We start from the raw sequence: 54,676 nt of genomic DNA on the forward strand, positions 1-54,676 counted from the left end.
AGGTCCTGGCGCTCGCCAAGGCGCTGGGCGTGGACCCGGACGCCTTCTTCGACGCCATCGCCGGCGGCCCGCTCGACATGGGCTACCTGCGCGCCAAGGCCGGCCTGATCCGGGACGGCGCGCTGTCCCCGGCCCAGTTCGCGGTGGGCACCGCCGAGAAGGACGCCCGCCTGATCGTGGAGGCGGGCGAGGCCAACGGCGTCCGGCTGGACCTCGCCGCGGCCGGGGCGCAGCGGTTCGCCAGGGCCGCCGCCCAGGGCCACGGCGACGAGGACATGGCGGCGGCCTACTTCGCCAGCTTCGAGGAGAAGGGGACCGACTGACCCCACCCGGGGTACCGGGTGCACGAAACCCCCGGCGCCGCAGACCGGACCGGTGCCGGGACCACACCGAATCGCGAGGAGTCCGCATGTCCAAGCCGCCGCTGCCGCCCGAGGCCGTCGAACTGCTGCGCCGCCCCAACCCGTGCGTCATGGCCACCCTCCGCTCGGACGGCGCACCCGTCTCCACGCCCACCTGGTACGCGTGGGACGACGACGGCCGGGTGCTGATCAACCTCGACGCGGGCCGCGTGCGCCTGGGACACCTGCGCCGCGACCCGCGCCTCACCCTCACCGTCCTGGCGGGCGACGACTGGTACACCCACGTCACCCTCATCGGCCGCGTCGCCGAGATGCGCGACGACGAGGACCTCTCCGGCATCGACCGACTCTCCCGGCACTACACGGGCAACCCGTACCCGAACCGGGAGCGTCCCCGGGTCAGCGCCTGGATCGAGGTGGAGCGCTGGCACGGCTGGGGGGCGATGAAGGACAGCTCCCAGTCCGGCTGACGGGCTCCGGCTCCTTTCGCGCCGGGCGCCGGGAGGGGTGTGTGTCTCGGGTGCGGCATCGATGTGATGCCGGGTGTGTTCCGCCGCGGTACGGCCGGGAGTTGCCGCTCCCGGCCGTACCCGTGCGGCGGAGTCCGGGCGCGGCTATTCGATCTCGCGCATCATCTTCTCCATCGAGCCGACCGCGAGCCGGGTCTGGGTCAGCTCGTCCAGGGTCTGCCGCTGCTCCTCCACCGTGCGGCGCTGCAACTCCACGGTGTCCTCCAGGAGTCGCGCGTACCGCGTGGCGAGTTCCCTGTACTGCTCCTCGCGCGCCGCCAGCATCCGGGCCCGCCAGGTGGCGGCGACCTGCCAGACGATCACGATCATCAGGCCGAAGAACCCGGCCGCGCCCACGGCGCCGACCAGGACCCCCAGCTCCTCTCCCCCTGCGGCGAGACTCACCACGTCCTCGTTCACTTCGCTTCCTCTTTCGCACTCCGGCCGGCGGTCCGGTCGGTCTCGGTGGTGTCGGTGATCGTCGCGGCCGCCCGCGCGATGACCCGCGGAGTGAGCTGGTAGAAGAACGGGGTGACGTCGTAGTACTTCACCGTCTTGCCGTCCTCCGCGACCTCCAGCGTGCCGGCGACCAGCCCCGCGGCCTCCAGTCGCTGCAGGTGCATGTGCAGCAGCGGGCGGCCCATGCCGATCAGGCGGGCCAGCGCGCTGACGTAGTTCCGGCTCTCCGTGAGCGCCGCGACGATCCGCATGCGGTGCGGGTTGCCGAGCGCGGAGAGCACCTTGAGCAACTCGTCACCGGTCGGTGCCGGAGGTGGGGCCTCGGGCATCGCACCCCTTTCCGTCGTACCTGTCAGGAAACGCTGACAGGGGTCGCGGCCACCTGTCAAAGATTCCTGACACATATCGGGGACACATCAGGGATCCATAAGGGACGGGTCGGGGACGGGTTGGGGGCGAGGGGGGGGACGGGCAAGGGGTGGGCCGGGGACGGGTCCTGGGCGTACGATCTTCGCGCGGCATCGCGTGTCGGTCACCGTCCGGGTGAGGCATGGAGGCGCCGCGGAGATGCCCGTGGAGGCATTGACCCGTGTCAGTCGAGTTCAACCACACCATCGTTCTCTCCCGCGACCGGGAGAAGTCCGCCCGTTTCCTCGCCGGAATCCTCGGTCTCCAGGTCGGTGAACCGGCCGGGATGTTCCTGCCCGTGACGACCGCCAACGGCGTCACCCTCGATTTCGCCACCGTCGACATCGACATCCCCGTGCAGCACTACGCGTTCCTCGTCTCCGAGGACGAGTTCGACGCCGTCCTCGCCCGGCTCGTCGAAGGCGGGATCCCCATCCAGGCCGACCCGCACGGCCGGCATCCGCGCCGGATCAACCGCAACGACGGGGGCCGGGGCGTGTACTTCACCGACCCGTCCGGGCACGGCATGGAGGCCTTCACCCGCCCGTACGGCAGCGACCCGGCCTCACCGCTGAACGGCGTCACGGAGGACGTGCCCGGGGCCCGGTGACCGTCGGCCCCGATCGCGTCATGCGTCGGTTGCCAGGTCCGTTGCCGGGTCCGTTGCCGGGTCCGTTGTCAGTCCCCCTCCGCATACTGGTGGCCTCGGAGTGGCGCATGCGAGGGGGGACTGGGCCGTGCGGATGCGGACGGTGTACAGGGGTGAACTTCCGGTCGTCCACGGGCGGTTCCACGTGGACAGCCGCCGGGAGCCGCGGGGGCCGGTGCCCTCGGAGGCCTGCGCCGGACAGAGCAACGGGCTGTGCGGCGCGGCCGTCCCGGGCTGCCTGTTCCTGTGCACGGGCCTGAGCCTCGGCACAGTGGCGCTGACCGTCGAGGTGCACGGCGCCGCGCCGCCCCTCGACGACCGCTGGGAGGACGTGGTGGAGGCGTCGTTCCGGCCGCTGACCGACTCGACCGCCGTCCTGCCCTGCGGCCACGGCGCCCTGTGCGAGCTGGCCCTGCCGCCCGCCGACCACCGGGTGCGCTACTGCGGGCGCGGCATGGACGGCGGGACGGGGACCGTGTCCGTCACGGACCGGGGCACGGGGCCGGTCGGGCAGTACCTGTTGCAGTTCTGGCCGGCCCCGCCCACCGCGGACCGGGTCGTCCGGCAGACCTCGCGCAGCGCCGCACGCCGGCACCACTACGCGCGCGCCCTGGCGCCGCCCGCTCCCGGGGAACCGACCGAGCGGGAGCGCGCCGAGATCCGGTCCTGGGGCGGGCGGCTGCCCAGCCGCCGCGTGCGCGAGGCCGGCGCCGACGCGCGCGGGCTCGTACCGCTGGACCGGGACCTGCTCGACGCCGTCGACGCGGCGTGCCCGGCCACCCAGCGCGGCCTCGCCCGCTGGGCCGCCCGCCGCGCCCTCACCGCGGCCGGACTCGACGACGTCGACTGGATCGCGGCCGCGCTGACCGCCCTGGACCGCGGAGAGGCGCTGCCGGCCCCCTTCGACGACCCCCGGCGGACCTGGGACCGCTTCTTCACCGACGACCGCACCGCCCTCACCGCGCCGGACCCGCCCGGCGGAGGCGGCGGCGCCCCGCTGTGCCGGGCCCTGGCCCTGCCCGCCCTGCGCGCCGCCGCCGACCCGGACCCGCTGCGGGCCGCGCTCGGCGCCCTCTTCGCCGCGGCCGTTGCCCACGGCACCGACTACCCGGCCCTGTTCGCCGAGGCCCGCCGGCACTTCCCGGACCTGGGCGGCGACGCGGTGCCGCGGCGTGACGGGTGACGGGTGTGACCGGCAAGGCGGGTGAAGCACAGCAGCGGTTTCATCCGTCGCCCGTGGGCTTCACCGGAGCCAGAGCAGGGGCCCGACGGGGCAGCAGCAAGGGCGTCGCCAGGAGCAGCACGCCCGCGAGCGCCACCGCGGTACGCGTCCCGGCCAGGCCGGCCAGCAGGCCCCACACCGCGGTCAGCGCCGCGGTCGTCAGCTTCCCGCTGACCGTCCAGGCCGACAGGGTGCGCGCCACCCGGTCCGGGGGCGTCGACTCCAGCCGACGGGTGGCGTACACCGGGTTGTACACGCCCACGGACGTGATCAGCCCGAACTCGACGGCCATCACCAGGACCAGCCCCCCGGTCCCCGGACCCACGAAGACCAGCCCGACGGGCCAGCACGCGCGCAGCACGCCGCTGACGACCAGCACCCGGTGCTCCCCGAAGCGCGCCACCAGCGGCCCGGCCAGCCGCGCGCCGACCAGCCCGCCCACGCACGGCACCGCGAACGCGAGGGAGTACTGCCAGGGGGCGAAACCCAGATCGCCCAGCATGAGCACCGCCAGCAGCGGTGCCGTCGCCATGATCAGCCCGTTGACCAGGACCGTGTTCAGGAACAGCGGACGCAGCACCGGCGAGGCGAGCAGGTACCGCCAGCCCTCCAGCAGGTCACCGGTGCGCAACCGGCTCACCTGCGTGCGCCGCGGGCGCGGCTCCCCGCCGCCGATCGCGCGGATGCCCAGCGCCGAGAGGAGATAGCTGACCGCGTCGGCGGCCACCGTCACCACCGGCCCGAAGAGTCCGATCGCGGCCCCGCCGACCGGGGGTCCGAGCATGGCCGCCGTCCAGGTCGTCGACTCGAACCGGCCGTTGGCCCGCAGCAGGTCCGACGGCCGCACCAGCGCCTTGAGACAGGAACCGGCGGCGGCCCTGAAGGTGATGTCGGCCGCGGCGACCACCACCGAGACGACCAGCAGCTGGGCGAAGCCGAGCCGGCCGAGGGCGTACGCGAGCGGCACGCTCAGCAGCACCGCGCACCGGACCAGGTCCGTCGCGATCATCACCGGCCGCTTGCGCCGGAACTCCACCCACGGCCCCAGCGGCACGGCCACCACCGCGCCCACCGCCAGACCGGCCGCCGCGAGCGCCGCCACCCGGGCCGGCCCGGCGTCCAGCACCACGACCGCGATCAGCGGAAAGGCGTCGAAGGCGAGCCGCGTGCCGAACGTACTGACCGCGTACGCCGCCCACAACCAGGCGAACCCCCGCCCCAGCGACCTGCCCCGCACCGACCTGTCCCGCACCACGTCCGACTCGACCGCACCCGACTCCGTCACGCCCGACATCCAAGCGAGCCGGGGCCGGGCGGATCAAACAACCGGCCGGGCGACAGGTACAACCGATGGTTGCGCGCCCGCGCCGGTGCGCTCTACCGGGCCAGCAGGGCGCGCAGCGCCCCGGCGACCTCGCCCGGCGCCTCCTCCGCCATGAAGTGCCCGCAGCCGACGGTCTCGTGCCGCAGGTCCGGGGCCCACGCCCGCCACAGCTCGGCGGCGTCGTACCCGAGGGCGGCGCCCCAGTCCTGCTGGAGCACGGTCACCGGCATCCGCAGCCGGTTGCCGTTCGCCCGGTCCGCCCGGTCGTGGTCGACGTCGATGCCGGCCGAGGCCCGGTAGTCGGCCACGATGGAGGGCACCGCCTCGCGGGACGCCTTCAGGTAGGCGGCGCGGACCTCGGCCGGCAGGGCGTCCGCGTCCCGGGTCCAGATGTCGAGGAAGTGACCGAAGAACGCGTCCGGCGCCGCGCCGATCAGCTGCTCCGGCAGCCCCGGCGGCTGCGCCATCAGATACAGGTGGAAGCCCACCGCCGCCGTCGTGCCGTGCAGGACGTCCCACATGTCCAGCGTCGGCAGCACGTCCAGCGCGGCCAGGTGCGTCACCGCGTCGGGGTGGTCGAGCCCGGCGCGCACCGCGACCAGCGCGCCCCGGTCGTGACCGGCCAGCGCGAACCGCTCGTGCCCCAGCTCCCGGGCCAGGGCGACCACGTCGGCGGCCATGGCCCGCTTGGCGTACGCGGTGCCGTCCGGGTCGGCGGGCTTGTCGCTGGCGCCGTAGCCGCGCAGGTCGGGGCAGATGACCGTGTGGTCGGCCGCCAGGTCGGCGGCGACGTGCCGCCACATCAGATGGGTCTGCGGGAAGCCGTGCAGCAGCACGACCGGGCTGCCCGTGCCGCCGACGGCCACGTGCAGGCCGACGCCGTCGGCGACCGTCACACGGTCGTGGGTGAAGCCGGGGATGGTCGGTTCGGTGATGGGGGTCATGGTGGTCGGTGGCCCTCTCTGTTCCTGTCTGTTCCTGCTCGCGTCACCCGTCCCGGTGACGCCTTCGAGGCTGCCGCGCGCGAATCAGCAACCGATCAGCAACGGCCCGGGGACCGTCCGGGAACCGCCCCGCGCGCGTACCGTGGTGAGCGCACGGCGGTGGCGGATCGGAGCGGACGGGACACGGAACATGGACACGGTCACGTTCGGTGTGCTCGGCGCGGTCACCGCCGGGCGCGGCCCGCACGTGCTCGCCCTCAAGGGCCCCCGGCACCGGGCCGTGCTCGCCCGGCTGATCCTGGCCCGGCGGCGGGTCGTCCCCGTCGCCCGCCTGGTCGAGGACCTCTGGGAGGAGCCGCCGCCGCGGGCCGTGGGAGCGGTGCGCACCTTCGTCGGTGACCTGCGCCGCGCCCTGGAGCCCGAGCGCCCGCCGCGCGCCCCCGCCCGGCTGCTCGTCACCGAGGGCCCGGGATACGCGCTGCGCGCGGCGCCGGACACCGTGGACGCCTGGCGCTTCGAGGCCGCCGTCGCCGAGGCGGACCGGCTGCCGGCCGCCCAGGCCCCCGACCGGCTGCGGACGGCCCTCGGGGAGTGGCGGGGACCCGCCTACGCCGAGTTCGGCACCGAGGACTGGGCCCGCGCCGAACGCTCCCGGCTCACCGAGCTGCGGCTGCGCGCCGTCGAACGCCGCGCGGAGCTGCTCGTGGAACTCGGCCGCGCGGCCGAGGCGGTCCCCGACCTGGACGCGCACCTCACCGAACACCCCTGGCGGGAGGAGTCCTGGCGCCTGCTCGCGCTCGCCCTGTACCGGACCGGGCGGCAGGCGGACGCCCTCGCCGTGCTGCGCCGGGCCCGCGCCCTGCTGGCCGGACGGCTGGGCATCGACCCCGGCCCCCGGCTGCGGCGCCTGGAGGCCGGCATCCTCGCCCAGGACCCGGACCTGGACCCGCCCGGCGAACCGGCGGACGCCGCGGCCCGGCTGTGGGCGCGCGCGACCGAGGCGTACGACCGCTCGGTCGCCGCCGGTTCCCGGGCCCGCCTGGAATCCACCGTGGGCCTGCTGCGGAGCCTCGCGGTCACCGGCGGCGGTGGTCTGGAGGCAGCCCGGGAGCACCGCATCACGGCGGTCCGGGCGGCGGAGGAGACCGGCGACGCCGAACTGACGGCCCGGGTGATCGGCGCCTACGACGTCCCCGCCAACTGGACCCGCAGCGACGACCCCGAACTGGCCCGGAGCATCGTCGCCGCGGCCGAGCGCACCCTGGTCGCCCTGCCCGAGGAGACCGCCACCGACGCGGCACGCTGCCGCCTGCTGGCCACCGTCGCCCTGGAGTCGCGGGGCGTGCGCAGCCCCCGCGGGCCACGGGCGGCCGCCGAGGCCGAGCGGATCGCCCGCCGCCTGGACGACCCCGCACTGCTCGCGTTCGCCCTCAACGGCGTCTTCATGCAGTCCTGCACCCGCGCCGGACTGGCCCCGCGCCGCGACGCGATCGGCGCCGAACTCGTCGCCCTCGGCACCCGGCACGGCCTGGTCAACTACGAGGTGCTCGGCCACCTGGTCCGGCTGCAGGCCCGCTCGGCCCTCGCCGACCTCACCACCGCAGACGAGCACGCGGCGGCCGTGGACCGCCTCGCCGAACGGCACGAACGGCCCCTCGTCGGCGTCTTCACCGCCTGGTACCTGGCGCTGCGGCAGGCCGCCACCGCCGGCTCCGCCGCCGGTTCCCCCGACAGCTCCCACGACCGTGCCGAGGCCGCCTACCGGTCGGCCGCCGGGCGACTCGACGGCGCCGGGATGCCGGGCCTGGAACGCGGGCTGCTGCCGCTCGCCCTGCTCGGCCTGCGCCTGGCCCACGGCAGGCCCGCGCAGGTGGACCCGCGCGCGGACTGGGGGCCGTACCGGCCGTGGGCCGAGCCCTTCGCCCTGCTGGCCGAGGGCCGCGAGACCGAGGCCCGCAACGCCCTGCGGGCCCTGCCCGAACCGCCGCCCGACCTCCTCTACGAGGCCCTGTGCTGCGCCGAGGCCGCGCTCGCCCTCGGACTCGGCGACCGCCCGGCGCTGCGGCGGACGTACGACAGGCTGCTGCCCGCGTCCGGCGAACTCGCGGGCGCGGGCAGCGGGCTGCTCACCTTCGGGCCGGTCGACGGCTGGCTCCAGGCCATCCGCCGGGCGCTGGAGGCGTGACGGCCACGGGGCGCCCGGGTTGCCCCGGCCCGTGCCGGGTACCCGCCGGGCCATGAAGTGGCAGCAGGTGCAGGACGGCCCGTCCGCGGTGTACGTGGTGGTGCTCGACCCGGGCGAGGACGCGGTCGCGGAACTGACCGCCTTCGCCCGCGACCGGTCGCTGGGTGCTTCCCAGGTGACCGCGGTCGGCGCCCTCTCCGAGGCGGTCGTCGGCTGGTTCGACCGGCAGGCGAAGGACTACCGGCGCATCCCGGTCCCGGAACAGTGCGAGGTGCTGTCCCTCATCGGGGACGTCGCCGTCGCCGACGACGGACCCACCCCGCACCTGCACGCCGTACTGGGCCTGTCCGACGGCTCCACCCGCGGCGGCCACCTGCTGTCCGGGCGGGTCTGGCCGACGCTGGAGGTCGTCGTCCGGGACAGCCCCGCGGAGCTGGCCAAGACCCACCGCCCCGACATCGGCCTGGCCCTGATCGACCTGGACTGAACCGGCCGCCGCGGCACGGTTTACCGGCCCGGGTGCGGGCTACGCGGCCCGCAGGCGATCCCGTACCGACACCCAGGGAGGCGCGAGATGACGCGGCGCATCCGAGACGTGATGACACCGGCGGCGGTGGCCGTGGAGCCCATGACGACGGTGGCGCGGGCGGCCCGGCTGATGCGCGAGGAGGACGTCGGCGACGTCCTGGTGACCTACGACTGCGACCTGTTCGGGGTCCTCACCGACCGTGACATCGTGCTCCGGGGCGTCGCCGACGGACGGGACCCGGACACCACCACGGTCGGCGCGGTGTGCACACCCCCGCCCGTCGTCACCCTCGAACCCGACGACACCACCGACCGCGCCGCCGAGCTGATGCGCCGCCACGCGGTGCGCCGGCTCCCGGTCGTCGAGCACGGCGGCGTCCCGGTCGGCGTGGTCACCCTCGGCGACCTCGCCGCAAGCGACGACCCGCACTCCGCGCTCGCGGACATCAGCCGGGCCGCACCCGGCCACTGACACCCTCATCACCGGGGAGGACGGCATGAGCGAACCGCTCCACGCGCACAGCGCGCTGCGGCTGAGGCTGCTGCTGTCGGCGCTCTTCGTGCCGCTGTTCCTCGCCGGGACCGCGTTCTTCGGCGTGTGGGCCGCCGACACCGGCCCCGGGGAGAACCCGGGCCGCGGCACCCTCGTGGTCATCGCCGTCGTGTGCGGGGCGTTCGCCCTGCTGGCGGCGGCCGACCTGATGGTGGTCGTCCGCCGGCTGGGCGGCGAACGCGGGAGCGGAACCCGGTGACCCGGAAGGGGACGGAGGAACCGACATGGCGCCCACGGCACGCAAGACGACGGCACGCGGCCCGGAGGACCGTCGCGCCACCACCCGCACCGCACGGCTGCGCAGCCGGATCCCCGAACCCGACGAGGAACCCGACCTGCTCGGCCAGTACCTGAGCCAGATCGGCGCCACGCCCCTGCTGACCGCCGAGGACGAGGTACGGCTCGCCACCCGCATCGAGGCGGGCGTACGGGCCCGGGAGGAGCTGGAGAGGGCCGACACCGGCGAGCCCGCCCCCACGCCCGGGCGGCGCCGCGCGCTGGAGGAGACCGTCCACGACGGCCAGGAGGCCAAGGACCACATGGTGCGGGCCAACCTGCGGCTCGTGGTGTCGATGGCCAAGCGCCACGCCCACCGCGGGCTGCCCCTCCTCGACGTGATCCAGGAGGGCAACCTCGGACTGATCCGGGCCGTGGAGAAGTTCGACCACACCAAGGGCTTCAAGTTCTCCACGTACGCCACCTGGTGGATCCGCCAGGCCATCGAACGGGGCCTGGCCACCCACGCCCGCACGGTACGGCTGCCGGTCCACGTGGTGGAGCAGCTGCAGAAGCTCGCCAAGGTCGAACGCAAGCTCCGCGCAGGCCTCGACCGCGAGCCGACCACCGAGGAGGTCGCCGCCGAGAGCGGCATCGACCCGGACAAGGTCGTCTGGCTGCGCCGGGTCGGACGGGACGCGGTCAGCCTGGACACCCCCGTGGACGAGACCGGCGAGACCGTCGTCGGCGACCTCATCCCCGACACCGAGGTGCTGCGGGCCCCGGAGGTCGCCGAGTTCCAGGCACTCGCGGCGGAGCTGCGGGAGGCCGTCGGCACCCTCGCGCCCCGCGAGTCCCTGATCCTCAGCCTGCGCTACGGCCTGCACGACGGGCGTCCCCGCACCCTGCAACAGGTCGCCCAGCACGTGGGCCTCACCCGCGAACGCGTCCGTCAGCTGGAGAAGGAGTCCCTGGCCCATCTGCGTGCCCCCGAGAACCGGGAACGCCTCCTCGACTGGGCGAGCTGACCCGGGCCGGGGTGTCCGTGCGGGAAGGGCCCGGCCGGGGGAGTCCGCGGGGTGTCCGTGCGGGAAGGGCCCGGCCGGGGGAGTCCGTACGGGAAGTCCGGGTGTCAGCCGGTTTTCCCCGTCCGCAGCCGCGCCCCCTGCCGCAGCAGTTCCCGCTGGACCAGCCGGTAGGGCAGACCGCGCGGTCCGCTCCCGTGCCGGACGGTCAGCGCCGCGCACACCCCGGCCGCGTGCCCGGTCGCCATGGCGATGGGCATCACCCGGTACGACGAGTGCGCGACGTGCGTCCCGGAGATGCAGCGCCCCGCCACCAGCAGCCGGTCGGTGCCCCGGGGCAGCAGACAGCGCAGCGGGATGTCGTAGAAGCTGCCCCGCGGCACCCGCTTGAGGACCGTGCCGGAGCCGCGCGGGTTGTGGATGTCGACCGGATAGGCGCCGTGCGCGACCACGTCCGGGAAGGTGCGGGCCGCCAGGATGTCGTGGCCGGTCAGCTGGTAGTCGCCGAGCACCCGCCGGCTCTCCCGCACCCCGATGTGCGTGCCGCTCTGCACCACGTACGACTCCTCGAAGCCGGGCACCCGGGTGCGCAGGAAGCGGTCGATCTCGGCCAGTTGGCGCCGGGCCGTGTACTCGGCGCGGGTGAGGTCCCAGACGCTGGTGCCGAGGACCCGGTTGACCCGGGTGCTGTTGACCGCGACCTCGCGCGGGTGCGGGGTCGCGAAGAAGAGGATGTCCTCCCGCGGCAGCCGCAGTTCCCCGTCGGCCCTGGCCTCCTCGATCAGGTCCCACAGCCCGTGCACGCCCCGCCACTGGTCGGGATGGGCCCGCACGTAGTCGGCGAAGTCCGGCCGCGCGAAGTCCGCGACGCGGAACATCAACGTCATGGGCTGCACCAGCCCGTCCTCGGGCCGGCCGATCTCGTACGGCGCCCCGCACGCCGTGGCGACGTCACCGTCGCCGGTGCCGTCGACGACCACCCCGGCGTCGATCACCACCGGCCCCGACTTGGTCTCGAAGACCACCCGCCAGCCGGAGCCGTCATCCAGCGGCAGCGCGCCGGAGGCGAAGGAGTGGAAGAGCATCCGCACCCCCGACTCGTCCATCATCTCCAGCAGGGAGGACTTGAAGAGCTCCGGGTCGAACGGCACCGTGTACCCCGTCTTCGGGGAGGGCGGCAGGCAGCCGCCGCGCCCCATGAGGCGGTCGAGGAGCTGCCACAGCACGCCCGCGACCACCGGCTCGCCCTCGCCGTGGTCGGTGGGCAGCAGCCGTGAGGTGTCCCCGGCCTCGGTGAACGCGGCCTGCTTGTGCTCGTTGTGGAAGGACATCAGCGGCATCACCAGCGCCGCGGTCGCGTTGCCGCCGAGGAACCCGTACCGCTCCACCAGCACGGTGTCGGCCCCGGCGTCGGCCGCGCCGACCGCGGCCGCGAAACCGGCGGGACCGCCGCCCACCACCAGGACGTCGCAGCGGCCCCCGTGCCGGGCGGGCCGGGGCGGCAGCGTGACGGTACGCGACTCGCGGGGCTCCTCCAGGACCGGCATCGCTCACTCCTCCGGATCAGGCGTTCAGCGGCCGTGGCTCGCTGAGGTCCGGCTCGTCACCGGCCGACCCGTCACCGGCCGACCCGTCACCGGCCGGCTCGTCACCGGTCGGCCCGTCGCCGGTGGTCGGCCGAGGCCCCGTGGCCGGCCGCCCACCCGTCGGTTCCGGTCCCGTCGCGGGAGCACCGCCCGACCCGCGTGCGGAACCGAGCCCGTCGAGGAGCAACCCGCAGCGCTCGCAGGTCTCGCGTGCCGCCGCGGACAGTTCGCCCATGCGGGTCCGCAGGTCGTCCCGGCGCTGCGGATACTCGTCCCAGAGCCGGTCCACCTCCGCCAGCAGCAGCCCGGCCTGCTCCCGCGCCACCCCCACCAGCGCCGGGGCGCCCAGCCGCCGCGCGAAGTCGAAGACCTTGCCGGAGTACGGCAGCGGCAGCACCGGCACGCCGGTCAGCGCGGCGAAGATCACGAAGTGCAGACGCATGCCCACGGCCACGTCGAGATGACGCATGAAGCCGAGGACCTGCCCCGGGCTGTAGTCGCCGTGCAGGATGCGGCCCTGGTCCGGGGCCGTCATGTGGGACAGCACGGCGTGCGCGTGCCGTACGTCGTGCCGTTCCATCGGCAGGAACACCACGCGCGCGTCCAGCCGGCGGACCAGGAAGTCCGCCACGTCGGCGAGCAGCGCGTGGTAGTCGCCCTCGTCGAGCTTCTCGGCGGCCCGCCCCGGCTCGCGCACCGACATGCCCACCAGCCGGGCGCCGGACGGGATGCCCTCGTCGCGCATCATCGCCCCGGTGAACGGCTCCGGGGCCAGCAGCAGCGCCGGGTCGGCGGTGACCGCGACCTCCCGCTCCAGGCCGACCTCCTCCAGCACCAGCCGCGACTCCTCGTCCCGCACCACGACGTCGTCCATCTCCGCCAGCACCGTACGCACCGCGTCCCGGTCCTCGGCGTCGGTCAGCGGCCCGGCGCCGACGGCGTAGGCGAAGGTGGGCACCTGCCGGGTCTGCGCGGCGCGCACCAGCCGCAGATAGCGCCGCGCCTCACCGTCGTACAGGATGCCGCCGCCGCCCAGCACGAGGAGGTCGAGGCCGGGCAGCACGTCGAGGACGTGGTTGCGGCTGACGCCCTCCCAGGGCACCACCTCGTCGGCGTCGGGGTGGTGGGCGCGGGTGTGCTCCGCGTCGCGGCTCAGCACGACGAGGTGCGCGTCGGGCCGCCGGGCGCGCAGACAGGTCAGCACACAGGTCAGGATCGCCTCGTCGCCGATGTTGAAGCCGCCGTAGGAGCCCAGCACGCCGATGCGCGGGCCCCGGCGGGCGGGGTGCGGATGCGAGGGCGGAAGGTTCATCCGGGGCTCCCGTCACGTCGGAGTCGGCCGGCGCGCGCCGGTCTCGGTACGCGGGGCCGCGCACGGTGCCGGGTTGCCTGCGCCGCATCCCGGAAACACCCTGATCAAGAACCACCTCGACCGACGAGGAGCACCGGTGAACGTATGAACGTCTCCCTCAGCGTCTGGCTGCTGACCGTCGCGGGCCTGTGCCTCCTGGTCGCCGCCGACTTCTTCGTCGGGCGCAAGCCGCACGACGTGTCCATCCGGGAGGCCGGGATCTGGACGGCCGTCTGGGTGGTCCTGGCCTGCCTGTTCGGTGTGGGGCTGCTCGCGGTCGGCGGCGGCGGGCCCGGCGGCGAGTTCTTCGCCGGGTACATCACCGAGAAGTCGCTCAGCGTCGACAACCTCTTCGTCTTCGTCCTGATCATGGCGAAGTTCGCGGTGCCCTCGCAGTACCAGCAGCGGGTGCTGATGGTCGGCGTCCTGGTGGCGCTGGTGCTGCGCGCCGCGTTCATCGCGGCGGGCGCGGCGATCATCTCCGCCTTCTCCTGGGTGTTCTACCTCTTCGGCGCCTTCCTGATCTGGACCGCCTGGAAGCTCATCCAGGACGCCCGCAAGGAGGAGCACGAGCAGGAGTACGAGGAGAACAAGCTGCTGAAGTCGATCGAGCGCCGCTTCGGCGTCGCCGACCGGTACCACGGCACCAAGCTGTGGGTGGAGGAGAACGGCAGGCGGGTGATGACCCCGATGCTGGTCGTGATGCTCGCCATCGGGTTCACCGACATCCTGTTCGCCCTGGACTCCATCCCCGCCATCTACGGACTGACCCAGGACCCGTACATCGTGTTCACGGCCAACGCCTTCGCCCTGATGGGTCTGCGCCAGCTGTACTTCCTCATCGGCGGCCTGCTGAAGAAGCTGGTCCACCTGTCCTACGGCCTGTCCGTGATCCTGGGCTTCATCGGCGTCAAGCTGGTGCTGCACGCCCTGCACGAGTCCGGTGTCCACGTCCCCGAGATCGGCATCCCGTTCTCGCTCGGGTTCATCGTGCTGGTCCTCGCGGTCACCACGGCGAGCAGCCTGTGGGCCACGAGGCGGCAGGAGCGGGCCTGACGCACCCGGCCCGGGCTACTCCACCAGCTCCTGGGTGCCCAGGACCGTGAGCAGGGCCAGCCGCTCCGCGTCCGGGGTGTCCGGCTCGGCCGTGTAGACCATGATCCGCAGATCGCTGCCCGCCACACCGAGCACGTCGCAGTCCAGGGTGAGGGGGCCCACCCGTGGATGGTCGACGACCTTGCGGGCCGCCTCGTGCCGGCCGACCGCGTCCGCCTGCCACAGCTCGGCGAACCGCTCGCTGCGGGCGCGCAGCTCGGCGACCAGCCGGGCGAGCGTGCGGTCGGCGGGATAGCGGGCGGCGGTGGCGCGCAGGTCCGCGACGAGGGCCGCCTCGAAGGCCCGGCGCTCCTCGGGCGTGTACCGGGCCCGGCTGCCGGGTCCGACGAAGTTGCGCCACACGCCGTTGCGCTCCGGGCCCCGCCACCGGGACGGGTCGCCCATCAGCGCCGCGTAGGGCGGGTTGGCGAGCAGCAGCGTCCACGCCGCGTCGTACACGGCGACCGGGGTGCCGGCCAGCCGGTCGAGCAGCCGGTGGACGCTCGGCGGGATGTACGCCGGAACCGTATCGGGCCCCGGCGGCACCAGCCCGGCCAGCCGGAACAGGTGCGCGCGCTCCTCGGGCGGCAGCCGCAGCGCCCGTGCGAGGGCCTCGACGACCTGGGCCGACGGATGGGCCGCCCGGCCCTGTTCGAGGCGGGTGACGTAGTCGACGGAGACACCGGCCAGCAGGGCCAGCTCCTCGCGCCGCAGCCCCGCCGCCCTGCGGTGCCCGCCCGCGGGCAGCCCGGCCGCCTCGGGGGAGACCCGGTCCCTGCGCAGCCGCAACGCCCGCCCGAACTCCGTAGCCGTCATGGTCCCCAGTGAACACCGCGGGCGGCGGGTGTTCCTGGTACCCGTGGTCCCAGGAAGGCGGGACGCCTGGCTGTCCGCACCGGCCCGCCGCAGGCTGGAGCCCATGACCACCACACTGATCACCGGGGCCAACAAGGGCCTCGGCTTCGAGACGGCCCGCCGCCTGATCGCCGCGGGCCACACCGTCTACGCCGCCGCCCGCGACCCCGAGCGCGGCCGCCGCGCCGCCGCCGCACTGGGCGCCCGTCCCCTCGTCCTGGACGTCACCGACGACGCCTCCGTCGCCGCCGCGGTGCGGACCGTGGCGGCCGACGGCGGCCTGGACGTCCTGGTCAACAACGCCGGCATCGAGCAGCGCGGCGAGGACAACTCCGTGACCGGGGCCGACGGCACGACCGCGGACCTGCTGCGCAGCGTCTTCGAGACCAACGTCTTCGGCCTGGTGCGGGTGACCCACGCCTTCCTGCCGCTGCTGCGCCGCTCCACCGCGCCCGTCGTGGTCAACGTGAGCAGCGGGCTGGCCTCGCTGACCGGGCTGTCCGCACCCGAGAGCCCCGGGTACGGCTACCCGGGGCTCGCCTACCCGGCGTCGAAGACCGCGGTCAACGCGCTGACCGTGCAGTACGCGAAGGCGTTCCCCGGGATGCGGATCAACGCGGTCGAACCCGGCTTCACCGCAACCGACCTGAACGGCAACACCGGCACGCAGACCGTGGCCGAGGGCGCCGAGGTCATCGTCCGGCTGGCCCAGCCGGGCCCGGACGGACCCACCGGGGGCTACTTCGACGCGGCGGGCCCGCTGCCCTGGTAGCCCCCGGGGCCCGGCCGCCGGGCAGTCCCTAGCAGCCGGCCGGCGTGGGCCTGCCGCGGGAGACCACCCGGGTGCCGTGGTCGTCGACGACGCGGGCCTGGAGCGAACCGCAGGCGCACCGGGTCCACAGGGTGCCGCCCGCCCCGGTGGGGTGGGCGGACAGCACCTGGAAGGGCTCGGCACCGTCGGGCCACCCGCAGTGCGGGCAGACGACACCGGTCGTGCTGGGCATGGCGACTCCTCGTGCGTCAGTGGTACGTCGGGATGCTCGTGTGGGCGTTCTGTCCCACCGTGGCGCCACTGACAGGGTGCGGCCACGGATCCGTTCACGTCCAGGTTGACTTTACGGACCCCACCGTGAAGCGTGCACTTCATGATTGACCTGCGCAGGCTGCACGTGCTGCGGGCGGTCGCCCACTACGGCACCGTCACCGCGGCGGCCCGTGCCCTGCACTTCACCCCCTCGGCGGCTTCGCAGCAGATCCGGCAGCTCGCCCGGGACCTGGGCGTCGACCTGCTGGAGCCGCAGGGGCGCGGGGTACGGCTCACCGCGGCCGCGGAGAGTCTGCTGGCGCACGCCGACGCGATCGAGGCGCGCTGGGACGAGGCCGAACTGGATCTGCGCGCGGGGGAGGGGAGCCCCGCCGGGCCGCTGCGGGTGACCGGGTTCCCGGTGGCCGTCTCCGTCCTGCTGGCCCCCATGGCGGCGCGGCTGCGGGAGCGGCATCCGCGGCTGTCGGTGCGGATCCGGGAGGTCGAGGTGGCGGAGAGCTTCGACCTGCTCTTCGAGGGGGAGAGCGATCTGGCGGTGGTGGAGGCCACCCCCTCCAATCCACCGGCCGCCGACGCCCGCTTCGACCAGCGGCCGCTGCTGGACGACCCCTTCGACCTGGTCGTGCCCGAGGGCCATCCGCTGGCCGGACGGGACGGGGCCGACCTCGCCGACGTGGCGCACGAGGCCTGGATCGCGCCGGTGCCGCAGAGCCCCTGCCGGCCGCACGTGATGTCGGCGTGCGGTGCAGCCGGGTTCACCCCCGACGTGGTCCATCACGCGCTGGACTGGAACGTCACCGCCCACCTGGTCGCCCACGGGCTCGGCGTGGCGCTGGTGCCCCGGCTCGCCCAGCTGACCCCGGAGCTGCCGATCGTTCGCGTGCCCTGCGCCGACCGGCCGCACCGCAAGCTGCTGACCTGCACCCGCAGCGGCGGCCACCGCCGGGCGGCGGTCGCGGCCGCGCTGGAGGAGCTGCGCACGCTGGCCGCCGCTGCGGTGGCCTGACACGCACGGCGGGACCGGGGCTCGGCCGAGCCCCGGTCCCGTACGTCTGCTCCCGCGCCGGTCAGGCGGCGAGGGCCTCGCCCGCGTGGCCGTGCAGCCGGGCGACGACCTCGGTCAGCTGGGCGGCGACCTCGGCGTCGTCGGCCGGGTGGGTCTCGGCGAAGCGGGTCACCGAGCCGGGGATGGACAGCTTGATGTCCTCGATCACCTTTCCGCCGGCGATGCCCGCGGCCTTGCGGGTGTCGTCCTGCGCCCACACACCGCCGTACTGGCCGAACGCGGTGCCGACCACGGCGGTGGGCTTGCCGGAGATGGCGCCCGCGCCGAACGGACGGGACAGCCAGTCGATGGCGTTCTTCAGCACGGCCGGGATGGTGCCGTTGTACTCCGGCGAGAAGAACAGGAAGGCGTCGGCGCCCTGGGCGGCCTCGCGCAGCTTCGCGGCGGCGGCCGGGACGCTGCCCTCGACGTCGATGTCCTCGTTGTAGAAGGGGATGTCGGCGAGTCCTTCGAACAGCTCCACCTCGGCACCCTCGGGCGCGAACTTGGCGGCCGCCTCGGCGAGCTGGCGGTTGTGCGAACCGGCGCGAAGGCTGCCGACGAGCGCAAGGATGCGGACAGACATGAGTACTCCCACTGCTGAACAGGTGATGGCGGGCGGGCCGAAACACTGCGGTTACGATCCGGACCGAGGTCCGTTTAATTTCTAACACCTCAAACGGACCGCGGTCCAGTTTTCTTCCCGATGCTTTACGCTGGCTTCATGTCCGCCGCCCCGCCGCCCTTCCCGCAGCCCCAGGAGAACGCCGGTCCGCCCGAGCTGCTGCAACTCGGCGCCGGGACCGACGAGGACGAGCCCTGCCTGCGGGCCGACGCCGCGCGCAACCGCGCCCGGCTCCTGGAGGCCGCCGAGCGGCTGGTCGCCGAGCACGGCGCGGGCGCCCTCACCATGGAGGCGGTGGCCGCCGCGGCGCGTGTGGGCAAGGGCACGGTCTTCCGCCGCTTCGGCGACCGCACCGGGCTGCTGGCGGCGCTGCTCGACCACTCCGAGCGGAAGTTCCAGGCCGCGCTGCTGAGCGGTCCGCCGCCCCTGGGCCCCGGCGCACCGCCCATCGAGCGGCTGCGGGCCTTCGGCTGCGCGCTGCTGCGCCGCTCCATCGGCGAACTCGACCTGCTCGTGGCCGGGGAGCCCAGCGCCGAACGCCGCCACACCTTCCCACCCCGCCGCTTCCTGCGCCACCACGTGGCACTGCTGCTGCGGGAGGCCGTGCCGGACGCCGACAGCGAACTGCTCTCGTACACGCTGATGGCCTACCTCGACGCCGCCCAGCTCCACCACCTCACCCAGCAGTGCGGACTGCCCGCCGAACGCGTCCGGGCGGGCTGGCTCGACCTGGTCGCGCGGGTCACCCGCACCGACAGCCCGGCTCCCGCGGCCGACACTCCGGCTCCCGCGGGCGACACTCCGGTCCCCGCGGGCGACACTCCGGCTCCCGCGGCCGACGCTTCGGCTCCCGCGGCTGACGGCCCGGCTCCCGTGGCGGACACCCCGGCCGACGCACCGTCCGCCTGAACTCCGTTCGCCGCGCACCGCGTTGCCCCGCCGGCCATGCCGCGTCCGGCTTCTGCCAGGATGCCGTACGTCATGGTGCAGATACCGAATCCGCCGCCCCCCGAGCCCTCCGCAGCGCGCTCCGTGCCCACGAGCGCCGACGTGGCCCGCCTGGCCGGCGTCTCGCGCGCGACCGTCTCCTACGTCCTCAACAACACCGGCGCCGTACGGATCAGCGAACCCACCCGCCGCCGCGTCCACGAAGCCGCCCGGGAACTCGGCTACGTCCCGCACGCCGCGGCCCGCTCACTGCGCGCCGGACACAGCCGCATGGTCCTGATGCCGGCGCCGTCCTTCCCCGTCGGCCCGCTCTACAGCCGCTTCCTCGGCGAACTCCAGTGGGCGCTCGGCCGACTCGACTACACCGTCGTGCAGTACGGCACCGTCGGCGTGCACGGCGACGAGGCCGCCCGGGCCTGGGCCGAGCTGCGCCCGGTGGCCGTCCTGGTCCCCGGCTCCGACCTCGGCCCGCCGGGCGTGGAGGTCCTCAAGCGCTCCGGTGCCCGGGCCGTGGTCACCCTCGGCCCCGAGGCAGTCGACGGAGCACACGCCCTGCTCACCGACCAGCAGGGCGTCGGCCGCGCCGCGACCCGTCACCTGTACGACCGGGGACGCCGCGCGATCGGCGTCGTCGTCCCCGCGGAACGCGGTCTGGACGTCTTCTCGGCACCGCGCCTCGACGGCGCCCGGCGGGCCGTGGCCGGCACCGACGCCACCGTCACCGAACTGCCCCTCGCCTACGACGAACGGGACGCCGCCCGCCTCGCGGCGCGCTGGCGCCCCCTGGGACTCGACGCGGTGTTCGCGTACAACGACGAGTACGCGATGCTGCTGATGCGGGCCCTCCAGGACGAGGGCCTCGACATCCCCGGCGACGCGGCCGTGATCGGCGCCGACGACCTGATGCTGGGCCGGCTGCTGCGGCCCCGGCTGAGCACCGTCCACCTGGAGATGCCCGCCGGACGCGACCTGGCCGCACTCGTCGACCGGGCAGTCCACGACCCCGGCGCCGCGCCCGAGCGCCACAAGGTGCTGGGCGCGACGGTGGTGCACCGGGAGTCGAGCTGACCGGCGGCCGAACCGAATGTTACTGGCCCTCCTGGCCGTTCTTCCCTGCCTGCGCCTGCTGCTCGGCGACCGCCTTGCGGACCTCGTCCATGTCCAGCTTCCGGGCCTGACCGATCACGTCGGTGAGGGCCGCCTCAGGCAGCGCGCCCGGCTGCGCGAACACGGCCACCTGGTCCCGCACGATCATCAGCGTCGGAATCGACTGGATCCCGAAGGCCTGCGCCAGCTCCGGCTGCGCCTCGGTGTCCACCTTGCCGAACACCAGGTCCGGGTTGGCCTCCGCCGCCTTCTCGTAGACCGGCCCGAACTGCTTGCACGGACCGCACCACTCCGCCCAGAAGTCGATCAGCACGAATTCGTTGTCCGTGACCGTCTGGTCGAAGTTCTCCTTGGTGAGTTCCACGGTGCTGGTCATGAGGTGATCCCTCTTCCTGGTTTCGGGGGAGAAGCCATCGGCACAACACTGCCGACCTGGTGGGTATTCCGCGCACGTACCCATGTGGCCACGGCGCACACCACCCACCAGACTGACCCCATGACGCAATCGGATTCCCTCACGTACGACGTCGTCGTGATCGGCGCGGGCCCCGTCGGTGAGAACGTCGCCGACCGCACCCGCGCGGCCGGGCTGTCCACCGCCATCGTGGAGAGCGAACTGGTCGGCGGCGAGTGCTCCTACTGGGCGTGCATGCCCAGCAAGGCCCTGCTGCGCCCGGTCATCGCCCGGGCGGACGCCCGCCGCCTGCCCGGTCTCGCCCGGGCCGTCCAGGAACCCCTCGACGCGCCGGCCGTCCTCGCCCGCCGCGACGAGTTCACCTCGCACTGGAAGGACGACGGCCAGGTCCAGTGGGTCGAGGGCATCGGCGCCGACCTGTACCGCGGACAGGGGCGGCTCGCCGGACCGCGCACCGTGGAGGTGACCGGCCCCGACGGCAGTCGCCGGACCCTGACCGCCCGGCACGCCGTCGCCGTCTGCACCGGCAGCGCCGCCGCCCTGCCCCCGCTGCCCGGACTCGCCGAGGTGCGCCCCTGGACCAGCCGCGAGGCCACCAGTGCCGAGAGCGCACCCGGCCGCCTCATCGTGATCGGCGGCGGAGTCGTCGCCGTCGAGATGGCCACCGCCTGGCAGGCCCTCGGCTCCCGGGTCACGATGCTGGTGCGCGGCGACGGCGGCCTGCTCGCCCGGATGGAGCCGTTCGCCGGGGAACTGGTCGCCGAGGCGCTCACCGAGGCCGGCGTGGACATCCGCACCGGCGTCTCCGTCGAGTCCGTCACCCGCGAGAACGGCACCGTCGTCGCCGTCACCGACACCGGCGACCGCCTGGAGGCCGACGAGATCCTCTTCGCCACCGGCCGCACGCCCCGCACCGGCGACATCGGCCTGGAGACCGTCGGCCTCGAGCCGGGCTCCTGGCTGCCGGTCGACGACAGCCTCCGCGTGACGGGCCACGACTGGCTCTACGCCGTCGGCGACGTCAACCACCGCGCCCTCCTCACCCACCAGGGCAAGTACCAGGCGCGCATCGCGGGCGCCGCCATCGCCGCCCGCGCCTCCGGAGTGCCGATCCTGGAGTCCGACCCGTGGGGCGCGCACACCGCGACCGCCGACCACGAGGCCGTGCCCCAGGTGGTCTTCACCGACCCCGAGGCGGCGTCCGTCGGCCTGACCCTGGCCGAGGCCGAGCAGGCGGGCCACCGCGTCCGCGCCGTCGACATCGACATCGCGGTGGCGGGTTCGAGCCTGTACGGCGACGGCTACAAGGGCCGCGCCCGCATGGTGGTCGACCTGGAGGACGAGATCGTCCGCGGCGTCACCTTCGTCGGCCCCGGCGTCGGCGAGCTGATCCACTCCGCGACCGTCGCCGTCGCCGGCCGGGTGCCCATCAGCCGCCTGTGGCACGCGGTCCCGTCCTACCCGACGATCAGCGAGGTGTGGCTGAGGCTGCTGGAGACGTACCGGGACAACTGACGCCCTGGCCACGACGACCCGAACCCGGGGACGACCGCCGACGGCCGCCCCGGGAGCCGGGCCCCGGCTGGCCGTCCCGGTTGCTCGGCCCCGGCGGGCCGTCCGGCCGTCCCGGTTGCTCGGCGCCGGCGGGCCGTCCCGGGTGATCGGCGTGGGCGGGCCGTCCCGGTTGCCGATGCCGCGGGCACCCCGGCTGGCGATGCCGCGGGCCGTTTTCGGCGTGCGGTCCCGGGGCCCGGTCCCGGCTGCCCGTGCCGCCTGCCGCCAGCCCCGGCGGATCGTGGCGGTGGTCGGTCAGGTTGCCGGGCCGGGTAGCTCGAATCCCAGGGCCGACGCCGCCCGCTCCGGCGTCGGCTGGGACCAGAGGTCCGCCATCGCGGCGTTCGAGGCCAGTGAGCGCAGCTCGGCCCGGTCCAGGTACAGCGTGCCGTCGAGGTGGTCCGTCTCGTGCTGCACGATCCGGGCCGGCCAGCCCGCGAACACCTCGTCCACCGCCCGCCCGTGCTCGTCCCGCGCCCGCAGCCGCACCTCGGCGTGGCGCGCCACCACCGCCTGCCAGCCCGGCACGCTCAGGCAGCCCTCGAAGAACGCGGCCCGCCCGCCGCCGACGGGCTCGTACGACGGGTTCACCAGCACCCGGAACGGTTGCGGCACCCGCCCCCGCGCCACCCGCACCTCCTCGGGCACCGGCGCCGGATCCTCGATCACCGCGACCCTCAGCCCCACCCCGACCTGCGGTGCGGCCAGGCCCACACCGGGTGCCGCGTGCATGGTCAGCCGCAGCGCCGCGACGAACCGCTCGAAGAGCGCGGGCGCCAACTGCCCGTCGTACGGCTCGGCCGGGCGCCGCAGCACCGGATCCCCGGCCGCGACGATCGGCAACGGGCCGCCGACGGCGAGCAGTTGTTCCACCCGCTCGGCAAGCGGGACACGATCACTCGGAGTTCCCAGCGCGGTTCCCATCGCGCCAGGATGCCACGCGCAGCGTCCCCGCTCAGCGACCGGCGAAGTCGCCGGCGAGGGCGGAGGCGATCCGGAGCTGCGCGTCGGCCTCCTCCTGCCGCCCCTGCCGTTCCAGGGTGCGGCCCAGCATCAGCCGGGCGTACTGCTCCACGGGATCGCGCTCGACGACGATCCGCAGCTCGGCCTCCGCCCGCCGCAGCTGGGCCGAGTGGTAGTAGGAACGCGCCAGCAGCAGCCGCGGGCCGGTCTGCTCCGGCACCAGGGCGACCAGGCCGTCCAGGACGCGTGCCGCGGCGGTGTAGTCCTTGGCGTCGAAGAACATCCGCGCGCGCTCCCAGCGCTCCGCCGGTGTTCCGTGGTCGTAGTACGTCGTGTCCACTGGAGACCTCCTTCGCCCCCTGCAACCACACCGTATGGTTGAACATTCCACTACTGGGGGAGCTGCTCGCCGGGCACTTTCGCCCGCCACGGTGACGGCCCGCCCTCCGTCTGACGCGAAGGCCTCACCGGGACTAGGTTGGGCGGCATGAGCAATCTTGATCGCGAGGCCGTTCCCAGTCTGTGCGGCGGCCGCGGCTTCGTGGTGGCGGAACCCGTACGGGAACTTCTCAGCCCGCGCAACGTCAGGCTCGGCGAGTCCACCGAGGTCCGCCGACTGCTGCCCAACCTGGGCCGGCGCATGGTCGGCGCCTGGTGCTTCGTCGACCACTACGGTCCCGACGACATCGCCGACGAGCCCGGCATGCAGGTGCCCCCGCATCCCCACATGGGTCTGCAGACGGTGAGCTGGCTGCACGAGGGCGAGGTGCTGCACCGCGACTCCACCGGCAGCCTGCAGACCATCCGCCCGCGCCAGCTGGGCCTGATGACCTCCGGCCGCGCGATCAGCCACTCGGAGGAGAGCCCGCGCTCCCACGCCCGCCTGCTGCACGGGGCCCAGCTGTGGGTGGCCCTGCCCGACACCCACCGCCACACCGACCCGCACTTCGAGTTCCACGCCGAGCTGCCCCGGGTCACGGCCCCCGGCCTGGCGGCCACCGTGCTCCTGGGCACCCTCGACACCGCCACCTCGCCCGGCACCACGTACACCCCCCTCGTCGGCGCCGACCTGGCCCTCACCGGCGGCACGGAGGTACGCCTGCCGCTGGAACGGGACTTCGAGTACGCCGTACTGGCCATGAGCGGCGAGGCACACGTCGACGGCGTGCCCCTGGTGCCGGGCTCGATGCTCTACCTGGGCTGCGGCCGCGACGAGTTGCCCCTGCGCGCCGACTCGGACGCGGGCCTGATGCTCCTGGGCGGCGAGCCGTTCGAGGAGGAGCTGATCATGTTTTGGAACTGGATCGGGCGCTCCCAGGAGGAGATCGAGCAGGCCCGCCGGGACTGGATGGAAGGCTCCCGGTTCGGGGAGGTGAAGGGCTACGACGGTGCGCCGCTGCCTGCACCTGCGCTGCCGGCGGTGCCACTGAAGCCGCGCGGGAGGGTGCGCTGACCCGCAAAGGGTCCTCGCGTGTGCCATGCGGTTGGGCGAGCGGCAAGCGCGATGTGCCGTGCCGTCCCCGGCAAGAGTGTCACCGCACCACCTCCCCCTCCACGAACTCCGCACCTACCGCAGCGACTCCACCGCCTGCTGTAGGCCGACACCCGTACGCCGTCACCGCTGCCAGTCGTGGGCGGCGGTGCGGAGCAGGTCGCGGACGCGGAGGACGTCGGGATTGGTCTCGGCGCCGGGGCGCTGGACGAGGAAGAGGGTGTTCAGCGGGGGTTCCACGGGATCGTGGAGCAGGGAGAGGCGGCCGGAGTCGAGATACTCCTGGCACAGCGAGCGTGGCAGGACGCTGACGCCGGCGCCGGCGTTGACCGCGGACAGCACGGCGTACAGGTTGGGTACGGTGACGGCTGCGCGGGTGGTGAGCTGTTTGCCGAAGACCGTCCGCCAGTAGCGCCGCAGGATGGGCAGGTCCTCGGCGTAGGTGACCAGGGGGACCTCGCGCAGGGCGGCGCACAGGTCGGTTCCGGCGGGTGCGGCGATACGGTCGGCCCAGGCGGGGGAGGCTACGAGCAGGTACTCCTCGTCGGCGAGCGGCACGGACGGCAGACCGCGTCCGCGCGGCCGACGGGTGGTGATGACCAGGTCGTGACGGCCCACCCGCATTTCCTCCAGCAGCGGCTCGGGCAGCCCCTGGGCGACCCGCAGCCGGACGCCGTCGGCCACGAGTGGCACCAGGGCCGGCAGAACGCGCACGCACAGCAGCTCCGACGGTCCGGCGAGGTGCACGGGTGCGGTCCGGCCGGCCGCGGTGCCTTCCGCTTCGAGGGCGGTGAGAGCGTCGAGAGGGCCCGCGACCTGGGCGGCCAGCTCATGGGCGACGGGAGTGGGCTCCACGCCCCGGGGCAGGCGGGTGAACAGCTCACGGCCGGTCTGCTGCTCCAGGGTGCGGATCTGCGCGGTCACGGTGGGCTGGGACAGGCCGAGGACAGGGGCGGCGGCCGTGAAGGTACCGGCGCGGTAGACGGCCAGGAACGTGCGCAACAGGTTCAGGTCGCTGTGCGCCGGGAGCCGGCCGCCGACGCGGTGCGCAGGATCGGAGATGTCGGGCGTCGGGGGCTTCATATGTGCCATCGTAGTCATTCGGTCCATCGGTGAGCCGATACCGGCGATCGATGCTTCTATTGGTTTGCCGATGCCGGGAGGGCTAGCGTCGTGGAGGTCGCCGAGATGCCGCTCAAGTGGCGGGCCCCGGTCGGGGTGGCGACGATGTGAGCTGACCCGAGGAGCAGACGTGGCGAAGATCCTTTTCGTGATGACCGGCGCGGACGAGTGGACGCTGGCGGACGGCAGTAAGCACCGCACGGGCTACTGGGCCGACGAGGCGGTCGTTCCCTATGAGGCGTTCAAGGACGCGGGACACGAGATCACCGTAACCACCCCGGATGGCGTCGTCCCGCCGGTCGACCCGGCCAGCCTTGCTGCCGATGCCAATGGCGGCGCGGAGAATGCCGCGAAGGTCAAGGCCGTGACGGACGGTGCCGCGGAGTTCCGCAACCCGGTGGCCCTGGCCGACGTGACCGTGGAGGACTTCGACGCGGTCTACGTTCCCGGTGGTCACGGCCCGATGGAGGACTTGGCGGTCGACGCCGACTCCGGTCGCCTCCTCGCCCATGCCGTGCAGGCCGGGATGCCCGTGGGCGTGGTGTGCCACGGCCCGGCCGCGCTGCTGGCCGCGGTCAGGGAGGACGGGGCCAACGCCTACGCCGGCTACCGGATCACCGCGTTCACCAATGCCGAGGAAGAGATGGCGGGCGGTGCCGCGAAGGCGAAGTGGCTGCTCCAGGACCGGCTGACCGAGGCCGGCCTGGAGGTCGTGGCGGGCGAGCCGTGGGCGCCGCACGTCGAGGTCGACCGCAACGTCGTCACCGGCCAGAATCCCGCCTCGTCCGGCCCGCTCGCCGACGAGCTGCTGAAGAAGCTGGCCTGACACCGCACTGACCGAAAGACAGGAACATGACCACGCAGAACGCGATCACCTGGCCCGAGAAGTACCTGCCGGGCACCGGCGACAACTTCGTCTCCAACGAGGTGATCGGCAGAGGCGTCACGGCCGACCGGGTCTGGCACTACCTGACCGACACCTCCGAGTGGGAGGGCTACTACGACAACGTCGCCGACATCTCCTTCCCGGACGGCGGCGGACCCGTCCTGAAGGCCGACCTCGCCTTCCGTTTCGGCACCTTCGGCTTCCCTCCCCTCGACGCGCGCGTGGTGGAGTTCCAGGCCCCAGCGGACGGCGTGCCCGGCCGCCTGTCCTGGACGGCCAAGCAGGACGGCCCTCCGGAGGAGCGGCTCGACGTGCTGCACGCCTGGCTGGTGGAGGATCTGCCCGGTGACCGGGTGCGCATCCTGACCCAGGAGTCCCAGATCGGGCGGCCGGCCGCGGCGCTGGCCGAGGAGCGGCCCAACCCGATGCTCAACGGCCACCAGTCCTGGCTGGACGGCCTGCTCCGCGCGGCTTCCGCGTAGCCGCGTCTCAGCCATCGGAATGCCGATGGCTGAGATCGACTTTCCTCTTGGCGTGCGGGCGGCCATCCGACCTACGTTCGCAGGCGTCGCCCAGTCCTGGTGCATCCCCGAGGAGACTCCACGTGTCCAAACCACCCCTGCCCGCCGAAGCCCAAAACCTCCTGAGCCGTCCCAACCCGGCCGTCATGGCCACCGTGCGCTCCGACGGTCAGCCCGTGTCCACCCCCACTTGGTACCGATGGGAGGAAGGCCGGGCGCTGATCAGTCTGGACGAGGGCCGGATCCGGCTGAAACACCTGCGCCGGGACCCGCGCGTCACCCTGACCGTCCTGGCCGAAGACGACTGGTACACCCACGTCACCCTCATCGGTCGCGTCGTCGACATGCGGGAGGACGAGGGGTTGGCCGATGCGGATCGCATCGCAACCCACTACACCGGCAAGCCGTACCCGGACCGCGTCCGCGCCCGGGTCACCGCCTGGATCGAAGTCGAGCGCTGGCACGGCTGGGGTGCGCACCGGGACAGCGATCAGGCGTTCACCGGATGAGGTCCGGCGAGGTCGAGCACCCTGCGCACAACTGAAGGTCCGCGCATAGCGGGCGATGAGAGCGTCGACGACGGGTACCGTCCCGGCGGAGGCCGGGGCCATACCTGCATCGATCGCGCCGCCGACGCCCTCGCCCGCAACGGAGTCAACCAGGTGGTTGTCCGTGCCCGCGTCGGCCAGGCAGTCCCCGCTCAGCGCCACCGCGAGCGCGGCATCATCCGCCAGGACCTGTTGCGCGTCGTCCGGCCGAGGTGAGTAGCAGCACGAGAAATCCGACGCCTGCTGCGGCCACCCCGCCGGCGAACAGTGCGTTGCGGGGGCCGAAGGAGGCGCCGATCGCCCCCACTGTCGGCGCGCCGATGACGGTGCCCCCCATCCAGCCGATGGACCAGATCGCCATGACCCGGCCGCGCATCTGCGGGGCGGCTCCGACCTGCATCAGAGTCTTGGCAGACGCATTGAACGTGATGGAGCCGGCTCCGACAAGGACGAGCAGGGCCAGGGCCACCGGCAGGCTGGGTGCCAGGGCTGCGGCGCAGATCAGGGCGCCCCAGATCAACGCTGACATCGACAGGGACCGTGTGCTGAGGTGGCGGCGCCGCATCGCCGCGAATCCGCCCAGCACTCCGCCCGCGCTCATCAGGGCCGTGGCCGCGCCGTAACCGGCGGGGCCGGAATGGAACGCCGATGTGGTGAGCAGCGGCAGGCTCACCGGGAACTCCCAGGTGAGAATTCCTGTCACGTACACCATGGACATGGGGTACAGCAGTTCGGGGGTGCGGCGGATGTGGGTGAGCCCGGCCCGAATTTGTCCCTTCGCCCGTACTTCTCGTTCGGCGGGGTGCATCTCCGACGTCCGCAGCATGGCCAGGCTGACGAGAACGGCCAGGAAGGACACGGTGTCCAGGGCGAAGCACGGGGCCACGCCCAGGGCGGCGATGACGAACCCGGCGGCGCCGGGCCCGAGCAGCTTTGCCGTGTTGACGAAGGTGGAGTTGACGGCGATGGCGTTGGTCAGGTGCTCCGCGGCGACCAGCTCGCTGATCAGCTTCTGGCGGGCAGGGCCGTCGAAGAGGTTGGTCAGGCCGAGCGTCAGCATGATCACGATGAGCAGCGGCAGCGTCACCAGATGGGCGGCGGACAGCACGGTGAGGAGCGCGGCCTGCGCGGCGAACCAGATCTGCGTGAGGGCGAGCAGGCGGCGGGTGTCGTGGCGGTCCACCACGAGCCCGCCCCAGGCGCCGAACAGCAGCACGGGGAGGTAGCGGGCGCCGATCACGAGACCCAGCATCGTTCCGCTGTGCGTGAGTTGCAGTGTCATCCAGCCGACGGCGACGTTCTGCATCCAGTTGCCGACGACGGAGATGGACTGCCCTAGCGTGTAGATGCGGTAGTTCCTGATGCGCAGCGAGGCGAAAGTGCCCGGGCGTCGGGTGTTCCCGTCAGGATCCGTCCCGGGGGGCGTCGGGTTGTGTTCCACGCCGGTCATCGGCGCACCGGTATCGGCTCGTTCCCAGGCCGCGGCTGCCCTTGGCACGGACCGTGCCCGCCGGGGGCCGGGCAGTGGCGTCCCGGCCCGGCGAGGGGACGCGGGCCCGCGGGAGGCGTACGGCGGGGGCGGGCTTGCCCGTCTGTCGCGGTCCGGACGTGGCGGACGGTCGTGTGCTGCCGCGCAGTGGTCATGTCGCTCCGATCCCGGTGGCCGGCGGCCGCGAGTCCGCTTCCGGGCGCGGTGGAGCGCGGGAACCGGCCACCGGCGTGGGCCCGGTCACCGAAGTGATGTGGATCCGCCGCACCTCGGTGCGGGCGGCAGTCCGGTCAGAACCGCGTCAAGCCGGGGGTACCGGCCCGGACACGGAAGGTGATGCAGTCGGGGAAGGGCACGGCCACGCTCGTACCGGTGTCCGTGAGATGTCCGGATCCCCGGGCAACACGGAAGAGGTTCACCGTGCCGCTCGCCTCGTTCGCGACGAACAGCCATCTGCCGCTCGGGTGGAGGGCGAAGCTCCATGGCGTCACGCCGCCGCAGGGAACGCGCTGCACTTCGGTGAGCAGACCGGTCCCCAGGTTCACGGAAAAGACGACGAGCGTGCTCTCACCGCGGTTGGAGGTGTAGACATGGCGACCGTCGCTGCTGACAGCCAGCTCGGCGGCGCTCGTCACCCCCGTGTGCCCCGGGGTGTTGGTCGACAGAGTCTGCCGGTGCGTCAGTGTGCCCTTTGTCGCGTCCCAGTGCAGGGTCTGCAAGTCGGCTGTCAACTCGTTCAGCAGGTAGACGGTGTGTCCGTTCGGGTGGAAGGCCAGGCGTCGCGGGCCCGACCCCGGTGCCGTCAGGTAGGCGGCGGGGCCGTCGGGCGCGCCGGCGGACAGCCGGTGAGTGGCCCGGTCGTAGTCGTACACGAACACCCTGTCGGCGCCGAAGTCCGCGACCAGTGCGGACTTGCGGTGCGGGGCGAGGACGACATGGTGCGGGTGCGGGCCCGACTGCCGCGGATGGGGCCCGGAGCCCGTGTCCTGAACGCGGGAGGCCACGGGGCCGAGCAGGCCGTCCGCGCCCACCGGCACGGTAGCCGCGGCCCCCGCCGCGAAGTCGGCGACCAGCAGGGCGTCCGCGTCCGGGGTCAGCCCGATGAAGGACAGTCCACCGCTGCCGGCCGGGGCCGACTGCGTCTCGACCTCGCCGACCTTGCGCAGGGCCCCGGAAGCATCGTGGATGCGGAAGACGCGGACGAATCCGCCCTGCTCGGCGCCGGCGACGTAGAGGACTGGCCGGTACGGGTGCGCCGTGACCCAGTTCGCGCTGGCCTGTGCCACCGGCCCCAGAGACGTCATGGTCCCGCGGTCCGGGTCGAAGCGCACCGCGTGCACCTGGCCCTGCCCCCAAGTACCGATGTAGAGCAGGTCGTCGGCTCGTTGCGGTGACGCGCCGGCAGGCGCGGCGGAGAGCAGCGGCAGCGCCGTGGCGGCCGACGAGGAGAGGGTCACCAGGACAGTGCGGCGAGAGGGCCCACGCTGTGCTCGGCCGCCCCGGGGGACGTGCTGGAATGCGTTCGTCACGAGCACGGTCCTTTCTCATGTCACGGGTGCGCGGCCCAGCGCCCAGCACGGGGCCGCGAACTGAGACGGCGCGTGAAGTGATCTGCGCGCCCAGCCGACCGTGCTCCTCCCTCAGGAGCTTCCGGATCTTCGGCCGCCGACACGTTCGGTCAAGCCTGTGAGCGGTCTGGATTGTCAGACAAGAGCCGCAAGGAACGTAACGCGAACGAACTGTCTCGGCAAGACACGTGCAAGAAGAGGGTGCTTCTGCAGCAAAAGTCCCCTTCGACCCCTCTCTTTTTGTCAGACAAAGATTGGGCATCAAGAGGTCAAGCGAGGACCCCTGGTGCCGGCGCCGGAATCCCTGCGGGCGCGGTTGAGCGCCGGGCTCGCGAGACCCTGCCGCCTTGCGGCCCGCCGTGCGGTGACGCCGGCGCTGCCCTCACCTGCTGTGGACCCCCGTCATGACACTGAGGACAGGTTGTCCAACAATCCTGAGAGGTCGCTTTGAGGGGTCCGCGGTGAACAAGGTTTTTTCTGCGGACTTCTTGTGGCAGTGAGTCGACGGTGTTACGTTCCCGGCACAACTTGTCGGACAATCTCGGGACGAGCCGCGCGGCCGAGATTGCTTCAGCCCGAGATCCCCAGCCACATCCGGTGCTCCGCGGGGACGCACAGTGGTATCACCCCAGCGGTTCATCGCACCTTCACATACGAACGCCGTCGCAGGCGCGAGCGCACGACCTCCTCATCGCTTCGCGAGGAGGAGGTCGAGGAGACATATATGTCGACCAGTCAGCGCACAATCCACCCGGAGGCACTCCGTCTCGAGCAGGTCACTCTGCAGTTCCCCGGGACCCACCGACCGGCCATCGAGAACGTGTCGTTCAAGGTCGCCCGCGGCAAGGTCGTCGCCGTGATCGGCCCCAGCGGATGCGGAAAGAGCACCATCCTCAACCTGGCAGCCGGGCTGCTGACGCCGACCCGGGGCGAGGTTCACTACGCGGGCGAGCGGGTCAATGGCGTCAACTCCGACGCGGCGTACGTGACTCAGCACTCCCACCTGTTGCCCTGGCTGAGCGTCAAGGCCAACATCGGTCTGGCACTCAAGTTCCGCAAGGTTCCCAAGGGGGAACGGGAGGAACGCATCGCCCACTGGATCGGCCTCGTCGGCCTGACCGGCTTCGAGGACCATTTTCCCCGGGAGCTGTCGGGCGGTATGCAGAAGCGCGTGGCGATCGCGCGTGCGCTGATCTACAACCCGTCCATCGTGCTGATGGACGAGCCGTTCGGACCGCTCGACGCCATCACCCGGCTCGAGCTCCAGCAGGAACTGCTCAACATCTGGCGGGAACAGAACGGAACTCTCATCTTCGTCACACACGACCTCAACGAGGCCATCTACCTGGCGGACGAGGTCGTCGTCATGTCGAAGGGTCCGGGCACGATTCGCCGCGTCCTCCCCGTCCCCTTCGAGCGTCCCCGTCAGATCGGCGAACTCGTCGAGTCGCCCGAGTTCTCGGAGCTCTACAACAACCTGTGGAGTCTCTTCGCCGCCGAGCGGAAGCCCGCCGCCTGAGGCCGGGGGCGGCCCACCACCGGGCTCGCCTTCTTGAAGGACCCGGTACCGCAAGACCGACCAACTGCGCACCGCGCCGGCGGTGTACGTACGCGTTCCCCACCGTGATCGACGTACGTCCGTATCACCCGCGAAGCGCTGACCACCCCTACCGCCCGCATCCAGTACGGCGAGACGTCTGAGAGAGGCACGAGACACCCATGTCGACACCACTGAAAGTGATGCTGGGCAACCACCCGCACACCCGGCAGCTGAAGAACGGCACCGTCCCCGTGGACGGAGCGGACTGCCAGTACCCGGAGGCCTCTCCGCTGCCCCCGGCCTTCGCCCGGATGGTCCGTGACCTGGCCTACGACATCTGCGAGATGCCGTTGGCCACCTACCTTCAGGCCCGGGACGCCGGCATCCCGCTGACGCTGCTGCCGGCGGTGCTGGTGGGCAGCACCCACCACCGTTCCCTGACCCGGCTGCCCGAGGGCCCGGAGCTCAGCCCCGGCGACCTCGTCGGCCGGCGCGTGGGCGTCCGTGCGTACGGCCAGACCACCGGTCTGTGGGTACGTGGCTGGCTGCAGGAGGAATACGGGGTCAAGTCCTCCGACGTCACGTGGGTGACCACTGAGGACGTTCATGTCGCCCAGTACGTCAACCCCCCGTACGTGCAGCGGTCGAAGGCCGAGCGGGTCGCGGACCTGCTGCGTTCCCACGATGTTTCCGCGGCGGTGCTCGGCCCCAAGGCGATCGGCGGGCAGGGCGCGGGGCTGGTCCCGCTCGTGGCGGACGCCGAGAACGCCGGGCTGGCGTGGATCGAGCGGCACGGGACGGTCCCGGCGAACCACCTGATGGTGGTGCGTGACGACATCCTGCGCACCCGCCCCGACGCCGTACTCGCCGTGTACCGGGCGCTGAAGAAGGCGATCGCGGACACCGCGGACGAGCGGGACGACTCGCCCGCCGGGCGCGCGGTCACGGCCGGGTGGAGCGACCAGCTGACCAAGTGCCTTGAGATCGGCGGGCGTTACGCCCTGGAACAGGGCCTCGTCACCGAGCCGGTGGATGTCGCAGCGATCGAGCGGAAGACGACTTTCCTCGACAGGTGAGCAGGCGGTCGGCAGGGAGCGCCGTCCGTCGGCGCATCCGTTGAGGAACATCGAAAGGAGGAGCAGCGATGGGAGAGCCGGTAGGGCTGCGACAACGGGGCAATCCGCCCACGCGTAAGCCGGAGTCCTGGACGCCCGACCTGCTCGAGAAGGTCGCCTGGCGGGTGCAGGCGGCGAACGAGCCCTTCCGGGGAGTAGCCACTTCGGGCGGCATACAGTCGGGACTGTTCCCACTGCGCCGTACTCGCGCGGACGTCCGCAAGGTGTACCGGGCGGCGGAGGAGTACCTGGCGGGCATGACGGACAAGCAGCTCGCCGAGGGCCGTTTCCCCATGGACGACGTGAGCTGGCGCCACTGGAACAACGGCGCCCGGTACTTCCTGCGTCACGGACTCCTGCTGGAGGATTTCGACGACGCCGGGCGTGAGCGGGCCATGAACGTCATGCGCGAGAGCCTCAGCGCGTACGGCTACGGCCAGATGGTCGACCTGATGCACCTCAACCTCACCATCGGTGAGCTGAGTGACAACACGCACGGACTCAACGAGTGGCTGTACTGGTTCTCCCTCTACGGGGAACCGGAGAAAGGCGGCCCATGGGGGTGGCAGCTCGACGGACACCACGTCAACGTCAACTGCGTCTTCGTCGGGGACCAGATGGTCCTCACCCCTTCCTTCCTCGGAGCCGAACCAGTGATCGCTGGTGGCGGGAAGTACGCCGGAACCGTGGCATTCCGGGGCGAGGAGGCGCTCGGGCACGAGCTGTTCACCCAGCTCGACGGCCGGCAGCGGGAGCGGGCCGTCATCGCGGACACACAGCCGCAGGAGCTGTTCGTCGGAGCCTTCCGGGACAACTGGGAGCTCGACTACCAGGGCCTGCGTCTGAGTGAGATGTCCCCCGGCCAGCGGGAGACCGCCATCCAGCTCCTCGGCCTGTACGTGAACCGGGCCCGCGAGGACCAGGCGCGCACGCGCATGCAGGAGGTGCTGGTCCACGAGGGAGACACTCACTTCGGGTGGGCCGGCGACCCCGACGGCACCTTCTACTACCGCTTCCACAGCCCGGTGATCATTGTCGAGTTCGAGCACATGCCCGGCGTGCTCTTCGACAACGACTACCACTCGCGCCGACACATCCACACCATCGTGCGCACTCCCAACGGCAACGACTTCGGCGTCGACCTGCTGCGCCAGCACCACGAGCGGCACCACCAGCACGGGCGGCACCATCACCCGGCCGTACACCCCGACCGGATGACTTGAGTCGCCCGCCGGGCCGTGCGGCGCGGGGAGCGGAAACGACGCCGGTGCTCGCTTCATCGATGCCTGCAAAGCCGGGCGGATCGCCTGATTGACCGAACCGGCCGGCGGGAGACCGTGCCGGCACGTCCCGGCGCCTGTGTCCGGCGCTCATCCGCAACGGCGCCTGACCACTCGGTCCCTCCGAACAGACCCGCAGGAGGTCATGATGGATTCCAACGGCTTCGACGACGACCCGAGCCGGATGTCGCTGAGCCGGCAGAGTCAGGCCTACGAAGGACTGCGCTCGCTGCTGCTGTCGGGGAGCGTCGAGCCGGGAACCCGGCTCACCGAGGCCGACCTGACCCGGATGTTCAGCGTCTCGCGCAGCACCATGCGATCGGTTCTGGTCCGGCTGACCCAGGAAGGGTATGTCACCAGCGAGGTCAACAGGGGGGTGCGGACCCGCAGCTTCTCGGTCGAGGAGGCCGCGGACATCCTGGAGGCGCGCGAGACGCTGGAGTCCGCTCTGGCGGGCAAGGCCGCCGAACGGGGCACCGATGAGGAGATCCACGGACTGCGCCGCACACTGGAGGCGATGGAGGACTGCCAGGCCCGCGGAGACGCGACGGGCTACTCCCGGGGGAACCGGCGTTTCCACCAGCAGGTGAAGGAGGCCGCCCACCAGCAGACCCTGGCCCGGGCGTACGACACCCTGCTGTACCCCCTGGTGATGCGCCAGTACCGCAACCCCTCCGCGCCCCACCCGCGCACCGGATCCCTCGAGGAACACCAGGCCGTTCTCTGGGCCGTCGTTACGCGCAATCCCCAGGCGGCGGCCGCCGCGATGCTCCATCACGTCGGCAGCGCCAGACGGGCACTGCTGCTGCACGCGCAACAGGAGCGCAGCGCGCCCCTGACGACGGACACCTAGAGGGCTGTCGTTCATTCCCGCGCCTGACGAACGCTCTACGCGCCGGCTGACGAACTGTGCGTCACGGACCAGAAAGAGAGACCATGCACCAGCGTGTGAAGACCGAAGCGGGACTGGTGGAGGGGATACCGGGGCGGGACCGGTCGATCACCGTGTTCCGCGGCATCCCCTACGCGGCCCCACCGGTCGAAGAACTCCGCTGGAGGCCACCCCGCCCCCCGTTGCCCTGGACCGGGGTGTACAAGGCCAACAGGTTCGGCCCGATGTGCCCGCAGGTGCCGGGTTCGGAGCTGGACGGCAACACCCTGCCGATGAGCGAGGACTGCCTGCGCCTCAACATCTGGACGGGAGCGAGTCCCGCGGACGAGCGGCCGCGTCCGGTGCTCGTCTGGATCTACGGCGGTGGTTTCCGCGTCGGCACGGGCGGCAACCGCCGCTACGACGGTGAGGCACTGGCCCGCAAGGGCGTCGTGGTGGTGACATTCAACTACCGCCTGGGTGCCTTGGGGTTTCTGGCCACACCTGAACTCAGCGAGGAGTCCCCGCACCACGCCTCCGGCAACTACGGACTGCTCGACCAGATCGCGGTGCTGGAGTGGGTCCAGCGCAATATCGTGCACTTCGGCGGCGACCCCGACCGGGTCACAGTCGCCGGGCAGGCGGCCGGCGCCGGATCGGTCAACTTCCTCGCCATGTCACCGCTGGCCAAAGGGCTGTTCCACCGGGCGATAGCGCAGAGTCACGCCCGCCACTCCCGCGATCTCGAACTGCGTTATCTGTCACCGTCGTACCGGATCCTGGCCGACGCCGAGGCCGCCGGCGCCCGGTACGCGGCGGCGCGCGGCGCGCGCACCCTTCGACGACTGCGGACACTGCCCTGGCAGAAGCTGGTCGAAGGGGACGCCTCCGCGGTCGACGACACCGTCGAGACCGGAAGTTCGGCCAAACCGCCGCTGTTCCGTCCCGTCGTCGACGGCTGGGTGATTCCGCACGGCTACGAGGAGACGTATGCCAAAGGACTGCAGAACGACGTCTGGTACCTCGCCGGGAACAACCTCGACGAGAGCGGGGCGGTACCGGAGAGCCTCTTCCAGGCGTACCGATTGGCCGGCAGGAAGACATGGCGGCCGGGCGCGCCACCGGTCCACGTGACACGAGAGGACTACGTCGCCGCGTCCCGTCTCAAGTTCGGCGCGATGGCGGAGGAGTTCCTCCGGCTCTACCCTGCACACACGGACGAGGAAGCGGCGCACGCCCATTGCGCCGCGGTCCGCGACAATGCCAGGATCTCCACCTGGCTGTGGGCGAAGGACTGGGCCCCACACGCGAAGCGGCCCGTGTACACGTACTTCTGGACGTACGCCAGCCCGACAGCGGGACAGGGCGCCCGCCGCGCCTCGCACGGCTCCGAGATCGACTTCGTGCTCGGCAATCTCCACCCCGACCGCGCCGAGTGGACCGACGAGGACCGCGACATCGCCGAGACGATGAGCGGCTACTGGGCCAACTACGTGGCCACCGGCGACCCCAACGGACCGGGACTGCCGCACTGGCCCGCGTGGACACCGGACGCCCCGGCGGTCATGGAGGTCGGTGCGGGCTTCGGACCGATCCCCCTGGCCGACCCGCCCCGGTTCGACTTCTGGCAGCGCCATTTCCGTAACCAGCATGCTTGGTGACAGGAGACCGTTCATGACACACGACCACCCCACCGCCCGCCCGGCCCGCCATGGCCTCCGGCCCCGGCCCGGCGGGAGCCGACGGCTTCTCGCCGCGGCTTCGGCCGCCGTGATCGTCCCGGCGCTGCTCACCGGCTGCGGCAGCGGCTCCGCCACCACGACCACCTCGGACGGGCTCACCCAGATCACGGTGGGTGGCGGAGGCAGCATTTTCGACACGCCGCTGCACGTCGCCGACGCCCAGGGCTTCTTCAAGAAACAGGGCCTGAAGATGAAGTTCGTGACCCTGACCGCGTCGACCGGCCCCTCGGCGCTCCAGTCCGGCTCGGTGCAGTTCTTCGACAGCAGTCCCACCGGGTTCGTCACCTCCCTCTCCAAGAATCTTCCGCAGATCGCGGTCTCCACCGACGGACTGGGCAACCCGCTCGGCCTCGTTGTGAGCAAGGACTTCGCCAAGGACCACGGCCTGACCGCGAAGACTCCCGCCGCACAGGTGGCGGAGGCACTGTCGGGCTCCACCGGCGGTGCCAGCTCGGCCAACACCAGGGCCGAGGCCGGCATCTTCCTGAAGAAGTACGGCGTCGACCCCGACAAGAAGGTCAAGTGGGTCTCGCTGCCGAGCCCGGCCGCCGACAAGGCCGCCATCAACAGCGGCCAGATCGACTGGTTCCTCACCTCCGAACCGATCCCGCTGCAGATCCAGGACGCCGGTGACGGCATCCTGGTCGCCGACCCGGTCAAGGTCCCCCAGTGGGCCGCCGAGCAGGCCGGCTACGGGCAGCTGGTGGTGACGCAGAAGAGCTACGCCGCCGAACACCCCGACATCGTGAAGAAGTTCGTCACGGCGGTTCAGCAGGCGACCGCGTACATGAGCAGCCACCTGAAGGACAGCAACGACAAGACGGTGCTGAAGGCGGCGCAGAAGGCGCTGAAGGGTGTGCCGGACAACGTGGTGGAGGACAGCCTCAAGCAGGTCGGATGGCCCGCGGACGGCTCGATGGACGCCGCGGGCTGGAAGAAGACCATGGCCTTCCTCGACAGCCTGGGAACGCTCCCCGAGGGCGCGAAGGTCACCACCGACAACTGGACCGACAAGTACCTGCCGTAAGGCGGCCGGTGCACCGCGCCCGGCCAACCGGAAGGAGCAGACGATGGCGACTGCCACCAGCAGTGCGAAAGGCAAGACCGAGGTCGAGAAAGCGACCCCCACAGGAGACGTCAGGAACAGTGCGTGGCGGAAGACCGCCCTGGTCGTGGTGCTGCGTATCGCGGTCATCGCCTTGTGCCTGATCCTCTGGCAGGTGATGAGCGGTCCCGTGCTGCCGGAGTACGCCGTCAGCAAGCCCACCGACGTGTCGCACGCCCTGTGGGATCTGCTCGGCTCGTCGACCGGATGGATCGACATCAAGGCGACGGCGATCGAGATCCTGGCGGGCTTCGGGATCGGTGTGGCCATCGGCACCGTGATGGGCCTGGTGCTGGGCTCGGTCCCGCTCGCGGGCCAGGTGCTGGAGCCGCTCATCGCGGCCGTCAACGGCATCCCCAAGATCGCGCTCGCGCCGCTGTTCCTGCTCTTCTTCGGCATCGGTCCCATGTCGAAGATCACGATCGCGGCCGCGGGTGTGTCCTTCGTGGTCTTCTACAACGTCTACCTGGGCCTGCGGCTGAGGGAACGCGAACTCGTGGAGATCGTCCAGGTCATGGGCGGGCGCCGGCATCACGTCCTGAGCTACGTGACGCTCCCCACCCTGGCCGCGCCGTTCTTCGCGGCGCTCAAGACGGGTGGACCACTGGCCATCCTCGGCGTCATCGGCGGTGAGTTCATCGCCTCCACCGAGGGAGTCGGCCACGAACTGTTCACCGCGGCCACGAACCTCGACGCCCCGACCGAGTTCGCCGGCCTGATCGTCCTGGTGGCGATGACGCTGATCCTCAACGGAGTGCTCAGCGCCCTGGACACGCTGGCGCTCAAACGCCTCGGCCTGGGTGACCGACGGTCCCGCCGCAAGACCGTGAGAGCCGGGGGCGCTCCCAGGGAGAGTGCGGTCCGCGGGTAGTCGCAGCCCGCATCGCGCAGCCTGGAAGCACCGGCACCTCGCCGACGACCGCTCCGCCGGAACACCCACCAGCGGGGCGTCGCCGTCACTGCTCGTCGGCACCGTCCGTGTGACGCCGATGAACGGCCGTCACTCTGCTCCGGGACCGGCGGACCACACGCGTGGTTCGAGGTGTGCTCCGCCGCCGGTCACGCCAGGTGCGTTCCGAAGAACTCGGTGAGTTTGGTGACGGCAGGCGTGACGTGTTCGTCCCTGTCGTACAGGTCGATGTGAGTGGCGCCGTCGATGACGAACAGTTCCTTGGGCTCGGCCGCCTGCTCGATCGCTTCCCGGCTGAAGTAGGCGGTCTCCGCCTCCGAACCCACGATCATCAGCAGAGGGCGGGGCGCGATGAGCCGGATCATCGCGTACGAGTCGTACTGCGCGAGCTGGTCGACGCTGCGCAGCACCCATCCCTGGACCGCACGGGGGTGGTGTCCACGCGGGGTGCAGTAGAACTCGTACGTCTCCCGGAACTGCCGGGTGGCATTCTCCAGGAGGTCCTGGGCGTTGTCGGGGATCCACGCCACCATCTCCGGGGCCGCGCCGCGTGCCTCGGCGGTACGCGCCGCCGCGGCCCGGTCGAGCAGGGCAGTGAGGACCGCCGGGTCCTGAGTACGGCCCAGCCCTTCGCGGATCACGGAGCCCATGTCCCCGGCACTGACCGTGGCGACGGCCTTGATGCGGTGGTCGGTCTGCGCGGCGTAGGGGACGTACCCGCCGGACGCACAGATGCCCAGGGCGCCGATCCGGTCCGGGTCGATGCAGTCGCGGGTGGTCAGGTGGGTCACGGCGGACTTGATGTCCTCGGCCCGCTGGAAAGGGTTCTCCAGGCCTCGCGGCTCGCCCTCGCTCTCGCCCTGGTAGGCGGCGTCGAAGACGAGCGCGGCGAACCCCTTCCGGGCCAGACGCTCGGCGTAGACACTCGGGCTCTGCTCCTTGACGCCCCCGCCCGGATGGGAGATGACAACCGCGGGCTGCCGGGCGTCGGAGTGGTCGTCCGGGGTGAAGAGAACCCCGGCGAGGGCGAGACCGTTGCTGGGGAAGGTGACGTCGGTCTTCACGGTATGTCGCTCCTGGTACGGGTGGGACTGGGAGATGGCCGCGGACGGCGCGGATTCCTCCAGGCCGTCCTCGTCGTCACCGACACTCGCACCCGGCACGGGGAGGGGGTAAGGGGCTTCTTCCGTCCCAGGACAGAGCTGTCCTGGGACACGGCAGGCCCACTGTCGCAGGGGCGGCAGGCTGTCACACTTGCGGCTATGAGCAGCAGCAACGGCCACGTCAGCGAACTGGGCGCCTTCTTGAAGGCGCGGCGCACGGAGCTGAGCCCGGCCGAAGTGGGACTGCCTGACGCGAGCGGGAGGCGCAGGGTCAAGGGTCTGCGCCGCGAAGAGGTGGCGTCGCTGGCGTCGATCAGCCCCGACTACTACACGCGCCTGGAACAGGGCCGCCGCCAGGCCTCCGAACCGGTACTCGACACCCTCGCGCGTGTCCTGCGTCTCGACGAGGGTGAGCGGGCCTATCTCTTCGAGTTGTCCGGGCGCGACGCCGCCCGCCCGCGCCGACGCACCTCGCAGAAGGTCCAGCCGCAACTGCGGCGCCTGCTGGACGACCTCTCCACCACGCCGGCCGTCGTCCTTGGCCGGCGCACGGACATCCTCGCCTGGAACGCCATGGCGGCCGCCCTGTTCACCGACTTCGCGCGGATTCCGGAGAAGCACCGCAACTTCGTACGCCTGGTCTTCCGTGAACCGGCCGTCCGAGCCCTGTACGCGGACTGGGAGTGGGCGGCACGGATGACCCTGGCACAGCTGCGCATGGAGGCCGTCCGCGATCCCAAGGATCCACGGCTCGCCGAGCTTGTGGGCGAACTGTCGCTCCAGGATCCCGACTTCCGGCGCTGGTGTGGCACGCACCGGGTCGCCGCCCAGAGGTCAGGCACGAAAGTGCTGAACCATCCGGTCGTCGGCCCGCTCACCCTCGACTGGTCCTTCCTCACCTCCACCGACGATCCCGACCAGCAGGTCATCACGCTGACCGCCGAGCCCGGAACGACCAGTCACGACCGCCTGCGCGACCTCGCCGCACGGACCGCGGCAGCCGCCGACCGCCCAGCGGGAGACCGGTAGCTGCTGCGGCCGGGTGGACGAGTGTGCATGGATGTCGTCCGGAGAGAGGATCAGGCCCGGGCGGGGTGCTCGGCGGCGACGTCGAGGATCCAGGTGACGCCGAAGCGATCGGTGAGCATCCCGAATGCCGGGGCCCACGGGCTCGGGCCGAACGCCTCGACGACCGTCGCGCCGTCGGCCAGGCGTTCCCAGAACGCGCGGACCTCCTCGACGGTCTCGCCGCTGACGGAGACGAAGAACGGCTCGTCGGTGAGGGTGGTGCCGTTCTCCCGGCGGGTCGTGGGGGCGTCCTTGGTGACCGGAGCGTCTTCGCCCGGTACGTCGTAGGCCATGACCCGGAACCCGTTGTCGGCGGTGACCTGCCCGAACACCACCTTGGCGGCGTCGGGCGACTCGGCGGGCATCCCGAAGTCGCCGTAGGTGGCGACGGTGAGCTGACCGTCGAACACCGACTGGTAGAACTCGAGGGCCTCGCGGGCCTGGCCGCGGAAGTTCAGGTGGGTGACAGCGTTTACCGACATGGTGATGCGGTCCTTCTTGACGTGGCTTCGGCGCCGGGGGTTCCGGCGGCGAGCGCGACTCTGTCACCAGTGCCGGACAGGGAATGTCCGCCACTGGGAACGACGCGACCACAATCACGGGGCCTGCCGCCGGGGCGGCGGTCGCGATTCATCCCGGGGGCTGACGTTCGCCTTCCGTGGATGCGCGGATCTGCTCGGCGTGGCGGGTGAGGGTGTCGATGCGGGTGATCAGTTCCGACTGGTCGGCTGCAAGGTGATCGCGTGCCCGGGCCAGTGGGCCGATGAGTCCGCCGGCGTCGTTCTGGCCGAGTGCCTGCAAGAGGGGGGTGCGGGCTTCGGCGGGGAGGCCGGTGAGAGCGGTGACCTGACCGGCGAGCTGGCGCAGGTCACCGGCGTTGCCGCGGGCCCAGGCGGTGACACTGCGGTCCGCGGCGCGGCGGTCCCGGGCGGCCTGGACGCGCTCTTCACCCGTGCTGCCGGGTGCTCCGGGGCGCAGGCGCAGATAGCGGCGTTCGGCGGCCTGCCGGCTGGCGACCCCGAGCGGACGCGCGAGATCGGCCCAGCTGGCTCCCGCGGAACGTGCGGTCTCGATCAGCCCCGTCTCCCAGCCCGCGAGACGGGCGCGGACCTGGCGCAGGAGGAGCAGCGCGGCGAGCGCCTGGTCGGAAGTGACCTCGCAGCCGGGCTGCTCGGCGGACCGGGGCGCCTGGGCGGTGTGGACGGCCTCCTCGATCGCCGCCAGCGCCGCCTCGGCGGCGAAGAACGACGGGGGCTGCGCGTCGGCTTCCTGGGGGTCTGCGGTCATGGCTCACCTCCACCCATGGGAGCGTCATCGATTGGATGACGCCTTCGCTTGTCATCGTTTCGATGACATGCTACAAGAAATACAGGAAGCAGCGCATGAGCGGTTCTGCGTAGTGGAGGTGTTTCACGATGCTGATGCGCACCGACCCGTTCCGTGAGTTCGACCGGCTCACCCAGCAGCTGTTCGGCACCACGTCCGGCACCTGGTCGCGTCCCACGGCGATGCCGATGGACGCCTACCGCGAGGGAGACGCCTACGTCATCGCCCTCGACCTGCCCGGCGTCGACCCGGACGCCATCGACATCGACGTCGAGCGCAACATGCTGACGGTCAAGGCCGAACGCCGGCCCGTCACCAGGAGCGACGACGTGCAGATGGAACTGTCGGAGCGCCCTCTGGGCGTCTTCTCCCGGCAGGTGATGCTGGCCGACAGCCTCGACACCGAGCACATCAGTGCCGACTACGACGCCGGCGTGCTCACCCTGCGCGTCCCGATCGCCGAGCGCGCCAAGCCGCGCAAGATCTCCGTCGGCGTCGGCGACGGGCGCAAGGAAATCTCCGGCTGACACCTGCCCACCGCGGCGACGGAGGGCGGAACGGGTCTGTCCGCCGCGTCCGCCCTCCGTGCGCCGGTACCGGGCTTCCGGGCGAGGAGGATCACCATGGCGATGCACTGGGACGTGTTTCTCGACCAGATACAGGAGCGCGGCGAGTACGAGACCCGCGCGGAGGCGGACCGTGCCGCCCGCACCGTGCTGGGGCTGCTGGGCGCCCATCTGGTGGGCGAGGTGCGGGCGGAGCTGGCCGCCCGGCTCCCGGAAACCTTCGCCCTGATCCTCCTCAACCCGCTCCAGGCCGCCGAACCGCTCTCCGCCGAACGGTTCGTGCGCGCCACCGCGGCCTGGATCGACGGAGCCACCGAACAGACAGCGGCCTGGGACGTCGGCGCCGTGCTCAGCGTGACCGCCGACGCGGCGGGCGACGAACTGGTCCGCCGTGTCCTGCTGCAACTCCCGCCCGGATACGACCTGCTCTTCGGCCGGCCGCAGAGCGGCGCGTCCTTCGCCGTATCCGCCGACTGAGACCTGACGGGCCCTCAGGAACCCGCCGTACCACCGACACGACCCACGAGCGAGAAAGGCACCCTTCACCGATGCAGACCAAGACGGCCCCGGAGACGGTCACCACGAGCCCGGCTCCGTCGTATCCCCGGATGCTGGAACAGGTCCGCTACAACGGCGCCTACCCCACCCGGGAGCGGGCGGAGGAAGTCGTCCTGGCCGTCCTGGCAGCCCTCGGCCGCCGCATCACCGGCGAGGAGCGCGTCGAACTGGCCGCCCGCCTTCCCCGCGAGGCCGCCGAGATCTTCGCCGCCCAGATTCCCGGAACCGACTCGATGACCGGGTGGGCCTTCGTCCGGGACCTCGCCACCCGTACCGGCGGCAGCCTGGCCACCACCCGCTGGGACGTCGGCTCCGTCCTGGGCGTCGTCGCCACTCTCGCCGGCCCCGACCTGCTCGACCGCATCCTCACCCAGCTCCCGTCCGGCTACGCGATCCTGTTCGGCCGGGCGGAACTCACCCAGGCAGCCTGACGTTTCCCCGCGACCCTTTCAGGACACCGGCGCCGGGCTCGGGGCCGCGTGCTGCTCCCCGGCCGCCGGGGTCCTGCGGCCGCGCAGCCCGGCCAGTGTCACGAAGAGGAGGCCGAGCACCGCCCACGTGCCGAGCGTCACGATCGGCGTGACCGCGCCGCTGCCGTCGAAGAAGGCCACGGAGCGGAGCAGGGTGCCGCCCGCGCCCGGCGGCAGCAACTGGCCGATGGCGCCGACCGGTTCGGGCAGCAGCTCCGGTGCCGACGCCACGCCGGACCACGGGTTGCCGAGCAGGACGACGAGCAGGGCGCCGACGCCGATGCCGGCCCGGCCCAAGAGGGCGGCGAACCCTGCCACCGCGGCACCCGCGGCCAGCGCCATCAGCCCGAGCGCCCCGGCCTCCGCCCACCAGTTGCCCGTGAGCACGCCCAGCCAGCTGTCGGCGATCGCCGCCGCGGCCAGCCCGACCAGGGCGGCGGCCCCGATCAGCGCGGTGGCCGCGCGTACGCCGCGCAGCCCCAGCAGGGTCACCAAGGAACCCGCGGCGACACCGGCGAGCGCCAGGGGCAGCGCACTCGACCCGAGTACGGAGCCGCGCGGGTCGGCCTCGGGTGCGGCCACGACATCAACCGTCTGGAGCCGGCTTCCGGACGGCGCCTGGTGCGCGACGGCACTGCTCAGCAACTGGGCGACCACGGGGCCCGCGGCGCTTGCGGTCAGCAGCTTCGGGCCCTGCGGGGTGACGACCACGGCGCCGTAGACATGCCGGTTCTCGATCGCGTCGCGGGCGGCGGACTCGTCGTCGTAGCGGTGGACGTCGAATGCTCCGTCCTGTCGTTCGAGCTGCTGCTGAAGGGGCGCAGCGGCGGACGCGGGGCCCGCGACGCCGACGGGCAGGTCGTGCGGGGCCATCCGGGCATTGGGCCAGGCGAACGCCCACAGGGCCACGGCGATCGCGACCGGCACCATCACGATCACCACGAGCATCTTCCGGGCCGCGGGCAGGGGCGGCCGGGCAGGGGCGGGGGCTGGAGCGGACATGTGCGGACCTCTGCGTCAAAGAGAAGGATCGTTCGTTTTCACCAGTCTCACTGTTGCTCCGCCGTTCGACGCTTGTCAAGAAGGAACGTTCGCTTTACGTTGGGCCCATGGCCCGTGTATCCCAGGCGCACCTCGACGCCCGCCGCCGCCAGATCCTCGACGGTGCGGCCCGTTGCTTCGCCCGCAACGGCTTCCACGCCACGTCCATGCAGGACGTGCTGCGCGAGGCGGGCCTGTCGGCGGGCGCGGTCTACCGGTACTTCCGCAGCAAGGAAGAGATCATCGGGGCCATCGCCCGGGAGTGCTTCACCACCGTCCGCGCGGCCTTCGACGACGCCTCGCGCGAGACCCCGCCACCGCACCCGGACGTGATCGTCGGTCGCGTCCTCCACCAGGTGTACGCGGGTCCGGCCGGTTTCACCCAAGGAGACGGGCAGACTTTCGCCCGGCTGATCCTCCAGGTGTGGTCCGAAACCCTGCGCAACGACGAACTCGGCGCGATTCTCCGGGACGGCTTCAGCCATCTGCGCGAGGGCTGGACGGAACTTGTCGAGAGCTACCAGCAGGCCGGGCTCGTGCGGGACGACATCCCCGCCGACCACATGGCACACACCCTGATCGGGGCCGTCCAGGGCTTCATCGCCCAGCAGGCGCTGTTCGGCGGGGTCGACGTCGAGGTGCTCCGCAACGGACTGCGCGGAATCATGTCCATGGGTGCGACGGCGAGCGCCGCGGGCGCGGGGCGTGCGGGCTGACGCCCTCGAAGCGCCGCCCGCAGAGATCGCCGAACACCCACCCTTCAGTAGCTGTCGTAACTCGGCTCCCCGCTCGGCCGGTACACGCCCACGACGGTGCCGCCCTTCGTCGTCGAGACGCTCACCGGCTCCAGCGCCGTGGGGACCGCACCGTCGGCGAACAGCCGCTTGCCGGTGCCGATGATCACCGGATGGATGGTCAGCCGGTACTCGTCGACGAGGTCGTGCCGCATCAGCGTCTGGGCCAGGTCGCCGCTGCCGACGACGTTGATGTTGCCGCCGTCGGTCGCCTTGAGTCTGCGAACGGCCTCGGCGACGTCGCCCTCCAGCAGGGTGGAGTTCTGCCAGTCGACGGACGTCAGGGTCCGGGACGCCACGTACTTGTCCATGCCGTTCATCCGGTCGGTGAACGGGTTGCCGGGGTCGGCGGTCGGCCAGTACGCCGCGAAGATCTCGTAGGTCTTGCGGCCGAGCAGCATCGCGTCCGAGTCCTCGTACCAGCCCGCGATGGCCGTTCCGACCTCGTCGTCGTCCACCGGCTTCTGCCAGCCGCCGTGCCGGAACCCGCTCTCGGCGTCCTCGTCCGGACCCCCCGGGGCCTGCATGACGCCGTCCAGCGTCAGGAACGTGCAAACGATGACCTTGCGCATGGTGCGCTCCCTTCGTCCAGGGGTAGACCGCACGACCACCGCGAACTCATCGGCAGGACCCCGGCCGCGCGGCCCGAGGGACAGCACCGTACGGGGCCGCAGTGCACTGTGCGCATGTCGAATGCATAATATGCAGCCGAGGTGCACTCTCCCAGTCGGGGTCTGGGCCTCTGATGGCATCGGGAGTCAGCCGAGGGAGGCCGCACGTGCAGGAAGAAGAGGGTCACTACGACATCGCGGTGGTGGGCGGAGGCCTGGCGGGGACGTGCGCCGCGATCGCCGCGGCCCGGCTGGGACGCCGGGTCGCCCTGGTGCACAACCGTCCAGTCCTGGGCGGCAACTCCAGCAGCGAGATACGCGTGTGGGTCTGCGGCGCCACCGCGCACGGCGTGCACCGCTGGGCCCGGGAGACCGGCATCATGGGCGAGCTGTACACGGAGAACCAGTACCGCAACCCCGAGGGAAATCCGTACTACTGGGACCAGGTGGTGCTCGACGCGGTTCTCGCCGAGCCGCTGATCGACCTGTACCTCAACACCGACGTCCGGGACGTCGAGGCCTCAGGACCGGAAGGCGCACGTGAGGTGCACTCCTGCACGGGCTGGGTGATGGGCTCCGAGCGCCGTGTCACCTTCCGGGCGCGGCAGTTCCTCGACTGCACCGGTGACGGACTGCTCGGCCATCTCGCCGGAGCCCGCTACCGGGTCGGTCGAGAGGCGCGCTCCGAGCACGGTGAACCGTGGGCGCCCGACGAGGCCGACGAGGCACTCCTCGGCTCGACGATCCTGTTCTACACCAAGGATGCGGGCCACCCGGTCAAGTTCGTCCCGCCCGGGTACGCCCGCGATCTCACGTCGACACCCCTCCTGCGCAACCGCGTCCTGCGCACCGGGGACAACGGCTGCGACTACTGGTGGATCGAGTGGGGCGGCGAGCTGGACACCGTCCACGACAACGAGCGGATCCGCGACGAACTCCAGGCCGTCGTCATGGGTGTCTGGGACCACATCAAGAACTCGGGGGAGTTCCCGGACGCCACGGACCTCACCCTGGAGTGGGTCGGCAGCCTCCCCGGCAAGCGCGAGTACCGGCGGTTCGTCGGCGACCACGTACTGACCCAGCAGGACATCCTCCAGCAGCGGCAGTTCGAGGACCGGGTCGCCTTCGGCGGCTGGTCGGTCGACCTCCACCCCGTGCAGGGGATGTACGCCGACGAGCCCGGCGCCCGCCAGCGGTACGCCAACGGCGTCTTCCACATCCCGCTGCGCTGCCTGTACTCCGCGAACGTGACGAACCTGTTCTTCGCCGGTCGCAACATCTCCGCCACCCACATCGCCTTCGGCGCCACCCGCGTGATGGCCACCTGCGCCACCCTCGGCGAGGCCGCCGGAACCGCTGCCGCGCTCTGCGTGGACGAAGGACTCACGCCGCGCGAGCTGGCCACCACCCGCCCGGAGCTGGTCCGCCGCACGCTGCTGCGCCAGGACGCCTCCGTCATCGGCCTGTGCGCCGACGACCCCGCCGACCTGGCCCGTACGGCTCGCGTCAGCGCTTCCTCGCACCTCGACCAACTGGCCGCGGAGCCGACCGCCGACGCGCCCGGAACGCCGTACCCCCTCACCCGCGACCTGGCGCTGCTGCTTCCCGTGGACCCCGCCCTGCACGCGGTCGACCTGCTCGTCCACGGAGCGGAGGACGGACGGCCCCGCGAGCTGACCGTCGAGTTGTGGGGCACCGGTCTCCCGGAGAACGGCGTACCGGTCGACCACCTCACCACCACGACCGTCACGGCCGCGCCGGGCGGCCCGCACTGGGTGACCGCCCGCCTCGACCACCATCCGCAGGCCCCCGAGAACGTCGTCCTGATCGTCCGCGCCTGCCCCGGCGCCGCCCTCGTCCGCCTCCCGGCACGCACCGACGGCGTCCTCGCACTGCGTCGCAGGGCCGAGGGCGACGCGGCCGTCGACCACGACATCCCGGAGGAAGAGGGCCAGCTGGTCCTGGAGTGGCAGGCCCGGGGGCTGCGCCGGAACTCCTTCGCCTTCCGCGCCTCGCCGGCCACCCGCGCCTTCACCCCCGAGCAGGCGGTCGGTGGCCATCAGCGCCCGTACGGCGGCCCCCGGTTGTGGTCCTCCCAGCCGCTGCCCGATCAGTGGTTGCGCCTCGACTGGGACCATGAGCGGCAACTCGCCGAGGTGCGGCTGGTGTTCGACGACGATGTCGACGAATACCTGAACAACCTCCACCGCCACCGCACCCCGTACGAGATCATGCCGGAACTCGTACGGGACTACCGCGTCCAGCACCAGGCCGCCGACGGCGCCTGGCACACCCTGCTGACGGTGACGGGCAACCGCCGCCGCCACCGGGTTCACCGGTTCGCCGAAGCCGTGCGCACTCGCGCGCTGCGTCTCGTGGTGGACGCGACGCACGGCACACCGCGCGCCCATGTGATCGCGTTCAAGGCGTACGCGGCATAGCGTCCCCGGGCCGGGTGGATCAGACGGCGCCGAGGGCCTGGCTCACGGCGTCGGCGGCTTCGACGACCTCGCGGACGAGGGGGCCGCGGGCATCGCCGTCGACACGGGTGTCAAGCACGGAGGCCGCACCCCACAGGGAGACGGCCGCGACGATGGCGCCAGAGGCGTCGCGCACGGGAGCGGCGAGGGAGACGCGGCCCAGCGCACGCTCCTCGGACTCCACGGCGTACCCCGCCCGGTGGACACCGGCGATTTCCGCGTCGAGCTGGTCGTGACGGGTGAGCGTGAACCTGGTGTGCGCCTCCAGGGGCTCGGGCAGCAGCCTGCGCCGCTCCTCGGCCCCGAGACCGGAAAGGAGGCACTTGCCGATGCCGGTGGCGTGCAGCGGCATGGTGTGTCCCGCCTGGGTGTACGACCTGGGGGCGCGGGAGCCCTCGAAGTTGCACAGGAACATCAGGACGTGGCCACGGCGCACCGCGACGTTGGCACCGAGCCCGGTCCGGGCGGCCAGGTCCTGGACGACGGTGCGGGCGGCACGGTGCACGGGGTGGCGGTTGACGGCGGTCGCGGCCAGCGGGAGCGTGCCCAGGCTCAGGCGGTAGAGGTTGCTGACCGGGTCGCGCTCCACCATGTCGAGGCGCTCCAGCGTGGACAGCAGCCGGGACGCGGTGGAGGGGCCGAGCCCGGTCAGGTCCGCGATGTCCGACACGCGTAGCTCGGCACGTCCGGAGTCGAGCGCGCGCAGCACCGAGACGGCCCGCTCCACACTCTGGTTCGTCCCGGCGTCGGTCGCCCGAGTAGCCATGCCCGTCCTCTGTCTCACTGCTGTTGCGGAAGGCGTGCTCCGGTGCCCCGCTGAGTGCAGGGGGCATGCGCGCTGTGCATGAGCTTAACGTGAGGTGCGCGGACGGTCGGTCCGGCCGTGACGGAGGGGCGGACGGTCCCGACCTCCGGATCCTCACTTCCCGGCGTTGACGTACCCGCGTCAGTGAAACGTATCATCGGTCGCATTCGCAGGTCGGGCCTGCAGATGCGCCCTAAAGTGGTGGAGCGCTCGAATGACCGGGAGGTGCGCGGAGTTGGTGAGCATCAGAGAGGTCGCCGAGCGGGCAGGCGTCTCTGTCGGGACGGTGTCGAAGCACCTGAACACACCGCACCGGGTGGCTCCGGACACGGCCGAGAGGATCCGCCGGGCCATCGCGGACCTCGGTTACGTGCGCAACGAGGCGGCGCGGCAGCTGCGGGCGGGGCAGAGCAACACACTGGCCTTCGTCGCACTGGAACTGCGCAACCCGTTCTTCGGCGAGGTGGCCCACGCGGTGGAGCGGCGTGCGGCGGCGGGCGGTCTCTTTCTGGTACTGGCGAGCAGTGACGGCGATCCGGTGCGGGAGTCGCAGTACATCGACATGTTCGTGCAGCAGCGGGTGCGCGGCATCATCCTGGCCTCGGGCACGACGCAGGACGCCGATCTCGAACGGCTCGCGGCACGAGGCATCCCCACGGTACTGGTCGACGCCTACGCACCGTCCGACCACTTCTCCTCGGTCTCCGTCGACGACGTGCTGGGCACCAAGCGAGCCGTGACCCATCTGATCGAGCAGGGCTGCCGCTCCATCGCGTTCGCCGGCGGACCCGACACGGTGCGGCAGATCGCCGAGCGGATCGACGGTGCCCGGCAGGCCGTGTCGGACCACCCCGGAGTGCGACTCGAAGTGCTGGCGACCGACGAACGGACCGTCGCGGCCGGGCGCCGGGTGGGAGACGCCATCGTCGCCCGGCCGCCGCGGGAACGGCCGGACGGGATCGTCGCGGCGAACGACTCGGTCGCCGCCGGTCTGGTGCAGTCCTTCGGAAACCGGCCCGGTCTGCGCATTCCGTCCGACATCGCACTGGTCGGTTACGACGACATGGAGTTCGCGGCCACCACGCTGGTGCCGCTGACCACGGTGCGGCGGCCGAGGGAGATCTTCGGTCGGACCGCGGTCGACCTGGTCCGGGACCAGGCCGAGGCCGAGGAGCGCCTGCCCGTCCGCACGATCGTGATCCAGCCGGAACTGATCGTGCGGGACAGCTCCCTGCGACGGCGCTGCTGAGCGGTGGACGACACGGTCACCCGGCAGCCACCGGCCGCGCGCGAAGGTCGAGACAGGCCTCGGCGGATGTGCGCTGAAGGTCCAGACTGTGCACCGTGGTGACGGATCCGTCACGCAGGGTGTGGGCGTGCCGCACGATCCGGGCCTCCCAGGCGTCCGCGTCGTAGGACAGGCGCAGGGCGGCCCTGGCTCCTCGGACCGTCGCCCGGCCCGGGGCGTCCAGGACGACCGGCACGAAGGACATGAAACGCTCGGTGACGTCGACGGGGGAGTCGGCGGTGATGCGGTCGCGCAGAGTGAGCCGCCCGTCTGCGAAGGTGAACTCGCGAACGACGGAGGTCAGGGTGGGGACCGGGTAGGCACTCGCGATGTCGAGCCGGAACAGGCAGTGCCCCGGCTCCTGCTGTGCCTTGAGGACCCGGGCGCACGCCTGCCGTGAGGCGCGCTGGGTCGTCCCGTCGATCAGGGGGACGCTGTGTCCCTGGGAGCCGGTGCACAGGATGTCGTAGCGTTCGGGGCCGAAGTACCGGCCCGAGTAGAAGCCCTGCCCGAGTTCGGCGAGGAGCGGTTCGCCGTCGACGGCGAGCACGAAACTGCCCAGGTCGTTGTGGTTGTGCAGCTCGTCGTTGTGGCCGGCCTTCGCCGCGAACGCCACCTGCCGCCCGGCCGCCGTGGCGGAGGCGATCATCCATTGCACGTCGGGGAAGTAGTGTCCCGAGGCGGCACGGTCCGAGGATCCGGCGGCTGGGGGACCGGAGGCGGCCGGGCAGGAATCCTGGGACTCGGCGGCCCAGACGAGCGAGCGCAGGGCCGTCGGCCACGAGCCCATGGAGTTGACGGGTTCCGTCGCCAGGCGGTCCTGGGGCGGGGGCTGGAGGGAGGGGAAGCGGCGGCGCAACCGCGCGGCCAGGCCCGGATCGAGGAGGCTGTGCGGGGGAGTGTCGGAGAAGGCCGCGGTCGCCGTGCCCGAGAGGAAGACGCGTTCGGGGAAGCGGGCGATCTCCTCGACCTTGCCCGTGGGATCGTCGAACAGATCGATGCGGCCGCCGGTGCGTCGCAGCAGCGCGTCCGCGTAGACGGTGAAGAAGCCGAAACCGTAGCTCCAGTAGGCGAGTCCTTCCGGGCAGGCTCCGTCGTCCCCGTATCCGGCCAGGAAGCAGCCCATGGCCTCGATCATGCGGGTGGTGATGTGAGTGAGCGCATCGCCGTCACCAGGGCGCTCCGGGGTGTCGTCGAGGAGGTGGAGGGCCGCCATGCCCACCGAACCGGCGCACACCGCGGCCCAGTTGGTGCGCGCGCTCTCCCACCAGGGCGCCGGGTGCGTCAGGACGGGGCGCAGCACCCTGCGGTTCACCTCGTGCCGGATCCGCTCGCCGACCAGCGGACTCAGTCGTCCGGCGAAGAGGTGCCGCAGTTCGGCGAGGGTGAACGCCGTCTCCGCGGCGAACAGGTCGATCTGCTCCGGGTGCCGGGACGCGGGACTCGGGTCCAGGAGGCCGTCGATGTGCGCGGGCACGCACCAGGTGTACTCGTCGCAGACGGCCCAGACCAGGTCTTCGAGCGGCCCCAGGTCCGCGTGCGGGTGCGCGAGGGCGCTGAGCGCGAGGTCGGTGAGCCGGTTGCGTCGCCGACGGAAGTACACGTCCTCGAACGGGGCACGTGAGCCGTCCTCGGCGAAGCGCCGGTAGAGGGAGAACGGCAACGGCTCCGGACCGGCGTGCGCCCACCGGCCGGCCCGTTCGGCGACCGCCGCGAGCGCGGGACCGCTGTGGGGCGCCTCCCGGATGCGTTTCCACAGCTGAGGGGATCCGTAACCGGCGATCAGGTCCTCGCGTCGCCCGGCCCGCAGGGCCTCCGCCACGTCTTCCACCACGAAAGTTCCTTTCTGGACGCGTGCTATGCGGTACGGGAGAACCGGTCCCGGCCGATCGCGTGGGCGAGCGGCTGGCCGAGGGCGAGTCGTTCCACCTCGCGGACGGCTCCTTCACCGAGGCGGCGCACCTCGTTGCCGGCCGAGCCGGCGGAGTGCGGGGTGAGGACCACGTTCGGCAGGTCCCACAGCGGCGAGGTGCCCTCCGGTACCTCCGGCTCCGTGACGTCGAGCACGGCGTGGATCCTGCCGCCGGTCAGCTCCGCGACCAGTGCGCCCTGGTCGACGAGTGCGCCCCGTGCGGTGTTGATGAACGTGGCTCCGTCGGGCAGGAGTCCCAGATGCCGGGCCGTGATCATCCCCCGGGTGGTTTCGAGCAGTGGGGCATGCAGGGTCACCACCGGGCAACGTGCCATCAGCTCGTCCAGGGACACGGACCGGGCGCCGAGCCGCTCCGCCTCCGCCGCGCTCGTCAACGGATCGTGCAGCAGGATCTCCACGTCGAAGGGGCTGAGCAGTTCGAGGACCCGTCGGCCGACCCGCGAGGCGCCGATGACGCCCACGCGCAGACCGTACAGACCACGTCCGCGGAGCAGTTCGGCAGCGTCCCGTGGGGCGCGGTGCGTGCGGTAGGCGTGCTGGACGGCGAACACGGCCTTGCCGCTGAGCAGGATCATCGCGAGGGTGTACTCGGCCACGGGCCGGGCGTTGCCGTCCGCCTGGGAGGAGACGGCCAGGCCGTCGGCGAGGTCCGCGTCGTCCACCAGCGTGCGGACGCTGCCCGCCGTGTGCACGAGCGCGGCCAGCCGGGGGGCGAGTCGGCGCAGGCTCCGGCCGTGCGTGGTGGTTCCCCATCCGGTGACGAGGACGTCGGTGTCGGCGAGCACGTCGGCGGCCCGCGGATCTGTGAGCGTGCCGCCGCCGGGGGTGATACGGACGTCTCCGCACCGTTCCAGCCGTTCCCAACTCTCCTTGCTGAACAGGTCGTTGCGTGTGGAGTCGGGGAGGGCGACGGTGATCCTCCGGGGAGTAAAACGATTCATTCGATCGACGCTAAGTGTCGCGGCCCAGACCGTCAACAAGTGGGACGTAATGAGGGAGAAGTCGAACTCTTCTCTGACCGGTTCATTGACTCGCCCGTCATCCGGGGGCTAACTTCCCCGAAATCAGAGTGAAACCTTTCACCCTCACGGTGCGGTCGCCTCCCACCCGCAGTCGCACCGGGAAGGAAGGAACCGTGCCATGGTGAGTCCCGTCGCGGAGCGCCCAGCCGCCGCCCCGACGCCGAAGTCGAAAAGGGCGGCCCCACCCAAGAGGCACTTCCCCTGGTTCGTCTACGTCGGACTGTTGCCGCTCTTCGCGCTGCTGGGACTGCTGGCCTACTATCCGGCGTTCAGCGGCGTCTACCACTCGTTCTTCGACTGGCGGCCCGGGTTCGACTCACCGTTCGTGGGCCTGGACAACTACCGCGAGATGCTCGCCGACGACCTGTGGTGGGACTCGTTCAAGAACCTGGGCTACATCTTCGTCGTCAGTGTCACGGTGATGTGGTTCTTCCCGCTGCTGGCCGCCG

56 protein-coding genes and 1 pseudogene (1 of these 57 cut by a window edge) are annotated in these 54,676 nt (G+C 72.1%); 34 read left to right on the plus strand and 23 right to left on the minus strand.

The window, feature by feature from the left end; genetic code table 11:
* Together K7854_RS19100 and K7854_RS19105 are read left to right on the plus strand one after the other, a co-directional pair.
* Positions 1–323, plus strand: a 323-nt coding sequence (locus K7854_RS19100) for an NAD-binding protein (RefSeq protein ID WP_226027741.1), incomplete at its 5' end; no start/stop codon positions are given.
* 86 nt (positions 324–409) lie between these two features.
* Positions 410–832 carry a PPOX class F420-dependent oxidoreductase gene (locus K7854_RS19105; RefSeq protein WP_226027742.1) on the plus strand — a complete coding sequence of 141 codons (423 nt, stop codon included), beginning with the start codon at positions 410–412 and terminating at the stop codon, positions 830–832.
* A gap of 144 nt (positions 833–976) precedes the next feature.
* Here K7854_RS19105 and K7854_RS19110 read toward each other — a convergent pair whose 3' ends face one another.
* Both K7854_RS19110 and K7854_RS19115 read right to left on the minus strand, forming a co-directional pair.
* Positions 977–1,291: a hypothetical protein gene (locus K7854_RS19110; RefSeq protein WP_226027743.1), complete on the minus strand. Its 315-nt coding sequence runs from the start codon at positions 1,289–1,291 to the stop codon at positions 977–979.
* Positions 1,288–1,659, minus strand: coding sequence for an ArsR/SmtB family transcription factor (locus tag K7854_RS19115; RefSeq protein WP_226027744.1), 372 nt, complete (start codon positions 1,657–1,659; stop codon positions 1,288–1,290). The genes K7854_RS19110 and K7854_RS19115 overlap by 4 nt, the downstream gene beginning before the upstream one ends.
* A gap of 260 nt (positions 1,660–1,919) precedes the next feature.
* Here K7854_RS19115 and K7854_RS19120 point away from each other — a divergent pair, with 260 nt between their 5' ends.
* Together K7854_RS19120 and K7854_RS19125 are read left to right on the plus strand one after the other, a co-directional pair.
* A complete protein-coding gene (locus tag K7854_RS19120; protein ID WP_226027745.1) occupies positions 1,920–2,348 on the plus strand; it encodes a VOC family protein in 429 nt (142 codons plus the stop codon).
* 133 nt (positions 2,349–2,481) lie between these two features.
* The gene (locus tag K7854_RS19125; protein WP_226027746.1) at positions 2,482–3,570 is read left to right on the plus strand and encodes a hypothetical protein; all 1,089 of its coding nucleotides are present in this window, start codon (positions 2,482–2,484) and stop codon (positions 3,568–3,570) included.
* A 40-nt stretch (positions 3,571–3,610) separates the two neighbouring features.
* On the opposite strand, the gene K7854_RS19130 is transcribed toward K7854_RS19125, so the two are convergent.
* Together K7854_RS19130 and K7854_RS19135 are read right to left on the minus strand one after the other, a co-directional pair.
* Complete coding sequence (locus K7854_RS19130) at positions 3,611–4,903, minus strand: MFS transporter (protein ID WP_226027747.1); 1,293 nt, start codon at positions 4,901–4,903, stop codon at positions 3,611–3,613.
* A gap of 83 nt (positions 4,904–4,986) precedes the next feature.
* The gene (locus K7854_RS19135) at positions 4,987–5,877 is read right to left on the minus strand and encodes an alpha/beta fold hydrolase (protein ID WP_226027748.1); all 891 of its coding nucleotides are present in this window, start codon (positions 5,875–5,877) and stop codon (positions 4,987–4,989) included.
* A gap of 190 nt (positions 5,878–6,067) precedes the next feature.
* Between K7854_RS19135 and K7854_RS19140 the strand changes: the two genes are divergently transcribed.
* From K7854_RS19140 to K7854_RS19160, 5 genes are all read left to right on the plus strand, one after another.
* Complete coding sequence (locus K7854_RS19140) at positions 6,068–8,062, plus strand: AfsR/SARP family transcriptional regulator (protein WP_226027749.1); 1,995 nt, start codon at positions 6,068–6,070, stop codon at positions 8,060–8,062.
* A gap of 52 nt (positions 8,063–8,114) precedes the next feature.
* Positions 8,115–8,549: a PPC domain-containing DNA-binding protein gene (locus tag K7854_RS19145; RefSeq protein ID WP_226027750.1), complete on the plus strand. Its 435-nt coding sequence runs from the start codon at positions 8,115–8,117 to the stop codon at positions 8,547–8,549.
* Between the two features lie 87 nt (positions 8,550–8,636).
* Positions 8,637–9,062, plus strand: a complete 426-nt coding sequence (locus tag K7854_RS19150; protein WP_226027751.1) for a CBS domain-containing protein — start codon at positions 8,637–8,639, stop codon at positions 9,060–9,062.
* A 25-nt stretch (positions 9,063–9,087) separates the two neighbouring features.
* Positions 9,088–9,342: a DUF6343 family protein gene (locus K7854_RS19155; RefSeq protein WP_226027752.1), complete on the plus strand. Its 255-nt coding sequence runs from the start codon at positions 9,088–9,090 to the stop codon at positions 9,340–9,342.
* Between the two features lie 25 nt (positions 9,343–9,367).
* Complete coding sequence (locus K7854_RS19160; protein ID WP_226027753.1) at positions 9,368–10,387, plus strand: sigma-70 family RNA polymerase sigma factor; 1,020 nt, start codon at positions 9,368–9,370, stop codon at positions 10,385–10,387.
* A 104-nt stretch (positions 10,388–10,491) separates the two neighbouring features.
* On the opposite strand, the gene K7854_RS19165 is transcribed toward K7854_RS19160, so the two are convergent.
* Positions 10,492–11,931 (minus strand): FAD-dependent oxidoreductase, encoded by a 1,440-nt coding sequence (locus K7854_RS19165; protein WP_226027754.1) that lies wholly within the window; start codon positions 11,929–11,931, stop codon positions 10,492–10,494.
* Positions 11,932–11,947: 16 nt separating this feature from the next.
* Positions 11,948–13,282, minus strand: coding sequence for a polysaccharide pyruvyl transferase family protein (locus tag K7854_RS19170; protein ID WP_226027755.1), 1,335 nt, complete (start codon positions 13,280–13,282; stop codon positions 11,948–11,950).
* Positions 13,283–13,426: 144 nt separating this feature from the next.
* Here K7854_RS19170 and K7854_RS19175 point away from each other — a divergent pair, with 144 nt between their 5' ends.
* The gene (locus K7854_RS19175; protein WP_226027756.1) at positions 13,427–14,377 is read left to right on the plus strand and encodes a TerC/Alx family metal homeostasis membrane protein; all 951 of its coding nucleotides are present in this window, start codon (positions 13,427–13,429) and stop codon (positions 14,375–14,377) included.
* Between the two features lie 15 nt (positions 14,378–14,392).
* Here K7854_RS19175 and K7854_RS19180 read toward each other — a convergent pair whose 3' ends face one another.
* On the minus strand, positions 14,393–15,232 hold the full coding sequence (locus tag K7854_RS19180) for a helix-turn-helix transcriptional regulator (protein ID WP_226027757.1): 840 nt from the start codon (positions 15,230–15,232) through the stop codon (positions 14,393–14,395).
* A 103-nt stretch (positions 15,233–15,335) separates the two neighbouring features.
* Between K7854_RS19180 and K7854_RS19185 the strand changes: the two genes are divergently transcribed.
* Positions 15,336–16,043, plus strand: a complete 708-nt coding sequence (locus K7854_RS19185) for an SDR family NAD(P)-dependent oxidoreductase (RefSeq protein WP_226027758.1) — start codon at positions 15,336–15,338, stop codon at positions 16,041–16,043.
* Positions 16,044–16,071: 28 nt separating this feature from the next.
* On the opposite strand, the gene K7854_RS19190 is transcribed toward K7854_RS19185, so the two are convergent.
* Entirely contained in the window at positions 16,072–16,275 is a 204-nt protein-coding gene (locus K7854_RS19190) for a hypothetical protein (RefSeq protein WP_226027759.1), read from the minus strand.
* A 141-nt stretch (positions 16,276–16,416) separates the two neighbouring features.
* Here K7854_RS19190 and K7854_RS19195 point away from each other — a divergent pair, with 141 nt between their 5' ends.
* On the plus strand, positions 16,417–17,322 hold the full coding sequence (locus tag K7854_RS19195; RefSeq protein ID WP_226027760.1) for a LysR family transcriptional regulator: 906 nt from the start codon (positions 16,417–16,419) through the stop codon (positions 17,320–17,322).
* A 61-nt stretch (positions 17,323–17,383) separates the two neighbouring features.
* Here the strand turns inward: K7854_RS19195 and K7854_RS19200 are convergent, their stop codons facing one another.
* A complete protein-coding gene (locus K7854_RS19200) occupies positions 17,384–17,947 on the minus strand; it encodes an NAD(P)H-dependent oxidoreductase (protein ID WP_226027761.1) in 564 nt (187 codons plus the stop codon).
* A 138-nt stretch (positions 17,948–18,085) separates the two neighbouring features.
* Between K7854_RS19200 and K7854_RS19205 the strand changes: the two are divergent.
* Together K7854_RS19205 and K7854_RS19210 are read left to right on the plus strand one after the other, a co-directional pair.
* Positions 18,086–18,778 (plus strand): annotated as a pseudogene (locus K7854_RS19205) (TetR/AcrR family transcriptional regulator); the annotation flags it as partial.
* Between the two features lie 189 nt (positions 18,779–18,967).
* Positions 18,968–20,002, plus strand: coding sequence for a LacI family DNA-binding transcriptional regulator (locus K7854_RS19210; protein WP_226027762.1), 1,035 nt, complete (start codon positions 18,968–18,970; stop codon positions 20,000–20,002).
* A 19-nt stretch (positions 20,003–20,021) separates the two neighbouring features.
* On the opposite strand, the gene trxA is transcribed toward K7854_RS19210, so the two are convergent.
* Positions 20,022–20,417, minus strand: a complete 396-nt coding sequence (gene trxA, locus K7854_RS19215; protein ID WP_226027763.1) for a thioredoxin — start codon at positions 20,415–20,417, stop codon at positions 20,022–20,024.
* Between the two features lie 120 nt (positions 20,418–20,537).
* Here trxA and K7854_RS19220 point away from each other — a divergent pair, with 120 nt between their 5' ends.
* Positions 20,538–21,971, plus strand: a complete 1,434-nt coding sequence (locus tag K7854_RS19220; RefSeq protein ID WP_226027764.1) for a dihydrolipoyl dehydrogenase family protein — start codon at positions 20,538–20,540, stop codon at positions 21,969–21,971.
* Between the two features lie 294 nt (positions 21,972–22,265).
* On the opposite strand, the gene K7854_RS19225 is transcribed toward K7854_RS19220, so the two are convergent.
* Together K7854_RS19225 and K7854_RS19230 are read right to left on the minus strand one after the other, a co-directional pair.
* Positions 22,266–22,922, minus strand: coding sequence for a peptide deformylase (locus K7854_RS19225; RefSeq protein WP_226027846.1), 657 nt, complete (start codon positions 22,920–22,922; stop codon positions 22,266–22,268).
* Between the two features lie 43 nt (positions 22,923–22,965).
* Entirely contained in the window at positions 22,966–23,313 is a 348-nt protein-coding gene (locus K7854_RS19230) for a tetratricopeptide repeat protein (protein ID WP_226027765.1), read from the minus strand.
* 147 nt (positions 23,314–23,460) lie between these two features.
* Between K7854_RS19230 and K7854_RS19235 the strand changes: the two genes are divergently transcribed.
* Positions 23,461–24,426, plus strand: coding sequence for a pirin family protein (locus tag K7854_RS19235; RefSeq protein WP_226027766.1), 966 nt, complete (start codon positions 23,461–23,463; stop codon positions 24,424–24,426).
* Between the two features lie 162 nt (positions 24,427–24,588).
* Here K7854_RS19235 and K7854_RS19240 read toward each other — a convergent pair whose 3' ends face one another.
* A complete protein-coding gene (locus K7854_RS19240) occupies positions 24,589–25,548 on the minus strand; it encodes a LysR family transcriptional regulator (RefSeq protein ID WP_226027767.1) in 960 nt (319 codons plus the stop codon).
* 169 nt (positions 25,549–25,717) lie between these two features.
* On the opposite strand from K7854_RS19240, the gene K7854_RS19245 reads away from it, so the two are divergent.
* From K7854_RS19245 to K7854_RS19255, 3 genes are all read left to right on the plus strand, one after another.
* Positions 25,718–26,413: a type 1 glutamine amidotransferase domain-containing protein gene (locus tag K7854_RS19245; RefSeq protein ID WP_226027768.1), complete on the plus strand. Its 696-nt coding sequence runs from the start codon at positions 25,718–25,720 to the stop codon at positions 26,411–26,413.
* Positions 26,414–26,439: 26 nt separating this feature from the next.
* Positions 26,440–26,955, plus strand: a complete 516-nt coding sequence (locus tag K7854_RS19250) for an SRPBCC family protein (protein ID WP_226027769.1) — start codon at positions 26,440–26,442, stop codon at positions 26,953–26,955.
* Between the two features lie 122 nt (positions 26,956–27,077).
* The gene (locus K7854_RS19255) at positions 27,078–27,503 is read left to right on the plus strand and encodes a PPOX class F420-dependent oxidoreductase (RefSeq protein ID WP_226027770.1); all 426 of its coding nucleotides are present in this window, start codon (positions 27,078–27,080) and stop codon (positions 27,501–27,503) included.
* Between the two features lie 214 nt (positions 27,504–27,717).
* On the opposite strand, the gene K7854_RS19260 is transcribed toward K7854_RS19255, so the two are convergent.
* Both K7854_RS19260 and K7854_RS19265 read right to left on the minus strand, forming a co-directional pair.
* A complete protein-coding gene (locus K7854_RS19260) occupies positions 27,718–28,992 on the minus strand; it encodes an MFS transporter (protein ID WP_226027771.1) in 1,275 nt (424 codons plus the stop codon).
* A gap of 329 nt (positions 28,993–29,321) precedes the next feature.
* Complete coding sequence (locus K7854_RS19265) at positions 29,322–30,488, minus strand: lactonase family protein (RefSeq protein ID WP_226027772.1); 1,167 nt, start codon at positions 30,486–30,488, stop codon at positions 29,322–29,324.
* An 835-nt stretch (positions 30,489–31,323) separates the two neighbouring features.
* On the opposite strand from K7854_RS19265, the gene K7854_RS19270 reads away from it, so the two are divergent.
* The 7 genes from K7854_RS19270 (at position 31,324) to K7854_RS19300 (ending at position 39,123) form a co-directional block, all read left to right on the plus strand.
* Complete coding sequence (locus tag K7854_RS19270) at positions 31,324–32,118, plus strand: ABC transporter ATP-binding protein (RefSeq protein WP_226027773.1); 795 nt, start codon at positions 31,324–31,326, stop codon at positions 32,116–32,118.
* Positions 32,119–32,318: 200 nt separating this feature from the next.
* Entirely contained in the window at positions 32,319–33,215 is an 897-nt protein-coding gene (locus K7854_RS19275; RefSeq protein WP_226027774.1) for a substrate-binding domain-containing protein, read from the plus strand.
* Positions 33,216–33,283: 68 nt separating this feature from the next.
* Positions 33,284–34,477, plus strand: coding sequence for a DUF3500 domain-containing protein (locus K7854_RS19280; protein ID WP_226027775.1), 1,194 nt, complete (start codon positions 33,284–33,286; stop codon positions 34,475–34,477).
* A 202-nt stretch (positions 34,478–34,679) separates the two neighbouring features.
* The gene (locus K7854_RS19285) at positions 34,680–35,387 is read left to right on the plus strand and encodes a GntR family transcriptional regulator (RefSeq protein WP_226027776.1); all 708 of its coding nucleotides are present in this window, start codon (positions 34,680–34,682) and stop codon (positions 35,385–35,387) included.
* An 83-nt stretch (positions 35,388–35,470) separates the two neighbouring features.
* Positions 35,471–37,066, plus strand: a complete 1,596-nt coding sequence (locus K7854_RS19290) for a carboxylesterase/lipase family protein (RefSeq protein ID WP_226027777.1) — start codon at positions 35,471–35,473, stop codon at positions 37,064–37,066.
* A 13-nt stretch (positions 37,067–37,079) separates the two neighbouring features.
* Positions 37,080–38,174, plus strand: a complete 1,095-nt coding sequence (locus tag K7854_RS19295; RefSeq protein ID WP_226027778.1) for an ABC transporter substrate-binding protein — start codon at positions 37,080–37,082, stop codon at positions 38,172–38,174.
* Positions 38,175–38,217: 43 nt separating this feature from the next.
* On the plus strand, positions 38,218–39,123 hold the full coding sequence (locus tag K7854_RS19300; protein WP_226027779.1) for an ABC transporter permease: 906 nt from the start codon (positions 38,218–38,220) through the stop codon (positions 39,121–39,123).
* Positions 39,124–39,311: 188 nt separating this feature from the next.
* Here K7854_RS19300 and K7854_RS19305 read toward each other — a convergent pair whose 3' ends face one another.
* Positions 39,312–40,226, minus strand: coding sequence for an alpha/beta hydrolase (locus K7854_RS19305; protein WP_226027847.1), 915 nt, complete (start codon positions 40,224–40,226; stop codon positions 39,312–39,314).
* Between the two features lie 198 nt (positions 40,227–40,424).
* Between K7854_RS19305 and K7854_RS19310 the strand changes: the two genes are divergently transcribed.
* Positions 40,425–41,294, plus strand: coding sequence for a helix-turn-helix domain-containing protein (locus K7854_RS19310; protein WP_226027780.1), 870 nt, complete (start codon positions 40,425–40,427; stop codon positions 41,292–41,294).
* 50 nt (positions 41,295–41,344) lie between these two features.
* Here the strand turns inward: K7854_RS19310 and K7854_RS19315 are convergent, their stop codons facing one another.
* Together K7854_RS19315 and K7854_RS19320 are read right to left on the minus strand one after the other, a co-directional pair.
* Positions 41,345–41,815, minus strand: coding sequence for a VOC family protein (locus K7854_RS19315; RefSeq protein ID WP_226027781.1), 471 nt, complete (start codon positions 41,813–41,815; stop codon positions 41,345–41,347).
* A 148-nt stretch (positions 41,816–41,963) separates the two neighbouring features.
* On the minus strand, positions 41,964–42,620 hold the full coding sequence (locus tag K7854_RS19320) for a type III effector protein (protein ID WP_226027782.1): 657 nt from the start codon (positions 42,618–42,620) through the stop codon (positions 41,964–41,966).
* Positions 42,621–42,748: 128 nt separating this feature from the next.
* On the opposite strand from K7854_RS19320, the gene K7854_RS19325 reads away from it, so the two are divergent.
* From K7854_RS19325 to K7854_RS19335, 3 genes are all read left to right on the plus strand, one after another.
* The gene (locus K7854_RS19325; RefSeq protein ID WP_226027783.1) at positions 42,749–43,186 is read left to right on the plus strand and encodes an Hsp20/alpha crystallin family protein; all 438 of its coding nucleotides are present in this window, start codon (positions 42,749–42,751) and stop codon (positions 43,184–43,186) included.
* Between the two features lie 96 nt (positions 43,187–43,282).
* Positions 43,283–43,702 (plus strand): DUF2267 domain-containing protein, encoded by a 420-nt coding sequence (locus K7854_RS19330; protein WP_226027784.1) that lies wholly within the window; start codon positions 43,283–43,285, stop codon positions 43,700–43,702.
* A gap of 71 nt (positions 43,703–43,773) precedes the next feature.
* Positions 43,774–44,214: a DUF2267 domain-containing protein gene (locus tag K7854_RS19335; protein WP_226027785.1), complete on the plus strand. Its 441-nt coding sequence runs from the start codon at positions 43,774–43,776 to the stop codon at positions 44,212–44,214.
* 18 nt (positions 44,215–44,232) lie between these two features.
* Here K7854_RS19335 and K7854_RS19340 read toward each other — a convergent pair whose 3' ends face one another.
* Complete coding sequence (locus K7854_RS19340) at positions 44,233–45,255, minus strand: ABC transporter permease (RefSeq protein ID WP_226027786.1); 1,023 nt, start codon at positions 45,253–45,255, stop codon at positions 44,233–44,235.
* 107 nt (positions 45,256–45,362) lie between these two features.
* Here K7854_RS19340 and K7854_RS19345 point away from each other — a divergent pair, with 107 nt between their 5' ends.
* Positions 45,363–46,010, plus strand: coding sequence for a TetR/AcrR family transcriptional regulator (locus K7854_RS19345; protein WP_226027787.1), 648 nt, complete (start codon positions 45,363–45,365; stop codon positions 46,008–46,010).
* 44 nt (positions 46,011–46,054) lie between these two features.
* On the opposite strand, the gene K7854_RS19350 is transcribed toward K7854_RS19345, so the two are convergent.
* On the minus strand, positions 46,055–46,660 hold the full coding sequence (locus K7854_RS19350) for a dihydrofolate reductase family protein (protein WP_226027788.1): 606 nt from the start codon (positions 46,658–46,660) through the stop codon (positions 46,055–46,057).
* Positions 46,661–46,866: 206 nt separating this feature from the next.
* Between K7854_RS19350 and K7854_RS19355 the strand changes: the two genes are divergently transcribed.
* Entirely contained in the window at positions 46,867–49,140 is a 2,274-nt protein-coding gene (locus tag K7854_RS19355) for an FAD-dependent oxidoreductase (RefSeq protein WP_308112545.1), read from the plus strand.
* A gap of 19 nt (positions 49,141–49,159) precedes the next feature.
* On the opposite strand, the gene K7854_RS19360 is transcribed toward K7854_RS19355, so the two are convergent.
* Entirely contained in the window at positions 49,160–49,945 is a 786-nt protein-coding gene (locus K7854_RS19360) for an IclR family transcriptional regulator (RefSeq protein WP_226027789.1), read from the minus strand.
* A 277-nt stretch (positions 49,946–50,222) separates the two neighbouring features.
* On the opposite strand from K7854_RS19360, the gene K7854_RS19365 reads away from it, so the two are divergent.
* A complete protein-coding gene (locus tag K7854_RS19365) occupies positions 50,223–51,233 on the plus strand; it encodes a LacI family DNA-binding transcriptional regulator (protein WP_226027790.1) in 1,011 nt (336 codons plus the stop codon).
* A 16-nt stretch (positions 51,234–51,249) separates the two neighbouring features.
* On the opposite strand, the gene K7854_RS37675 is transcribed toward K7854_RS19365, so the two are convergent.
* Both K7854_RS37675 and K7854_RS19375 read right to left on the minus strand, forming a co-directional pair.
* Positions 51,250–53,106: a heparinase II/III domain-containing protein gene (locus K7854_RS37675; RefSeq protein WP_226027791.1), complete on the minus strand. Its 1,857-nt coding sequence runs from the start codon at positions 53,104–53,106 to the stop codon at positions 51,250–51,252.
* A gap of 23 nt (positions 53,107–53,129) precedes the next feature.
* A complete protein-coding gene (locus K7854_RS19375; RefSeq protein WP_226027792.1) occupies positions 53,130–54,146 on the minus strand; it encodes a hydroxyacid dehydrogenase in 1,017 nt (338 codons plus the stop codon).
* A 199-nt stretch (positions 54,147–54,345) separates the two neighbouring features.
* Between K7854_RS19375 and K7854_RS19380 the strand changes: the two genes are divergently transcribed.
* On the plus strand, positions 54,346–54,676 hold the beginning of the coding sequence (locus tag K7854_RS19380) for a carbohydrate ABC transporter permease (protein WP_226027793.1). It continues 626 nt past the right edge of the window; 331 of the gene's 957 nt are visible here — the first part of the coding sequence; its start codon is at positions 54,346–54,348; the stop codon falls past the right edge of the window.

The organism is Streptomyces hyderabadensis (genome assembly GCF_020404845.1).
GTDB classification, from domain to species: domain Bacteria; phylum Actinomycetota; class Actinomycetes; order Streptomycetales; family Streptomycetaceae; genus Streptomyces; species Streptomyces hyderabadensis.

What these genes read in the sequence shown, in the direction of transcription:
- K7854_RS19210 (WP_226027762.1), top strand. Translation starts at nt 18,968, where the DNA reads ATGGTGCAGATACCGAATCCGCCGCCCCCCGAGCCCTCCGCAGCGCGC.
- K7854_RS19170 (WP_226027755.1), bottom strand. Translation starts at nt 13,282, where the DNA reads ATGAACCTTCCGCCCTCGCATCCGCACCCCGCCCGCCGGGGCCCGCGC.
- K7854_RS19315 (WP_226027781.1), bottom strand. Translation starts at nt 41,815, where the DNA reads ATGTCGGTAAACGCTGTCACCCACCTGAACTTCCGCGGCCAGGCCCGC.
- K7854_RS19350 (WP_226027788.1), bottom strand. Translation starts at nt 46,660, where the DNA reads ATGCGCAAGGTCATCGTTTGCACGTTCCTGACGCTGGACGGCGTCATG.
- K7854_RS19150 (WP_226027751.1), top strand. Translation starts at nt 8,637, where the DNA reads ATGACGCGGCGCATCCGAGACGTGATGACACCGGCGGCGGTGGCCGTG.
- K7854_RS19285 (WP_226027776.1), top strand. Translation starts at nt 34,680, where the DNA reads ATGATGGATTCCAACGGCTTCGACGACGACCCGAGCCGGATGTCGCTG.
- K7854_RS19320 (WP_226027782.1), bottom strand. Translation starts at nt 42,620, where the DNA reads ATGACCGCAGACCCCCAGGAAGCCGACGCGCAGCCCCCGTCGTTCTTC.
- K7854_RS19115 (WP_226027744.1), bottom strand. Translation starts at nt 1,659, where the DNA reads ATGCCCGAGGCCCCACCTCCGGCACCGACCGGTGACGAGTTGCTCAAG.
- K7854_RS19135 (WP_226027748.1), bottom strand. Translation starts at nt 5,877, where the DNA reads ATGACCCCCATCACCGAACCGACCATCCCCGGCTTCACCCACGACCGT.
- K7854_RS19310 (WP_226027780.1), top strand. Translation starts at nt 40,425, where the DNA reads ATGAGCAGCAGCAACGGCCACGTCAGCGAACTGGGCGCCTTCTTGAAG.
- K7854_RS19240 (WP_226027767.1), bottom strand. Translation starts at nt 25,548, where the DNA reads ATGAAGCCCCCGACGCCCGACATCTCCGATCCTGCGCACCGCGTCGGC.
- K7854_RS19195 (WP_226027760.1), top strand. Translation starts at nt 16,417, where the DNA reads ATGATTGACCTGCGCAGGCTGCACGTGCTGCGGGCGGTCGCCCACTAC.
- K7854_RS19185 (WP_226027758.1), top strand. Translation starts at nt 15,336, where the DNA reads ATGACCACCACACTGATCACCGGGGCCAACAAGGGCCTCGGCTTCGAG.
- K7854_RS19220 (WP_226027764.1), top strand. Translation starts at nt 20,538, where the DNA reads ATGACGCAATCGGATTCCCTCACGTACGACGTCGTCGTGATCGGCGCG.
- K7854_RS19130 (WP_226027747.1), bottom strand. Translation starts at nt 4,903, where the DNA reads ATGTCGGGCGTGACGGAGTCGGGTGCGGTCGAGTCGGACGTGGTGCGG.
- K7854_RS19125 (WP_226027746.1), top strand. Translation starts at nt 2,482, where the DNA reads ATGCGGACGGTGTACAGGGGTGAACTTCCGGTCGTCCACGGGCGGTTC.
- K7854_RS19140 (WP_226027749.1), top strand. Translation starts at nt 6,068, where the DNA reads ATGGACACGGTCACGTTCGGTGTGCTCGGCGCGGTCACCGCCGGGCGC.
- K7854_RS19190 (WP_226027759.1), bottom strand. Translation starts at nt 16,275, where the DNA reads ATGCCCAGCACGACCGGTGTCGTCTGCCCGCACTGCGGGTGGCCCGAC.
- K7854_RS19145 (WP_226027750.1), top strand. Translation starts at nt 8,115, where the DNA reads ATGAAGTGGCAGCAGGTGCAGGACGGCCCGTCCGCGGTGTACGTGGTG.
- K7854_RS19180 (WP_226027757.1), bottom strand. Translation starts at nt 15,232, where the DNA reads ATGACGGCTACGGAGTTCGGGCGGGCGTTGCGGCTGCGCAGGGACCGG.
- K7854_RS19360 (WP_226027789.1), bottom strand. Translation starts at nt 49,945, where the DNA reads ATGGCTACTCGGGCGACCGACGCCGGGACGAACCAGAGTGTGGAGCGG.
- K7854_RS19105 (WP_226027742.1), top strand. Translation starts at nt 410, where the DNA reads ATGTCCAAGCCGCCGCTGCCGCCCGAGGCCGTCGAACTGCTGCGCCGC.
- K7854_RS19250 (WP_226027769.1), top strand. Translation starts at nt 26,440, where the DNA reads ATGACCACGCAGAACGCGATCACCTGGCCCGAGAAGTACCTGCCGGGC.
- trxA (WP_226027763.1), bottom strand. Translation starts at nt 20,417, where the DNA reads ATGACCAGCACCGTGGAACTCACCAAGGAGAACTTCGACCAGACGGTC.
- K7854_RS19275 (WP_226027774.1), top strand. Translation starts at nt 32,319, where the DNA reads ATGTCGACACCACTGAAAGTGATGCTGGGCAACCACCCGCACACCCGG.
- K7854_RS19295 (WP_226027778.1), top strand. Translation starts at nt 37,080, where the DNA reads ATGACACACGACCACCCCACCGCCCGCCCGGCCCGCCATGGCCTCCGG.
- K7854_RS19290 (WP_226027777.1), top strand. Translation starts at nt 35,471, where the DNA reads ATGCACCAGCGTGTGAAGACCGAAGCGGGACTGGTGGAGGGGATACCG.
- K7854_RS19200 (WP_226027761.1), bottom strand. Translation starts at nt 17,947, where the DNA reads ATGTCTGTCCGCATCCTTGCGCTCGTCGGCAGCCTTCGCGCCGGTTCG.
- K7854_RS19260 (WP_226027771.1), bottom strand. Translation starts at nt 28,992, where the DNA reads ATGACCGGCGTGGAACACAACCCGACGCCCCCCGGGACGGATCCTGAC.
- K7854_RS19175 (WP_226027756.1), top strand. Translation starts at nt 13,427, where the DNA reads ATGAACGTCTCCCTCAGCGTCTGGCTGCTGACCGTCGCGGGCCTGTGC.
- K7854_RS19345 (WP_226027787.1), top strand. Translation starts at nt 45,363, where the DNA reads ATGGCCCGTGTATCCCAGGCGCACCTCGACGCCCGCCGCCGCCAGATC.
- K7854_RS19165 (WP_226027754.1), bottom strand. Translation starts at nt 11,931, where the DNA reads ATGCCGGTCCTGGAGGAGCCCCGCGAGTCGCGTACCGTCACGCTGCCG.
- K7854_RS19325 (WP_226027783.1), top strand. Translation starts at nt 42,749, where the DNA reads ATGCTGATGCGCACCGACCCGTTCCGTGAGTTCGACCGGCTCACCCAG.
- K7854_RS19280 (WP_226027775.1), top strand. Translation starts at nt 33,284, where the DNA reads ATGGGAGAGCCGGTAGGGCTGCGACAACGGGGCAATCCGCCCACGCGT.
- K7854_RS19160 (WP_226027753.1), top strand. Translation starts at nt 9,368, where the DNA reads ATGGCGCCCACGGCACGCAAGACGACGGCACGCGGCCCGGAGGACCGT.
- K7854_RS19330 (WP_226027784.1), top strand. Translation starts at nt 43,283, where the DNA reads ATGGCGATGCACTGGGACGTGTTTCTCGACCAGATACAGGAGCGCGGC.
- K7854_RS19235 (WP_226027766.1), top strand. Translation starts at nt 23,461, where the DNA reads ATGAGCAATCTTGATCGCGAGGCCGTTCCCAGTCTGTGCGGCGGCCGC.
- K7854_RS19340 (WP_226027786.1), bottom strand. Translation starts at nt 45,255, where the DNA reads ATGTCCGCTCCAGCCCCCGCCCCTGCCCGGCCGCCCCTGCCCGCGGCC.
- K7854_RS19155 (WP_226027752.1), top strand. Translation starts at nt 9,088, where the DNA reads ATGAGCGAACCGCTCCACGCGCACAGCGCGCTGCGGCTGAGGCTGCTG.
- K7854_RS19270 (WP_226027773.1), top strand. Translation starts at nt 31,324, where the DNA reads ATGTCGACCAGTCAGCGCACAATCCACCCGGAGGCACTCCGTCTCGAG.
- K7854_RS19335 (WP_226027785.1), top strand. Translation starts at nt 43,774, where the DNA reads ATGCAGACCAAGACGGCCCCGGAGACGGTCACCACGAGCCCGGCTCCG.
- K7854_RS19300 (WP_226027779.1), top strand. Translation starts at nt 38,218, where the DNA reads ATGGCGACTGCCACCAGCAGTGCGAAAGGCAAGACCGAGGTCGAGAAA.
- K7854_RS19375 (WP_226027792.1), bottom strand. Translation starts at nt 54,146, where the DNA reads ATGAATCGTTTTACTCCCCGGAGGATCACCGTCGCCCTCCCCGACTCC.